Source organism: Cytobacillus mangrovibacter, assembly GCF_042865275.1.
Classification (GTDB): Bacteria; Bacillota; Bacilli; order Bacillales; family Cytobacillaceae; genus Cytobacillus; species Cytobacillus mangrovibacter.
This window is the reverse complement of sequence record NZ_JBIACJ010000008.1, coordinates 173,015-224,630: the sequence shown is the minus strand read 5'-3', so window position 1 is coordinate 224,630 and position 51,616 is coordinate 173,015. Positions and strand designations below refer to the sequence as shown.

At 39.6% G+C, this 51,616-nt stretch carries 49 protein-coding genes (1 of these 49 only partly in view); 11 read left to right on the top strand and 38 right to left on the bottom strand.

Features of this window, described 5'->3' with window-relative positions; all coding sequences use genetic code 11:
- Positions 1-380: 380 nt before the first annotated feature.
- The gene (locus tag ACFYKT_RS15975; protein ID WP_389221630.1) at positions 381-1,574 is read right to left on the bottom strand and encodes an acetyl-CoA C-acetyltransferase; all 1,194 of its coding nucleotides are present in this window, start codon (positions 1,572-1,574) and stop codon (positions 381-383) included.
- 290 nt (positions 1,575-1,864) lie between these two features.
- Positions 1,865-3,979 (bottom strand): heterodisulfide reductase-related iron-sulfur binding cluster, encoded by a 2,115-nt coding sequence (locus ACFYKT_RS15970; RefSeq protein ID WP_389221628.1) that lies wholly within the window; start codon positions 3,977-3,979, stop codon positions 1,865-1,867.
- 203 nt (positions 3,980-4,182) lie between these two features.
- Between ACFYKT_RS15970 and cls the strand changes: the two genes are divergently transcribed.
- Complete coding sequence (gene cls, locus ACFYKT_RS15965) at positions 4,183-5,385, top strand: cardiolipin synthase (protein ID WP_389221626.1); 1,203 nt, start codon at positions 4,183-4,185, stop codon at positions 5,383-5,385.
- Positions 5,386-5,707: 322 nt separating this feature from the next.
- Here cls and argS read toward each other — a convergent pair whose 3' ends face one another.
- The 4 genes from argS to speE all read right to left on the bottom strand — a co-directional run bounded on the left by argS (position 5,708) and on the right by speE (position 9,903).
- Positions 5,708-7,378 (bottom strand): arginine--tRNA ligase, encoded by a 1,671-nt coding sequence (argS, locus tag ACFYKT_RS15960; RefSeq protein WP_389221625.1) that lies wholly within the window; start codon positions 7,376-7,378, stop codon positions 5,708-5,710.
- Complete coding sequence (locus ACFYKT_RS15955) at positions 7,375-7,899, bottom strand: DUF1934 domain-containing protein (protein ID WP_389221623.1); 525 nt, start codon at positions 7,897-7,899, stop codon at positions 7,375-7,377. Before ACFYKT_RS15955 ends, argS begins: the two co-directional genes overlap by 4 nt.
- A 153-nt stretch (positions 7,900-8,052) precedes the next feature.
- Positions 8,053-8,928, bottom strand: a complete 876-nt coding sequence (gene speB / locus ACFYKT_RS15950) for an agmatinase (protein ID WP_389221621.1) — start codon at positions 8,926-8,928, stop codon at positions 8,053-8,055.
- Between the two features lie 147 nt (positions 8,929-9,075).
- Complete coding sequence (gene speE, locus ACFYKT_RS15945; RefSeq protein WP_389221619.1) at positions 9,076-9,903, bottom strand: spermidine synthase; 828 nt, start codon at positions 9,901-9,903, stop codon at positions 9,076-9,078.
- 236 nt (positions 9,904-10,139) lie between these two features.
- On the opposite strand from speE, the gene ACFYKT_RS15940 reads away from it, so the two are divergent.
- Entirely contained in the window at positions 10,140-12,200 is a 2,061-nt protein-coding gene (locus tag ACFYKT_RS15940) for a transglycosylase domain-containing protein (RefSeq protein WP_389221617.1), read from the top strand.
- A gap of 431 nt (positions 12,201-12,631) precedes the next feature.
- On the opposite strand, the gene ACFYKT_RS15935 is transcribed toward ACFYKT_RS15940, so the two are convergent.
- Both ACFYKT_RS15935 and ACFYKT_RS15930 read right to left on the bottom strand, forming a co-directional pair.
- Positions 12,632-13,144 carry a YwhD family protein gene (locus ACFYKT_RS15935; protein ID WP_389221615.1) on the bottom strand — a complete coding sequence of 171 codons (513 nt, stop codon included), beginning with the start codon at positions 13,142-13,144 and terminating at the stop codon, positions 12,632-12,634.
- A gap of 18 nt (positions 13,145-13,162) precedes the next feature.
- Positions 13,163-13,819, bottom strand: a complete 657-nt coding sequence (locus tag ACFYKT_RS15930; RefSeq protein WP_389221613.1) for a site-2 protease family protein — start codon at positions 13,817-13,819, stop codon at positions 13,163-13,165.
- Between the two features lie 404 nt (positions 13,820-14,223).
- On the opposite strand from ACFYKT_RS15930, the gene ACFYKT_RS15925 reads away from it, so the two are divergent.
- Positions 14,224-14,409: a 2-hydroxymuconate tautomerase gene (locus ACFYKT_RS15925; protein ID WP_389221611.1), complete on the top strand. Its 186-nt coding sequence runs from the start codon at positions 14,224-14,226 to the stop codon at positions 14,407-14,409.
- A gap of 13 nt (positions 14,410-14,422) precedes the next feature.
- On the opposite strand, the gene ACFYKT_RS15920 is transcribed toward ACFYKT_RS15925, so the two are convergent.
- From ACFYKT_RS15920 to ACFYKT_RS15910, 3 genes are all read right to left on the bottom strand, one after another.
- Positions 14,423-14,929 (bottom strand): YwgA family protein, encoded by a 507-nt coding sequence (locus tag ACFYKT_RS15920; RefSeq protein ID WP_389221609.1) that lies wholly within the window; start codon positions 14,927-14,929, stop codon positions 14,423-14,425.
- A gap of 37 nt (positions 14,930-14,966) precedes the next feature.
- Positions 14,967-16,268 carry an HD domain-containing protein gene (locus ACFYKT_RS15915; RefSeq protein ID WP_389221607.1) on the bottom strand — a complete coding sequence of 434 codons (1,302 nt, stop codon included), beginning with the start codon at positions 16,266-16,268 and terminating at the stop codon, positions 14,967-14,969.
- Positions 16,269-16,533: 265 nt separating this feature from the next.
- On the bottom strand, positions 16,534-16,758 hold the full coding sequence (locus ACFYKT_RS15910; RefSeq protein ID WP_389221605.1) for a DUF1450 domain-containing protein: 225 nt from the start codon (positions 16,756-16,758) through the stop codon (positions 16,534-16,536).
- A 367-nt stretch (positions 16,759-17,125) separates the two neighbouring features.
- Here ACFYKT_RS15910 and ACFYKT_RS15905 point away from each other — a divergent pair, with 367 nt between their 5' ends.
- Positions 17,126-17,854, top strand: coding sequence for an RsfA family transcriptional regulator (locus ACFYKT_RS15905; protein ID WP_389221603.1), 729 nt, complete (start codon positions 17,126-17,128; stop codon positions 17,852-17,854).
- A 103-nt stretch (positions 17,855-17,957) separates the two neighbouring features.
- On the opposite strand, the gene ACFYKT_RS15900 is transcribed toward ACFYKT_RS15905, so the two are convergent.
- Complete coding sequence (locus ACFYKT_RS15900; RefSeq protein WP_389221602.1) at positions 17,958-18,794, bottom strand: lipoate--protein ligase family protein; 837 nt, start codon at positions 18,792-18,794, stop codon at positions 17,958-17,960.
- Positions 18,795-18,977: 183 nt separating this feature from the next.
- Positions 18,978-19,955, bottom strand: a complete 978-nt coding sequence (pta, locus tag ACFYKT_RS15895) for a phosphate acetyltransferase (RefSeq protein ID WP_389221601.1) — start codon at positions 19,953-19,955, stop codon at positions 18,978-18,980.
- Positions 19,956-20,247: 292 nt separating this feature from the next.
- Between pta and hemQ the strand changes: the two genes are divergently transcribed.
- Both hemQ and gerQ read left to right on the top strand, forming a co-directional pair.
- Entirely contained in the window at positions 20,248-20,994 is a 747-nt protein-coding gene (gene hemQ, locus ACFYKT_RS15890) for a hydrogen peroxide-dependent heme synthase (protein ID WP_389221600.1), read from the top strand.
- 296 nt (positions 20,995-21,290) lie between these two features.
- Positions 21,291-21,767 (top strand): spore coat protein GerQ, encoded by a 477-nt coding sequence (gene gerQ, locus ACFYKT_RS15885; RefSeq protein WP_389221599.1) that lies wholly within the window; start codon positions 21,291-21,293, stop codon positions 21,765-21,767.
- A 788-nt stretch (positions 21,768-22,555) separates the two neighbouring features.
- On the opposite strand, the gene ACFYKT_RS15880 is transcribed toward gerQ, so the two are convergent.
- From ACFYKT_RS15880 to fdhD, 23 genes are all read right to left on the bottom strand, one after another.
- Positions 22,556-22,927, bottom strand: coding sequence for a DUF423 domain-containing protein (locus ACFYKT_RS15880; RefSeq protein WP_389221597.1), 372 nt, complete (start codon positions 22,925-22,927; stop codon positions 22,556-22,558).
- A gap of 18 nt (positions 22,928-22,945) precedes the next feature.
- Positions 22,946-23,215 carry a YwdI family protein gene (locus ACFYKT_RS15875; RefSeq protein WP_389221595.1) on the bottom strand — a complete coding sequence of 90 codons (270 nt, stop codon included), beginning with the start codon at positions 23,213-23,215 and terminating at the stop codon, positions 22,946-22,948.
- A gap of 34 nt (positions 23,216-23,249) precedes the next feature.
- Entirely contained in the window at positions 23,250-23,432 is a 183-nt protein-coding gene (locus ACFYKT_RS15870) for a uracil-DNA glycosylase (RefSeq protein ID WP_389221593.1), read from the bottom strand.
- 293 nt (positions 23,433-23,725) lie between these two features.
- Entirely contained in the window at positions 23,726-24,274 is a 549-nt protein-coding gene (locus tag ACFYKT_RS15865) for a chromate transporter (protein WP_389221591.1), read from the bottom strand.
- Between the two features lies 1 nt (position 24,275).
- On the bottom strand, positions 24,276-24,800 hold the full coding sequence (locus ACFYKT_RS15860; RefSeq protein WP_389221655.1) for a chromate transporter: 525 nt from the start codon (positions 24,798-24,800) through the stop codon (positions 24,276-24,278).
- Positions 24,801-24,877: 77 nt separating this feature from the next.
- Positions 24,878-26,482 (bottom strand): gamma-glutamyltransferase family protein, encoded by a 1,605-nt coding sequence (locus tag ACFYKT_RS15855; RefSeq protein WP_389221589.1) that lies wholly within the window; start codon positions 26,480-26,482, stop codon positions 24,878-24,880.
- A gap of 117 nt (positions 26,483-26,599) precedes the next feature.
- Positions 26,600-27,613: an ABC transporter ATP-binding protein gene (locus ACFYKT_RS15850; protein WP_389221587.1), complete on the bottom strand. Its 1,014-nt coding sequence runs from the start codon at positions 27,611-27,613 to the stop codon at positions 26,600-26,602.
- Complete coding sequence (locus ACFYKT_RS15845) at positions 27,597-28,589, bottom strand: ABC transporter ATP-binding protein (protein ID WP_389221585.1); 993 nt, start codon at positions 28,587-28,589, stop codon at positions 27,597-27,599. The genes ACFYKT_RS15850 and ACFYKT_RS15845 overlap by 17 nt, the downstream gene beginning before the upstream one ends.
- A 9-nt stretch (positions 28,590-28,598) precedes the next feature.
- Positions 28,599-30,158: a glutathione ABC transporter substrate-binding protein gene (locus ACFYKT_RS15840; RefSeq protein WP_389221583.1), complete on the bottom strand. Its 1,560-nt coding sequence runs from the start codon at positions 30,156-30,158 to the stop codon at positions 28,599-28,601.
- 21 nt (positions 30,159-30,179) lie between these two features.
- A complete protein-coding gene (locus tag ACFYKT_RS15835; protein WP_389221581.1) occupies positions 30,180-31,076 on the bottom strand; it encodes an ABC transporter permease in 897 nt (298 codons plus the stop codon).
- Between the two features lie 15 nt (positions 31,077-31,091).
- Positions 31,092-32,033, bottom strand: a complete 942-nt coding sequence (gene nikB / locus ACFYKT_RS15830) for a nickel ABC transporter permease (protein WP_389221579.1) — start codon at positions 32,031-32,033, stop codon at positions 31,092-31,094.
- A gap of 575 nt (positions 32,034-32,608) precedes the next feature.
- Positions 32,609-33,052 (bottom strand): Lrp/AsnC family transcriptional regulator, encoded by a 444-nt coding sequence (locus tag ACFYKT_RS15825; RefSeq protein WP_389221577.1) that lies wholly within the window; start codon positions 33,050-33,052, stop codon positions 32,609-32,611.
- Between the two features lie 444 nt (positions 33,053-33,496).
- Complete coding sequence (locus ACFYKT_RS15820; RefSeq protein ID WP_389221575.1) at positions 33,497-34,516, bottom strand: thiazole biosynthesis adenylyltransferase ThiF; 1,020 nt, start codon at positions 34,514-34,516, stop codon at positions 33,497-33,499.
- A 45-nt stretch (positions 34,517-34,561) separates the two neighbouring features.
- Positions 34,562-34,795 (bottom strand): molybdopterin converting factor subunit 1, encoded by a 234-nt coding sequence (moaD, locus tag ACFYKT_RS15815; RefSeq protein ID WP_389221573.1) that lies wholly within the window; start codon positions 34,793-34,795, stop codon positions 34,562-34,564.
- Positions 34,788-35,252, bottom strand: coding sequence for a molybdenum cofactor biosynthesis protein MoaE (locus tag ACFYKT_RS15810; protein ID WP_389221571.1), 465 nt, complete (start codon positions 35,250-35,252; stop codon positions 34,788-34,790). The genes moaD and ACFYKT_RS15810 overlap by 8 nt, the downstream gene beginning before the upstream one ends.
- Before the next feature lie 53 nt (positions 35,253-35,305).
- Positions 35,306-37,246, bottom strand: a complete 1,941-nt coding sequence (locus tag ACFYKT_RS15805; RefSeq protein ID WP_389221569.1) for a molybdopterin biosynthesis protein — start codon at positions 37,244-37,246, stop codon at positions 35,306-35,308.
- Positions 37,247-37,261: 15 nt separating this feature from the next.
- Positions 37,262-38,491, bottom strand: a complete 1,230-nt coding sequence (locus ACFYKT_RS15800; protein WP_389221567.1) for a molybdopterin molybdotransferase MoeA — start codon at positions 38,489-38,491, stop codon at positions 37,262-37,264.
- Positions 38,488-39,108, bottom strand: coding sequence for a molybdenum cofactor guanylyltransferase (mobA, locus tag ACFYKT_RS15795; RefSeq protein WP_389221565.1), 621 nt, complete (start codon positions 39,106-39,108; stop codon positions 38,488-38,490). The genes ACFYKT_RS15800 and mobA overlap by 4 nt, the downstream gene beginning before the upstream one ends.
- A 21-nt stretch (positions 39,109-39,129) precedes the next feature.
- Entirely contained in the window at positions 39,130-39,930 is an 801-nt protein-coding gene (locus ACFYKT_RS15790; RefSeq protein ID WP_389221563.1) for a formate dehydrogenase accessory protein FdhE, read from the bottom strand.
- 203 nt (positions 39,931-40,133) lie between these two features.
- Positions 40,134-40,808 carry a formate dehydrogenase subunit gamma gene (locus tag ACFYKT_RS15785; RefSeq protein ID WP_389221561.1) on the bottom strand — a complete coding sequence of 225 codons (675 nt, stop codon included), beginning with the start codon at positions 40,806-40,808 and terminating at the stop codon, positions 40,134-40,136.
- Positions 40,801-41,619, bottom strand: a complete 819-nt coding sequence (locus ACFYKT_RS15780; RefSeq protein ID WP_389221559.1) for a 4Fe-4S dicluster domain-containing protein — start codon at positions 41,617-41,619, stop codon at positions 40,801-40,803. The genes ACFYKT_RS15785 and ACFYKT_RS15780 overlap by 8 nt, the downstream gene beginning before the upstream one ends.
- Positions 41,619-44,597: a formate dehydrogenase-N subunit alpha gene (fdnG, locus tag ACFYKT_RS15775; RefSeq protein WP_389221557.1), complete on the bottom strand. Its 2,979-nt coding sequence runs from the start codon at positions 44,595-44,597 to the stop codon at positions 41,619-41,621. The genes ACFYKT_RS15780 and fdnG overlap by 1 nt, the downstream gene beginning before the upstream one ends.
- A gap of 141 nt (positions 44,598-44,738) precedes the next feature.
- Positions 44,739-45,503 (bottom strand): formate dehydrogenase accessory sulfurtransferase FdhD, encoded by a 765-nt coding sequence (gene fdhD, locus ACFYKT_RS15770; protein ID WP_389221554.1) that lies wholly within the window; start codon positions 45,501-45,503, stop codon positions 44,739-44,741.
- A gap of 426 nt (positions 45,504-45,929) precedes the next feature.
- Between fdhD and pdxK the strand changes: the two genes are divergently transcribed.
- The 3 genes from pdxK to bshB2 all read left to right on the top strand — a co-directional run bounded on the left by pdxK (position 45,930) and on the right by bshB2 (position 48,268).
- The gene (gene pdxK, locus ACFYKT_RS15765) at positions 45,930-46,766 is read left to right on the top strand and encodes a pyridoxine/pyridoxal/pyridoxamine kinase (protein ID WP_389221552.1); all 837 of its coding nucleotides are present in this window, start codon (positions 45,930-45,932) and stop codon (positions 46,764-46,766) included.
- A gap of 457 nt (positions 46,767-47,223) precedes the next feature.
- Positions 47,224-47,568 (top strand): YojF family protein, encoded by a 345-nt coding sequence (locus tag ACFYKT_RS15760; RefSeq protein WP_389221550.1) that lies wholly within the window; start codon positions 47,224-47,226, stop codon positions 47,566-47,568.
- A gap of 34 nt (positions 47,569-47,602) precedes the next feature.
- Complete coding sequence (gene bshB2, locus ACFYKT_RS15755; RefSeq protein ID WP_389221548.1) at positions 47,603-48,268, top strand: bacillithiol biosynthesis deacetylase BshB2; 666 nt, start codon at positions 47,603-47,605, stop codon at positions 48,266-48,268.
- 233 nt (positions 48,269-48,501) lie between these two features.
- On the opposite strand, the gene ACFYKT_RS15750 is transcribed toward bshB2, so the two are convergent.
- Both ACFYKT_RS15750 and ACFYKT_RS15745 read right to left on the bottom strand, forming a co-directional pair.
- On the bottom strand, positions 48,502-48,969 hold the full coding sequence (locus ACFYKT_RS15750) for an SRPBCC family protein (protein WP_389221546.1): 468 nt from the start codon (positions 48,967-48,969) through the stop codon (positions 48,502-48,504).
- Between the two features lie 444 nt (positions 48,970-49,413).
- Positions 49,414-50,136: a Crp/Fnr family transcriptional regulator gene (locus tag ACFYKT_RS15745; protein ID WP_389221544.1), complete on the bottom strand. Its 723-nt coding sequence runs from the start codon at positions 50,134-50,136 to the stop codon at positions 49,414-49,416.
- 322 nt (positions 50,137-50,458) lie between these two features.
- Here ACFYKT_RS15745 and ACFYKT_RS15740 point away from each other — a divergent pair, with 322 nt between their 5' ends.
- Both ACFYKT_RS15740 and nosZ read left to right on the top strand, forming a co-directional pair.
- A complete protein-coding gene (locus ACFYKT_RS15740; RefSeq protein ID WP_389221542.1) occupies positions 50,459-50,890 on the top strand; it encodes a c-type cytochrome in 432 nt (143 codons plus the stop codon).
- A 54-nt stretch (positions 50,891-50,944) separates the two neighbouring features.
- Positions 50,945-51,616 carry the beginning of a Sec-dependent nitrous-oxide reductase gene (gene nosZ / locus ACFYKT_RS15735; RefSeq protein WP_389221540.1) on the top strand. 1,200 nt of this gene lie beyond the right edge of the window, so 672 of the gene's 1,872 nt are visible here — the first part of the coding sequence; the start codon lies at positions 50,945-50,947; the stop codon falls past the right edge of the window.

Below are 51,616 nucleotides of genomic sequence, written 5' to 3'. Positions count from 1 at the left end.
ATCCTTCATAATAACTAGCTCCTTCCGTAATGTAGCTCTGATTTGGTTTGTTTTTTCCAGTAAACATTCTAACCAAATTAACCTACGATTTTACGAGTAAGGAGCTAGTTTCGTTCATGATAACTCGACGCTAAAGCGTCTGTGGGGTCTCAGCTGTCCCACTACTCCCGCAGGAGTCTCACACCTTCCGCTCCAATCAACTAATCTTTATTGCCAACAATATTCATTAATTTAGCTGGTACAATAACAACCTTTTTTTCTTATCAACCACAATTTCTGTGCATATAACTGCCATTTATGTAACCGCCATTCATACGAATAAAGCCCATCACGTGTACACCAATGGCTCTTGTTTAACAATTAACGCTAACATAGCCTAATTATTCGTTTGTTTTTGGTACTTCTATCATGATGGCATCGCCTTGGCCGCCGCCGCTGCAAATGGCTGCGATGCCGATTCCGCCGCCTCTGCGTTTTAGTTCATGCATTAGCGTTAGGATGATGCGCGCCCCACTTGCGCCGATTGGATGGCCAAGTGCGACTGCACCGCCGTTCACGTTGATCTTACTTTCATCTAGATTAGCAATTTTCCCACTTGTTAAGGCAACAGCTGCGAATGCTTCATTGATTTCAAATAAATCGATTTCTTCGACTGATTTACCTGTCTTTGCAAGCAGCTCATTGATGACAAGCCCCGGTGTCTTTGGAAAATCCTTTGCTTCCACAGCAATCGCTGCATGCCCCAAAATAACGGCTTCAGGCTTTCTTCCTTCACTTATTGCTCGTTCTTCGCTCATCAATACTAATGCTGCAGCCCCATCATTCACTCCTGGTGCATTGCCGGCTGTAATCGTTCCTCCTTGGCCGAAAGCTGAACGAAGTTTCGCTAGCTTTTCGAGGGACGTATCTTTACGCGGTGATTCATCCTCAGTAACGATAATCGGTTCGCCTTTTCTCTGCGGAACCTCTACTGGAACAATCTCCTCTGCCAGCTTGCCTGACTCCATTGCTGCAATTGTCAGTTCATGGCTTCTTAATGCCCATCTATCTTGCTCTTCACGGCTGATTTCGAGCGCTTCAGCTACTTCATTTCCGTAAGTGCCCATATGAACACCTGTAAAGCTGCAGCTCAAGCCATCATGGGTCATTAAATCCTTCACTGCGGCATCGCCCATTCTAAATCCCCATCGAGCATTTGGCAGGAAATACGGTGCATTGCTCATTGATTCCATACCTCCAGCAACGATGACCTCTTCGTCACCTAAGCGAATGATTTGATCGCCGAGCGTGACACTGCGCATGCCAGAGGCACATACTTTATTCACTGTCTCTGTCTTCACTTCCCATGGTAACCCAGCCTTTTGTGCTGCCTGGCGTGATGGGATTTGTCCCTGGCCGCCTTGAAGAACCGTCCCCAAAATCACTTCGTCTACTTCTTCCGGCTTCACTCCAGCGCGGTTTAGCGCCTCCTTCACTGCAAAGCCGCCAAGATCAGATGCCGAAAAGCTGCTTAACCCGCCAGCAAACTTACCAAAAGGTGTTCTTGCTCCGCCTAAAATGACCGTTTTCCCCATTAGAATCGCTCCCCTAAATCTATTAATTTGAAATTATAAAAATATTAAGGTGAAAAAAATATCGGTGGATTAGCCTCATGACTGAACGCTCGCTCGAGATTGATGCAAAAAAAAACTTCAAAATTCATATTTTTTCCCGAATCATTGTAAGCGCTTTAACCGCTAATCTTATTTTACTTTAAAAATAGTAGAAATTGAAACACTTTACCTAAAATTCATAAAATTATCTGATTTTCAGAGTCCTTTTATAAATTTTTTGTGTTTCAATTTCCACCGATTTCTATTTACTTTTATGAAACAAGCGTTTCTTTTTCACCAATTATTGATTTCTCCAGAATTTCAGCTACATCATACGTACCTATTTCTTCTTCCACTTCTTTCGCCTTTGTACCATCGGAAAGCATCGTTAGGCAGTATGGACAACCAGAACTGATGATTCCTGGACTAACAGCTAATGCTTGTTCTGTCCGCGCCACATTGATTCGTTGTCCTGTATCTTCTTCCATCCACATTAATCCGCCGCCAGCTCCACAGCACATAGCTGTTTCACGGTTTCTCTCCATTTCCACAAGCTTCACGCCAGGAATGGCTTTTAAGATTTCACGTGGTGGATCATATACATCGTTATAACGTCCTAAGTAACAAGAGTCATGGAATGTAATTGTTTCGTTTACTGGGTACTGCGGCTTTAATCTGCCCTCTCTTACAAGATCAAACAGAATTTCCGTATGGTGATAAACTTCTACATCCTTTAGACCAAAGTCTGGATATTCATTTTTGAAAATATTATAAGCATGAGGATCGATTGTTACGATCTTCTTCACTTCATTTTTCTCAAATTCTTCAATGTTCTTAGTTGCAAGCTCTTGGAATAAGAATTCATTTCCAAGACGTCTTGGTGTATCGCCCGAGTTCTTTTCTTTATTTCCTAAAATTGCAAACTTAACGCCTGCTTCATTCATCAATTTAGCAAAGGAAAGAGCAATTTTTTGACTGCGATTGTCAAATGAACCCATGGCACCGACCCAGAAAAGGTACTCAAATTCTTCACCTGATTTTTTCATTTCCTTCACTGTAGGAACGTACACATCATCGCGAACGTCTCTCCAGTTTTCCTTTTCTTTACGGTTAAGCCCCCAAGGATTGCCCTGGCGTTCGATATTCGTCATGGCACGCTGTGCATCTGCATCCAGTTTTCCTTCAGTTAACACAAGGTAACGGCGCAAATCAATAATTTTCTCTACATGCTCATTCATTACTGGACACTGGTCTTCACAGTTCCGGCACGTTGTACATGCCCAAATTTCCTCTTCAGTAATGACATCGCCAATTAAACTTGGACTGTAAGCAAGGCCTGCTGCTGCCTCTTGGGCTGCTTGACCAGAAGCAGACATAGCAAGCTGATTACCCATCGTATTAGAGAATGCAAATGTTGGCACCCATGGCTTCTTAGAAGTTACCGCTGCCCCATGATTTGTCAAATGGTCGCGAAGCTTCAAGATTAAATCCATTGGTGATAGCATCTTACCTGTTCCTGTTGCCGGACACATATTCGTACAGCGCCCACATTCTACACAAGCATAGAAATCAACCATTTGCAGTTGGGTGAAGTCTTCAATTTTTCCAACTCCAAAGGACTCTTGTGATTCATCTTCAAAGTCAATCTTCGTTAACTTCCCTGGGTTTTCCAAACGATTAAGGTAGACATTGGCTGGTCCCGCAATTAAGTGGGCATGCTTGCCTTGTGGAACATACACAAGGAATGCCAATAAGAATAGCAAATGAAGCCACCAAGCTATATAGAAAACGACGATGGATGCTGTTTCACCCATCCAAGAGAATGCTCCAGCAATAAGTGAGGCAATTGGCTCCGTCCATACCCCTTCATGACCATGCCAAATCATACCCATCCCGTTGCCAAGTAGAACTGATACCATTAACCCGCCGATAAAAATAAGAACAAGCCCTGATTTAAAGCCTCTCTTTAGACGAACAAGCTTTTCAATATAACGGCGATAGAACGCCCAAATAACGGCTACTAATATTGTGAGCGTGACAATTTCCTGAAAGAAAGTAAAACCAGGATATAAAGGCCCTAACGGCAAGTGAGCACCTGGTTTGATTCCTTTAATAATGAAATCAATCGCACCAAACTGAACTAGTAAAAAGCCATAGAAAAACATGACGTGGATAGCTCCGCTTTTCTTGTCCTTCATTAGCTTTTTCTGACCAAAAACATTGACCCAAATCTTTCCGAGTCGTTCCTTTACATTATTATTGAAATCTACTTTTTTGCCGAGCTTGATATACTCCATTCTCGTTTTAATTACATAAACGAATAAACTTACTGCGTAAGCGGTTACAAGTAGAAATGCAATTAAGTTAATCCATAATAATCCATTCATTATATAGCGCTCCTTCCCTTAATTGCATTAGTCATTTGGCGAAAATTTCTAATACAATATAATTTTCTGATATTATCGCTTACCTCTATTATATTATGAATGAGCATTCAGTCAACCAATTTTTTATAAATTAACAGAAATTATTATAGAATGAAATGGGAAGGAGATAATAATTAAGAAACAAATTTGGGGAGCGGATAGCAATGAACATATTATTGACACTAGCACTCATTTTGCTCATTATCGCTCTATGGCTTTCCTTGGATTTTACCCTTGGGAGAATCAATCAGATAAAGAACTTAAAGCGGGTGAATTCTCCCTTTCGAGAAAGCAGCATTGATATTTTCACAAAAGGACCTGAGTTATTTGCTGACTTTTTTTCCGAGTTAAAAAAAGCGAAGCATCATATTCACATCCTATTCTATATTGTGAAGGATGATTCAATTAGCAAAGAATTTCTTAATATATTGAAGAAAAAATCGGACGAGGGCGTTGAAGTTCGCCTGCTTCTTGATCGGATTGGCAGCTCCTCCCTTAAGAAAAGGATGATCAAATCCCTCAAAAGTCACGGGATTCACTTTTCCTTTGCCCATAGACCAAAGCTCCCCTTTCTCTTCTATAGCCTACAAGCTAGGAATCATCGAAAAGTGACGATCATTGACGGAAAGCTTGGATTCATGGGGGGATTCAATATTGGCAAGGAGTACATAAATCTAGACCCGAAACTAAGTCCATGGCGTGACTATCATCTTAAAATAACTGGTGAAGGGGTATCAGATTTACAAAAGGAGTTTTTAACAGATTGGCACTCGGAGACGAATATCAATTTATTAGGTAAAGATTGTTACTTCCCTAAGTTATCAAAGGGGCAGTTTCGGCATCAGGTCACGCCTTCAAAAGGAGCCTTTTTGGAAGAGGCCTTTTCTGCCTTGATCGGAAAGGCAAAAGAAAGCATCTTCATAGGCACACCCTATTTTATTCCCAGTAAAAGATTGTTGAATGACTTAAATGCTGCACTAGCAAGGGGAGTCAAACTTACCGTACTCGTTCCACATATCTCGGACCATCTTCTTGTGAAAGAAGCCTCCTATCCCTACTTAAAGAGCTTATTAAAGAACGGGGCTGTAGTATATGAATTTCTAAATGGATTTTATCACGCTAAGACAATGATCATTGATGATGAGATTTGTGATATTGGTTCAGCTAACTTCGATAGAAGAAGTCTTTTTCTTAATTATGAAATTAACTGTTATATTTATGATCGGGTATTCATTGACAGAGTCTTTCAGGTGATTAAAACAGATATTCAAGACTCCAAACCGTTAACCTTAGAAGAATTGAACCGTCCAAACCTCTTTCGAACATGTAAGGAGTGGATCGCCAGGCTGGTTGCTCCACTTTTGTAATCATTCTGGTTGCTGGTTGCTAATTTAGATTTAGTTGGTAGAGGTTGATTTGCGCTCCAGGATGCTCGCTTTCCGCGGGGTGGGCGGTGAGCCTCCTCGACGCTAAAGCGTCTGTGGGGTCTCACCTGTCCCACTACTCCCGCTGGAGTCTCGCACCTTCCGCTCCAATCAACAAGCTTTTTTGTCAACAGTATAAATTTTCACAACCTATTCAAAAACAACAATCTTATAGAAAACTGCCTACTTATATCAACAATATTAAACAAGAAAGGGGCTGTCCAATAGTCTAAAGATAGACTTATTGGACAGCCCCCTATTTCTATTACATTTTTTCTGGTGCGGAAACGCCGATTAATGCAAGGGCATTTTTTAATGAAATTTGAACGGCTTTAATCAGTGCTAGACGTGCCTTTGTCCGCTCTGGATAGTCTGCATCCAATACTTTCTCAGCATTGTAGAAGCTGTGGAAAGTTGAAGCCAATTCAAAAATATAATTTGTAATTCTGTGCGGCAATCGTTTCCCTGCTGCTTCTCCAACAGCCTGCGGGAATTCGCCTAATTTCTTTAGTACTTCCATTTCCTTTTCAGCGGAAATCAATGAGAAATCAGCATCACTACTGACAGTTATGCCCTGCTCTTCCCCCTGGCGTAAAATACTTGAAATACGCGCATGTGCATATTGAGCATAATAAACTGGATTTTCGTTTGATTGAGAGACTGCTAAATCTAAGTCAAAGTCCATATGGGTATCCGCACTTCTCATGGCAAAGAAATAACGAGTTGCATCAAGACCTACTTCATCGACAAGATCACGCATTGTCACTGCTTTACCTGTTCGTTTGCTCATTTTCATTTTTTCGCCATTTTTATATAAATGAACAAGCTGGATGATCTCTACTTCAAGCGCATCACGATCATAGCCAAGTGCCTGAATGGCTGCTTTCATACGTGGGATATAACCATGGTGGTCTGCACCCCAAATATTAATCAGCTTTTCAAATCCGCGCTCAAGCTTATCCTTATGGTAAGCAATATCTGGCGTTAAGTATGTGTAAGAGCCATCGTTTTTAATAAGCACACGGTCTTTATCATCACCAAATGTCGTTGAACGGAACCATGTCGCACCATCTTCTTCATAGATGTGTCCATTTTCCTTCAGCGCCGTAAGTGCTGTATCAATTTTGCCATTATGATAGAGAGATGTTTCAGAATACCATACATTAAATGGCACACGGAAATCCTCTAGATCTGCTTTCAGCTTAGCCATTTCAACCTTTAATCCATATTCACGGAAAAAGTCGAACCGTTCTTTTTCGTCTACATGAATGTATTTGTCGCCGAATTCTTCCGCAAGCTTCTTGCCAATCCCAATAATATCTTCCCCATGATAACCATCTGCGGGCATTTCCTTTTCTAAGCCCAGCGCTTGAAAATAGCGTGCCTCAACAGATAAAGCAAGATTATTAATCTGGTTACCAGCATCGTTTATATAATATTCACGAGAGACATCATACCCAGCCTTCTCGAGGAGATTACATAATGAATCACCCACAGCTGCCCCACGAGCATGACCGAGATGAAGATCACCAGTCGGATTCGCAGACACAAACTCCACTTGAACCTTTTGTTTGCCGCCGATATTCGTTTCCCCGTATCGATCGCCTGCTTCAAGAATGGTTGGAATTAAATTTGTTAAATAGCTGTTGTCCATATAAAAATTGATAAATCCCGGTCCTGCGATTTCCATTTTTTCAATAGAGGCTTTTGAAAGGTCAAAGTTCTCAATAAGAGCCTCTGCTATTTGTTTTGGTGCCTTTTTGGCAACACGAGCAAGCTGCATCGCCATATTGGTGGAATAATCCCCATGTGTTTTTTCCTTTGGTGTTTCAAGAATAACATTCGGAATTTGTTCTTCAGAAGCTAAATTGGCTTTCAAGATAGCTGCTTTAATTTCTTGTTTAAGCATATTTTGCATTTGTTCTACACTATTCATTTTTCTTCCTCCTCCTTAAACGTTATGGATAAATGGTATGTACCTGCATATGCACCTTGCATGTTTAAATCATATAAAAGCTCGATAGACCCCATACTTGTTTGTTCATCCAACTGATGAGTTAGCGTCTTCGTTAAAGTAATCAGTTCAAATACTCCATATGGCGTATCATAACTTCCTCTAAGCTCTGAATTCAGTTTAAATGGAAGCCTCATTTTCACTGCACCACTGCGCAGAATAAGTCCATCTTGATCAGTCATTTTGATGATCGTTTTGACAATACCCTCTTCCATTTCCTCATTATATTGAAGAAATCGGGCATTTCCCTTTATATAGTATCGTCCAAAAGCAGTAAATTCAAAAGTGTCCTTACTGCTTCCATCGTGAATTTCCGTCTTTCCCTTTATCTTTACAGGAACTTGCTCCACTGGTTGGCCACACATCCTTTTCATTTCATTATAGTAGAAAACGATAATAGGTGCTAGTTGCCCGTAACCACTGAACGGAAAAAACGGAGACATCGGGGTCTCCGTTTGGATTATTGCTGTTTTGCAAACAAGGTTGCTAATTAAGACGTAGTGGGTAGAGGTTGATTTCCGCTTCAACCAACCAATTTAGTCAATCGTTTTCATTCATACAACTTATTCAAAAATAAGATTCTTCTAGAAAAGAGCTTATTTTTTTATCCAACCAAGGATCATTTCACGAATTAGCTTGCTTGCTGTGTTTGCAGTTTGTTCAGATGGGTCGTAGATTGGGGCTACTTCTACAAGGTCTGCACCTACTACATTAATTTCTGAACGAGCAATTGCGTGAATGGAAGCTAAGAGTTCTTTGGATGTAATTCCACCAGCGTCAACCGTTCCAGTTCCTGGTGCATGGGCAGGATCTAGGACGTCTATATCAATAGTGACATAGACAGGACGTCCAGCTAGCTTTGGAAGCACTTCTTTTAATGGCTCAAGCACTTCGAATTTAGAAATATGCATGCCCACTTCTTTTGCCCATTGGAATTCTTCCTTCATGCCTGAGCGAATGCCGAATGAGTAAACATTTTGTGGTCCAATTAATTCCGCTACTTTACGAATCGGTGTTGAATGAGATAACGGCTCTCCTTCGTAATTTTCACGTAAGTCTGTATGTGCATCCATATGAATGATTGCAAGATCCGGATATTTTTTATACATTGCCTTCATGACAGGCCAAGAAACTAAATGTTCCCCACCCATTCCTAATGGAAATTTATCTGCTGCTAAAAGCTGATCAATATACTCTTCAATTAAATCAAGGCTTTTCTGCGGATTTCCAAATGGAAGCGGAATATCGCCTGCATCGAAGTATTTAACTTCTTCTAATTCACGGTCTAAATAGGCGCTGTACTCTTCAAGTCCAATAGATACTTCACGTATACGTGAAGGGCCGAAACGAGAGCCTGGACGATAGCTGACCGTCCAATCCATTGGCATTCCGTATAATACAGCTTCACTTTCTTCATAATTCGGATGGCTTTTTATAAAAACATTGCCAGAGTATGCTTCATCAAAACGCATGACTGTCATCCCTCGTTCTTATGTATATTTAGGGCATACTGCCCCTTTAAGTCGGTTTATTTGCGATGGGGTGGGCGGTGAGCCTCGCATCTTCCGCTCCAATCAACCAACATTTTTTTGCAAAATCGACGTTCTTTTTAAACCTGATTATTTCACTAAATCTTGAACAAATTTCGGCAAGACGAATGCTGCTTTATGAAGTTCTTTTGTATAATACTTTGTTTCGATTTCATGGAAGCGGTCTTCGCTTACCGCTAATGGATCATATTTTTTCGAACCGATAGTGAATGCCCAAAGGCCGCTCGGATAGGTAGGAATGTTTGCTACATATAGATTGGTTATTGGGAAAATTTCCTTTACGTCTTTTTGAACGTTACGGATTAAGTCTGCTTTAAACCAAGGGTTGTCTGATTGAGCAACGAAGATTCCATCTTCTTTTAGCGCTTTAGAAATCCCAGCATAAAAGCCTTTTGTAAACAGGTTAACAGCAGGGCCAACTGGCTCAGTTGAGTCAACCATGATGACATCGTATTCATTTTCACTTTCAGCAATATGCATGAAGCCGTCGCCAACTTGCACATCCACACGTGGATCATCCAGCATGCCTGCAATTTCTGGCAAGTATTGCTTAGAATACTCAATTACTTTTCCATCAATATCAACAAGTGTTGCTTTCTTCACGCTTGGATGCTTAAGAACTTCGCGAATAACCCCGCCATCTCCGCCGCCAACAACGAGAACGTTCTCAGGGTTCGGGTGCGTAAATAACGGCACATGTGCCACCATTTCGTGGTAGACGAATTCATCTTTTACAGAAGTCATGACCATGCCATCAAGCAATAGCATATTTCCCCATTCTTCTGTTTCCACCATTTCCAGCATTTGAAAATCAGTTTGTTCTGTATGTAAAGTCTGCTTAATTTTCATTGTGATCCCGAAATTCTCTGTTTGTTTCTCAGTAAACCATAGTCCCATTTTAGAATCGTCCCTTCTATCAATAAAATGATATGTATTTAAATTAAATCAATATCTTTTTTATATTTCCCTAACGCCATAATTACAAACATGAGAAAAAGTATAGATGAATCTAGCAAAAAAGCAAGAAAAAATTACATGTGTTAGATAAAAATGTTTAAAACACTCTATTTTTTTCAATACTAATTAAATAGATGAAAGTTTCTTAACCAGCCCAGAAAGGGTGAGGCATATAAATGGAGATTATGACAAATCAGCGATTTAGAAAAGCTGGTAAATATTTGCGGGCATTATTTATCATTAGTTTAATTGGACTTGCTTTATCCATCCTTGCTGGTGCAGGGGTTCTGATCTATGCCAAAATACTTGGCCCTCCCCCACTTGCGGTTCCACAATCTACTTTATTCTATGCAGATGACGGGACAGTCATCGGAGAAAGTGATAATGGGCAAAAGCGCTATTGGGTGGAGCTTGATCAAATTAGCCCTCATTTAGTGGATGCGACCATTTCCATTGAGGACCGAAAGTTTTATTCCCATCACGGCTTTGATTATAAAAGAATTGCCGGCGCTGTGATTGCAGATATCAAAGCCATGGCAAAGGTGCAGGGAGCCAGTACAATTAGTCAGCAATATGCGAGAAATTTATTCCTAGCACATGAAAAAACGTGGAAGAGAAAATTGCTGGAAGCCTTTTACACCATTCGTCTAGAAATGAACTACACAAAAAATGAGATTTTAGAAGGCTATTTAAATACCATTTATTATGGACATGGTGCCTATGGAGCAGAAGCAGCAAGCCAATATTTCTTTGGGAAAAAAGCAGGAGATCTTACCCTTGGTGAAGCAGCTATGCTCGCAGGTGTTCCTAAAGGAGCTAGTATCTATTCCCCATTTAACTCATTGGAAAACGCCAAAGGACGGCAGAAGCTAATTTTGCGAACAATGGTTGCTACCGATAAAATCAATAAACAAGAGGCTGACCAAGCCTTAAATGAGCAACTAACCTTTGTTGGAAAGCATCTTCATACAAAGACGAAAATAGCTCCTTATTTTCAGGATGCCGTACGTCATGTTTTGAAAACAGAGTTAAATCTAGATGATCGAATAATCGAACTTGGCGGGTTAAAGGTATATACGACCATTGATACAAAACAACAGGAAATCGCAGAACAAACAGTAGGAAGATCAATTGCTAAGGAGTCAGAAATTCAAATTGGGCTCGTTGCAATGGATCCTAAAACCGGCTATGTCAAAGCAATGGTTGGGGGAAGGAATTATGAGGAAAGTCCTTTTAATCGGGCAGTACAGGCGGTTCGCCAGCCTGGCTCTACCATAAAGCCTCTCCTTTATTATGCTGCATTAGAGAAGGGATTCACTCCTTCCACCGTCATGCGCAGCGAGCAGACAACCTTTCGCTTTGATGATGAAAGACCAGATTATTCACCAAAGAACTTTAACAGCCAGTATGCAAATGGGGATATAACAATGGCCCAAGCGCTTGCATTATCAGATAATATCTTCGCTGTGAAAACACATTTATTTCTAGGTGAGAACACCCTTATAGAAACAGCGAAGAAATTCGGACTGACCACAAAGATGGCCAATGTTCCATCCTTAGCTCTAGGTACATCTGGTGTAAGAGTTATTGAGATGGCCAATGCATACAGCATACTTGCAAACGGCGGAAAAAAGGTTTCTCCTATCGTGATCAAGCGAGTTGAAAATCACCAAGGGGATATTATTTATGAACATAACAAAGAAGCAGTCCCTATCCTGCAGCCTGAATTGGCCTATGTCATGTCACAAATGATGACTGGCATCTTTGATCCGAAGCTAAATGGTTATACAAGTGTTACAGGCAGTACTGTGATAAATGATATGACGCGTGCTTATGCAGGCAAATCAGGAACAACAGATACAGATAGCTGGATGATCGGATTCTCCCCAGAGCTCGTATCAGCCGTTTGGACTGGATATGATAAAGGGAAAAATATCACTTCATCTGCAGATAAATCATATGCCAAGAAAATTTGGGTTCATTTTATGGAGGATGCCCTTAAAGGAAAACCAGCTAAAGGCTTTAAAGCACCTAAAGGGACAGTAGGCGTGTATATTAATCCGCTAAATGGAAAACTAGCCACTGCCAATTGCCCGATCCAACGGTTCACCTACTTCGTCACCGGTACGGAGCCAACTGAGTATTGTACAGATCATTTATTATATCAAGAGGAAAAGCCAGAAAAGAAAGAGAAAAAACCTAAAAAACCTTGGTACAAAAAACTTTTCAACTGGTAACCTGCAGAAATGCTATAACGAATATAAAATGAGAGAAATCTACTTTCTTACTTCTAAATGAAGTTTGTTTTCTTAATGAAATAAGATTGGTTGATTGAAGCGGAAGGTGCGAGACTCCTGCGGGAGTAGTGGGACAGGTGAGACCCCACAGACGCTTTAGCGTCGAGGAGGCTCACCGCCCACCCCGCGGAAAGCGAGCATCCTGGAGCGGAAATCAACTTCTACAAATTCTTGTTATGAGCAACACGCTTGTAAAGATAGCCTAAATGAAAAACCTCGGAGGAATTTCCCCCGAGGTTTTTCGTGTCCTAGCTTTAAATAGTGTCTATGCACTGTTACTTAGTTTACTTTATTTTATAGAGCTTGGGCAAGTAGTTAGAAATTTTCTTCGAGAATCTGTCACAATTTCGACAAAATTATGGCCAGTATGATTAATTAGCTTGCAAATCATCTTTCAGTTGTTGTTTTGATCGTTCCCACATGTCTGCATTGTGATTTTTCAGAAATTCAGTAAGAATTCCCTTTGATCGATCATCCATATGGTCAACAATAATAAATCTTTTAATTGACTTATCCATCCGGTTTACATGCTCTGGCAATGATTTATAGCCTCTGCGGATGGCTCTATCTACTGTCATCTCACAAGCCGTTACTCCTGCATAGTATGGGCCTTCTTCATTCCGATCGATTGTCACCCAAACAAGCCAATACGGCTTTCCGTTTGGTACCTCTTCCTTGCTTTTTAAAAACTTAATCCCCTTTTCAACAGGGCTGCGAGCATGCATCGCACCCACTTCAATCGTTGCCTCTCCAGCATCCACATCAATAATAACAGGAGATACATTGTCCAGGCTTAATGAGCCTGAGCCAAATCCTCCATGCCCATCTGTCGGATCATTCTTAATAATATTAAACCCAATCTCTTTCTTCTTCTTCTCTTCCAAAGGTATTCCTCCTTAGCATCAATTAAATAATTGGTAAAAGAAAGTGTCTAAGCCGTCAGCTAGTACTGGCAACACAGTATCGAAAATCGGCTGGATCGTATATTGATCAAGCGGTGTAATTACAAGAATTAGAAATATCACTGAGCCATATGCTTCAAATTGTGTAAGCTTCGGACGTATACGTGCGGGTACTAAATCTTCAACAATCCGATACCCATCCAGTGGCGGAAACGGCAGCAAATTGAACACAAATAATACTAAATTCAAATGGATAAAGATATTGAAAAAAACTTGTACAGATGCTGACATTCCAGCTGCCACACCCATTCCAAGCATCGCATACCAAATGAGAAACCCTAGCATGGCCATCAAAAGATTGCTTATCGGCCCTGCAACCGAAACGAGTATTCCAGCTAGTCTTGGATTCTTAAAGAAATACCGATTGACTGGAACTGGTCGCGCCCAGCCGAAACCAGCGATAAAGATAAGAATGGTACCAATAGGATCTAGATGCTGAATTGGATTTAAGGTTAATCTCCCCTGTTTTTGTGCTGTTGGGTCTCCAAACTTATACGCAACAAAAGCATGGGCAAACTCATGGATCGTAAAAGCCACCATTAAAGTAATCGCAACATATGGAATTTCTTTAAGCGAAAAGGCCAAAAATTGTTCCAAACACCAAACCTCTCTTTCAAAAAGAAGTGCCCGCTTAAAAGCAGGAAATTACTCTTATACACATTTATTTTCTAATATTTTGCTCTATTAAACTGGCCTGTTGATTTCCGCTCCAGGTGGCTCGCTTTCCGCGGGGTGGGCGTTGAGCCTCCTCGTCGCTCGCGCTCCTGTGGGGTCTCAACTGTCCCACACTTCCCTCAGGAGTCTCGCCACCTTCCGCTCCAATCAAAAGGGTGCAAAAATCACTATGAGCTATATCACAGCTAATTATTTAAAAGTATACACGACTTTGCAATGAAAGTGAAAAATAGACAATCATTCCACCCCTTGCGTATTTTGCCAAAATATGAAAAACTACAAATGAGATTGCTGATAAAGTCAGGATGAAAAGGAGATTACCCCAAATGCCATATGTAACGGTAAAAATGCTTGAAGGACGCACAGATGAACAAAAAAAGGCACTTGTTGAAAAAGTAACTGAAGCCGTAAAAGAAACAACAGGGGCACCAAAGGAAAACATCGTTGTCTTTATTGAGGAAATGACAAAAAATCATTACGCAGTTGGCGGCGAACGCCTAAGCGATAAGTAACGAAAGCCAGGCATTATTGCCCGGCTTTTTCTCTTAATTTCGCAATATATTGATAGGCACTTTCCACTTCTTCCTCTGTGTAGCGCTGCTTGCTTTTAAGTGTAAAAACTTTCTCCTGCACTTCATCTTTTGAAAGGTTATCAAAATATAAAACAGTTGAAACAAGCTCAAGAAATCTTGCATTTTGACTATTCATATCTGATAAGCATGCTTGAAGATTAGGCATTGATACATCATTCAGACTCAAGAACTCTTTGCCGCTATCGGTTAGCGTATATCGATATTGAAAGTAGCCGCCTTTTTTCTCCCTCACTTCATCTAAAAAGCCCATATTGCATAGCTCTTCAACCCTCAACGTTAATTCCTCTGAATAAGGGCCATAAAAATGAAACTGAAACCGCTCTTGGAAGGGGAAAGCCATCTTTTTTGCAATATAGACCATCTTCTGCAGCTTTTTCCGTCCAATAATTTCCTCCGAGGCGGCAATCGCATGAATGATTTTGGCATGATCTTTTAACAAGCTCTTCATCTCCTACTCCATTTAATACCGTATCTAGTTATTCGATTTCTAATAGCTTTCGAATTTGTTTCTTAATTAAGGGCTCTGTTGAATTATCTTGCAGGAGATCAGCAGGATAATATAATTTATGATCGGTTCTCCTTTTTCCAGAAATCGCATCAACAATCTCTGATTCACGGGAAAGCTCACGGATGTCACCATTCTTCATTAATAAGTGTATCGGAAGCCTCTCTTCTTCTTCTCCTGGACGATAAAAGTCATATGGAAGGTCTGAGGAGGAATCGACAACAAGATAATATTCAGGATCAATGCCAGCCTTCTCGAATAGAACCGAAAGCTCAGCAAGCTTCTTATACTCCTTCGCAGGATCAAACTCCGCATATTTATATAAATTCCGGTTCATAAAGCGACGGCAAAGGTCTCGAAGGATTAAGTCCTCTTCCTCCTGCCACATCTGAAAATAATAAAGAATAATAGCTTCATCAAGCTTAATATAATCCTCAAGTGTTACTTTATTATTGAACATGGAATAAAAATGAATGGGTTGGGATTTAAAGTCATAACCCTGTGCTTGCAGATGTTTGGCCCGATGCAATATTTTTGTCAAAATCACTTCTGCGCTGCGCGTAACCGGGTGGAAATACACTTGCCAGTACATTTGGTACCGACTCATAATATAATCCTCAACCGCATGCATCCCGCTTTGCTTAATAACAACCTGATCTTCCCTCGGCTGCATGACACGCAGGATACGCTCCATGTCAAAATGACCGTAGCTAACCCCTGTAAAATAAGCATCTCTTTGAAGGTAATCCATCCGGTCTGCATCAATCTGACTTGAAATAAGACTAACAACTAGTTTGTTTTTTGAAGTCTTTGCAATCACTTCAGCTACTTTTATAGGAAAATCTTTCCTTACCCTCGAAAGTACTTTATTCACTTCCGTTTTTCCAAGAATGATAGCTCTTGTAAAATACTCATGATCTAAATCAAAGACTTTCTCAAATGAATGTGAAAAAGGACCATGTCCTAAATCGTGGAGGAGTGCGGCACATAAGGAGAGGAGACGGTCTTCTTCATTCCATTCCGGCCTTCCATTAAAGACATCATCCGCAATTCGCCGGATGATCTCATATACACCAAGTGAATGATTGAACCGGCTATGTTCGGCTCCATGGAAGGTTAAATAGGTTGTTCCGAGCTGCTTAATTCTTCTAAGACGCTGGAATTCTTTCGTACCAATTAAATCCCAGATTACCCGATCCCTCACATGAACATAACGATGAACAGGATCTTTAAATACCTTTTCTTCACGTAATTTCTCCACCGCATAGTCCATTTTTTACCTCCGATTTTCCAACTTCTCTATATTATATCTTGATTTGCCAGTCAATTCACTACAGATTTTGTCCTATTTCATCAATATTTGACAAAAACCATTCATACGCATCTGCTCATAACCAAGTATGTAAATGTCGGTCTGCCTAATTTCAACTGCACGGGTTTTACTTCGTACATAAAGGCTTGTTCAATTAATCAGACCGACAATTTATTATTTACGCGAAAAAACAAAAATCACCTCTGGGCAATTATCAAAGGTGATTTTACTTTTTCAGTTTTTTATGAATTTTCTCCATCAATTCATCTTCTGTTAAGGCGGCTAGCGGACGATTATTTACGAATGCGAATGTTTTCTTTCTTCCAGGCCCACAATAGGAGTGACAGCCTATTTCTATCTTCGCCTCTGGATCTATTTCTTTTAAACGCGGGATTAATGTCTTCAAATTGACACCCTGACAATCGTCGCAAACACGAAATTCGTTTGCCATATATGATTACAACCCTTTCTGCGGTCTTCTTTTCTTTTTTTAAGTTTGACCGATGCTAGTCTTTCTTATACAGTCGGCTCTTGCTGTATTTTACAGCTAATACCCTACTATTGCAAGCTGTTTGAACGCAACTATCCATTTGGAAATTTTACCTTTTCCACTTAATTTAGTCTATGAAATATATCATGGAAGCTAAAGAAAATGACCACAGCATAATCCGTTTGCCTTTTTATAATACCTATCTATTGAAAAATAAATTCAAAAAAACTACTATCCTTTCAAACCATTCTGTATAAATTCACTCGTTCTTGTCCATCCTTTAACTAAGGTATTAAAAAATCGCAAATGACATTCGGGAGTTGAGAGTATGAAAATTCGTCAAGATGCATGGACAGATGAAAATGATTTATTACTAGCAGAAACTGTATTAAGACATGTAAGAGAAGGCAGTACACAATTAAATGCCTTTGAAGAAGTAGGTGACAAACTTGATCGAACGTCAGCAGCCTGCGGATTTCGTTGGAATGCCGTCGTAAGACATCAGTATGAAAAGGCATTGCAATTGGCCAAGAAGCAGCGCAAGCAAAGACAGCGGGTACTCGGCAAAGATCAAAGCGGAAAGAAAAAACTGCTATATTCGCCACCAGTTCCTTCAATCAATGAATTAGAAGTTACGACTGTGCCAGTGGATGAGCCTGCTTCTCTAACTGAAGAGTATGCAGAGGAATTAATCGAAACAAAAGCCATTCCAGTCTATACGGCAGATCAAAGTTATCCTGTTTCTTCCAATATAAATCTTGATCAAGTAGTCTCGTACTTACAAACTTTAAAACATTCGAGTATCCAATTGGATAGATTAAAAAATGAGAATGAAAGATTAAAACGCGAAAATGCACAGATTAGGAGCCGTAATGAAGAATTAGAAGGGAAAATTGGTCAATTAGAGCAAAATACCGTCACTATTCAAGAAGATTACGAGACCTTAATGAAAATCATGAACCGTGCACGCAAACTGGTACTCTTTGATGAGGAAGAACGGCCAGCAACCAAATTTAAGATGGATAGAAACGGAAATTTAGAAAAAGTAGCTGAATAATAGCCAATGCAAAAATACATTGGCAAGAAACCAGCACAATGGGAGAAGAGGGCAATAAGCCTCGATTAAGAAAAGCCGTAACATATTTGGTTACGGCTTTTCACTATTTCTTGCTGCCTATCACTTTTTCATTACGCTCGGCAACACGAGTATAATAGGCTTCAAATAATGGTTGTTCCTCTTCTGTTAATACGCCTGCAAATAAATGATCGCATCTGTTTTTTAAGGCATTTAAAAAGCGGAACATTACATCTGAGATCGTAAGCTCTTCTTGCAATAACTCCGACAATGAAGCCATCACGGACGGGTCAATTGCAGGATATTGAAACTTTGTTTCTTCATCTTTTTTTGAAATGGAATAGAATTGCTCAATTATTTCTGCTCGTCCGCTCCCGCTTCCATTCACACATAAATAGATTTGCACAGCTACACCATTGCGTAGACGCCTTTGAGAAATCCCCGCAAACTTTTTATCATTTATGCTTAAATCATAGCTTCCAGGACAATAGGACCCTACAATTTCTTTCGCCTCTATTTCCTTATTAAAATCTGAAAACATTTCTTTAATTAGCAGCCACATCGCATCATAGCCACGGTTAATATCGATCCCTTTTTCATTTTCAGGAAAGATAAGAGATATATTTAAAACCCCTTCATCAAGCACTACTGCTAATCCCCCAGAATTTCTGACAATTACCCGATAGCCTTGACTCTTTAAAAAATCGATCCCTTCTTCCAAAAAAGGAAGCCTTGTATCTTGAATACCTAATACAATTGAGTTATTATGCACCCAAGCCCGAGCTGTCGCCGGCATCTTCCCACTTCCAACAGATGCACATAATGTATCATCCATTCCAAATGAGTGAAAAGCTGGCAGATGCTTGGCCAAAATCGACTCATCAATGACTCTCCATTGCTCTTGCTGTAATAAATCCTTCATCTATTAAACTCCTCTAAGTTAAAAGGGAGAAAATTCACCTTTTCAAACCCAAAATTGATTATATTTAACCTGCGGCTTCATTATACTGGCCGTCAGCGCTGATATATTCGCCAAACCAATTATACCAACAGATTAGGCGAAAAAAAAGAGTCTGGTACTTTTAACCAGCTCTCTTCATTCAATCTATTGATTTAATGCCTGTGCTGCTGTAATTAAGGCTAGCTTGTAGACATCCTCTTCATTACATCCGCGGGACAGATCATTTACCGGGCGATTTAATCCTTGCAAGATTGGCCCAACAGCTTCAAATTGACCAAGACGCTGAGCAATTTTATAACCAATATTTCCTGCTTCAAGACTTGGGAAAATAAATATATTTGCATTCCCTTTCAGTGGAGAATCTGGTGCTTTCTTCTCTGCCACAGATGGAACAAATGCAGCATCAAATTGAAATTCCCCATCCAAAACCAATTCTGGCTCTCTTTTTTTAGCCTCTTGAACAGCCTCGCTAACCTTCTCTGTTTCCGGTGATTTGGCTGATCCCTTTGTCGAAAAGCTCAGCATAGCAACTCGCGGCTCAATATCAAACATTTTTGCTGTTTTAGCACTTTCGATAGCTATTTCAGCTAGATCTTTACTGTCAGGTGAGATATTAATGGCACAATCGGCGAAGATGTACTTTTCATCCTCTCGAACCATAATAAAAACACCTGAAGTCTTGCTGACGCCTTCTTTTGTTTTAATAATTTGAAGTGCTGGGCGGACAGTATCTGCTGTTGAATGGGCTGCACCACTCACAAGGCCTTCTGCTTTATTCGTATACACGAGCATCGTTCCAAAATAGTTCTCATCCAGCAGGATTTTCCGTGCTTCTTCTTCCGTAGCCTTCCCTTTGCGTCTTTCAACAAAAGAAGCAACAAGCTCATCCATTTTCTCATAGTGGCTTGGATCATAAATCTCCATGGCTTCTATAGAGAGATCTAGTTCTCTTGCCTTCGCCTCAATTGCTTGTACATTGCCGATTAAAATAGGAGTGATCAACTTTTCTGCAGCCAAACGCACTGCTGCAGCTAAAATTCGTTCGTCAAGCCCTTCTGGAAAAACAATTTTTAAATCCTTGCCCATTACTTTTTCTTTCACTACTGAAAATAAATCACTCATTATAATCCTCCTCTAGTTATATGTAAGTTTTATTAATTAAGCATCCATGATACAGTCCTTCATCCCTCATCCTTTTCTAAGATACTGTATACACTTAAAATTTCAAGGTTGTTTATACTTATCATACTCATACATGTGTTACTATTTGCACATTGTGACATAATATCCACAATTCTGTCATAATAAACAATTTCCTATCTATTTTGCAAGTTTTATTCCCTTATCATTTGGAGAAACTATGATATAGTTATGGTGTGATTAATCGCACATATACATATTAGGAGTGATAGTAATGAGTGAAGCAGCAAAAACGCTTGAAGGCTGGTATAGTTTACACGATTTCCGTGCCATTGATTGGACATCATGGAAGATGTTGTCGAGTGATGAGCGCCAAGCGGCTATCCATGAGTTTTTATCCCTTTTAGAAAAGTGGAATACGACTCAAGGCGAGAAAAAGGGCAGCCACGCATTATACACAGTTGTTGGCCAAAAGGCTGACTTTATGATGATGGTTTTACGACCAACACTTGAAGAAGTCAACGAGATTGAAAATGAATTCAATAAGACTAAATTAGCAGAATATACAGTTCCAACTTTCTCTTATGTTTCTGTTGTAGAATTAAGCAACTACTTACCATCTGATCAAGATCCTTACCAAAGCCCAGAAATTCTTGCACGTCTATATCCGATTCTTCCTAAATCAAAGCATGTATGTTTCTATCCAATGGATAAACGCCGCCAAGGTGATGACAACTGGTACATGCTTCCGATGGAAGATCGCCGTTCAATGATGCGCAGCCACGGAATGATCGGCCGTCAATATGCAGGAAAAGTAAAGCAAATTATTACTGGATCTGTTGGCTTCGATGATTACGAATGGGGTGTTACTCTATTCTCTGATGATGCTCTTCAATTCAAAAAGCTTGTCTATGAAATGCGTTTTGATGAAGTAAGTGCTCGCTATGGCGAATTTGGTTCATTCTTTGTAGGAAATCTACTTGAAGAAGACCGTGTAGCACAGCTTTTGCACATTAATTAATATCTCATGCTAGCCTCCTTAGCCTAATGCTAAGGAGGCTTTTTCTTTAGGCTGTTTTGTGAACGATTTTCACTCACACAATTTATTTAAAAGTCCTTTAGAAAACGGTCTCCTTTAATATAAAGGAATCTGAATAGAAAATGAGCATAAAAAAACAGGCCTATACATACAAATGAATTAGTGAGTTATTATCATATCTATATTATTGTCCAGCTGTATAGCGATCACTATGCTTCACCATTCAACACGTAAGCATTTCAATTTTAGTTTCACTTCGATTTTTAGGAGGGAAAAGTGTGAGTCAAAATTTTAACCAGTACACAGCAAACCCTTATTATGGGTATCAGCAGCCATATACGGGAGGAACCCCAAAGGCGCCTGCATATGGAGTCCAGCCTATCGCCTACCAGCCAATACCACCTGGTGTAACTCCAACAACAGGAGGTGGAAATGCACAAACTCAAGGTCCTCAAGTCCCTGGCATGCTCCCTATTGAGCAATCCTATATTGAAAACATCTTACGTCTGAACAAGGGAAAGCTAGCAACCGTATATACCACTTTTGAAAATAATTCAGAGTGGAATGCTAAAAAGTTCGAGGGTATTATCGAAGCAGCTGGCAGGGATCATGTAATCATAAGTGATCCTCAGTCAGGTATGAGGTATTTAATTCCGATGGTTTACTTAGACTATGTCACTTTTGATGAAGAAATCGAATATGATTATCCATCATTCGGCGGATCACCAGGACTCTCACAGTATAATCCTAGATGATGCTCAGGAGGTTATGTAAAAAGAGCTTTGACACTTTAAGTAATAAGTTCACTTTTGAGGTACAAAATGTAAAATAACAACAGAAAAAGCAGGATAATTCTCAATTGAATTAACCCTGCTTTTTTTTATATCTATTTGCTAACTTCATAATGAAGACCTGAGGAATCAAATTCAAAAAACTTACTAAAAGTAATAATTGATATGGAATTAGTAGGGTAAAATAACCTCCATCCCAATCAACCCCTAATTTTACTTCCAACATATTTAGAAAATAAAACGAAATGATTAAAGAAACTATATTGCCTATAATGAAAGGAATGGTGTTGCAAAAGAATTTGCCGAAAAAGGCAAGAATCGAAGTTCCTACAATCATGATTAGATAACCAAGCATAGAACTATTAGCAAAGTCTAGGTACATCGAAAAATATACAAATGGAAAACAGTATAAACAGACTATGAGGATACTAATTACTAACTTACTCATGGTTTTGCCTCTCTTTTTGGATCGGATTTCATTTATAGTGTAATTTTACACATTCATCTCATAGATTACAAGAGTAATTTGCTCAATAATGATGAACGTTTAATAGTCGAAAAACTTTTAAAAAGGCTCGGTACAATGAAGCGATATAACAAAAAAAATAGGGTACGGGAACCATTATGATTCCGTACCCTATTTTTTTGTTATTTAGTTTTGCACCCGAAAAGAGAATCCTTTGCACCTTTAGTCAAAGATCTTTTTTGTATGAGTTAAATATGATTCTGCAACAATGCTTTCTCTTTTCTACCTACAAATGCTTCACAGCAGCGACCATTAATAATATCCATGCAGCAAGGAAACAAACGCCTCCTAGTGGCGTAATGGCACCAAGCACTCCTATTTTTGTTACTGCCAACACATATAAACTACCTGAAAAAAGGATAATCCCAATTAACATTAACCAACCAGACCAGGATAATAGAACACTTGCTGGAAGTTTGCCAAGCAGCACCCCAATGACTAATAAACCTGTGGCATGGAACATTTGATAGGTTACACCTGTTTTCCATATCTCCAAATACTTGGGCTCTACCATTTTTTCAAGACCGTGCGCTCCAAATGCACCAAATGCTACTGATAAGAAGGCATTGAGTGCACCAAGAATAATAAATAATTTCATTTTACTCCCTCTTTCCTTTTAAAAATCCAACAATGACTCTCCATTTGCGTCATCTTCCATTTCCAAGCGTTTGGACTGTTGGATACTAGCTGGCTGCGTTTGATGAACAGGTTGAAGAGTGAGTGTATTCTTTGAAGCAGCCGGCATTATCTGTTCATCAAGAATAAGCTCACATATTGATTTAATCGCATGGATTCTCTCTCTCATTCTCGCTTCATTTGCTATTCCTTTTGCTTCATTAAGTTCTTCTTCAATCTTCTTTAGCAATTGCTGGACGGAAATGTTCAATATACTCACCTCTATCATTTCACACTTATTTTCATCATGTTCTAGCTTTCTTTTCAAAACGCAAACAAGGATTACCTGATGCACGAAGTACTTCTATTGATGGAAGCTTTGCTGTTTTAAATTGAAATGCTTTGCAGCCCTTTGGAAACCTTTGATCCCAAGTAACATAGAAATATTTACATTTGAAACAATCTATTCCATTTTCCTTCATTATCATATCATTCCTCTTATTAATCAACATTCATTATACATGAACTGGCTAGATTTATCGATCCAGCCATCTTATCCCGCAAACAACTGGCTCCCATATGACAAATGCTGTCGTTTCACGTGAAACATCTCATTTCCTGGGGAATTTTGTCTAATCTTAAGGCTTTATTACAAGCATTTTTACTAACTAAAATTTAGTTGGTAGAGGTTGAAGCATTTGTTCAAAAATAACAATCTTTTTGAAAGGACACAAAGAAGCTCGTAAAATAATCATTTTACGAGTCCCTCTGCTTTCACTATTTAATGTAATCCCGTGTTATATACTCCTGTAGCAGCACCGATAATCAGTGCTAGGACAATCACCAATGCAGGATGCAACTTGAATTTTTCTAGTAGAACATAACTTCCAACAATGAGAGCGATCGAATAGATCGCACCAAGACTAACCACCGAATCCTTTGCAAACTGAAAGGTCATCACACCTAATAGGATAGCAATAACTGGACGTACGACGATTGAAATATTTTTCACTTGTGGTCTGTCTTTATATTTCAGCAAGATGGCCATTAATAGTAACATTAGAATGATTGAAGGTGCGACTGTTGCGAATAATGCAACAAGGCTTCCTAGGATTCCACCTTCTGTATACCCGATATAAGCAGCCATCTTTGTTGCGATTGGTCCAGGCAATGAGTTTCCTACAGCTAATACTTCACTGAATTCTTGTGTTGTCATCCACCCATAGTTGTCCACTACTTCATTTTCGACTAGAGGAATAGTAGCTGGACCTCCTCCATAACCAAGCATGCCTGGAATAAAGAAGGCTAAGAATATTTGCAAATATAGCATTCTAGGCACTCCTTTTACGAATTGGTAGAAAAACTAGAATAATCAGCAGCATTATAAGGATAGCTGGATGCACATTTAATCCTTCTATTAATAAAAGTGAACCAAATAAGATAAATAGAGCTTTGACCCACCCAAGTGTCTCGCCTGACTTTTTTACAAAATCCCATGTCAATACCGCTAACATAACCGCAACAACCGGTACGACTGAAGCTGACATATGCTGGACCCAAGGTATATCTTTGTATAGTTGTAATAATTGAAGTAAGAAAATCATTAATAGAGCTGTTGGTGCCACTGTTGAAAGTAAAGCATTTAAACAGCCGAGCAGTCCACCCACTCTGTATCCAATGTATCCTGCCATTTTTGTCGCTATTGGCCCTGGCATGGTATTTGCCAAGGCTAAAGTATCACCAAAGTCTTCTTCACTCATCCATTTATATTTCTTAACTGTTTCTTGATGCACAAGCGGAATAGATGAAGGACCTCCACCAAAACCTAATATTCCTACTCGAAAAAAAGCTAACATGATATGCAGATGTATTCTCCAATCTGGGCGTGGCTTTGGGGAAGGAGAATGTATTGGTTGTTCTTTGGCTAAAGCATTTACCAAGCTGCTATGGCTCCATCTGTACGAGATTCAGTACCGCCCATTAATACACCGCTGTCTTGATCTCTCCAAATAATTTGGCCGCGCCCAAAGCTTCCCCCATCTGATGTTACATGTATCTCATGACCCTTTCTAGCAAGCGCTTGAACTAAGTAGTTAGGAAATTCAGGTTCTACATGAACAGATTTCCCGGACATCCACTGCCATCTTGGCATATCCAAAGTAGCCTGAGGATTTAATAAGTAGTCAACCGTATTCGTTACTACTTGGAAATGTCCTTGCGGCTGCATGTAACCACCCATCACACCAAATGGACCAACAGCTTTGCCATCTTTCGACAAAAACCCTGGAATGATTGTATGATAGGTTCTTTTTCCTGGTTTCAAAACGTTAGGATGCGATTCATCTAATGAGAAATCATGTCCTCGATTCTGCAGAGCAATACCTGTTCCAGGTATAACAATTCCAGAACCAAATCCCATGTAATTGCTTTGGATATATGAAATCATATTTCCCTCTTCATCTGCCGCTGCTAAATAGACCGTCCCCCCTTTTGGTAACTCATAAGGGATTGGATCAGATGCTATTTCTTTTATAGCTTTGCTTCGTTCTTCCCCATACTCTTCTGAAAGCAGATCATCTACAGTACATGGCATTTCCTCTTGTTCAGATATAAATGCTTGACCATCTGTGAAAGCTAGTTTCATAGATTCGATTTGCTCATGAAGGGTTTCAGCATTTTGCCAAGCAGGCTTCGACATTTTCTCGAATACATTTAATGCCATTAAAGCAACCATCCCTTGGCCATTTGGAGGAATCTCCCATACATCATATCCCCTATAGTTGGTCGAGATTGGTTTCACCCATTGAGGTTGAAATTTGCTTAAATCACTTTTTGATAAAAAGCCATTATGCTTTTTCATAAACTCATCGATTTGGTCTGCAAGCTCACCTTCATAAAATGAGCGTGCATTGGTTTCACCGATTGATTTTAAAGTAGCAGCATGCCCTTGGGACTTCCATACTTCACCAATTTCTGGCGCTCTGCCATCTGGAGCAAAAGTATCGAACCAAGCTTCATATTCTTCCGTTGTAAAATCCACTTTAAACTTATCATATGCCCTCTTCCAAAACTTACCTAAGATTGGTGTGAGCGGATACCCTTCCTCTGCATAACGAATAGCTGGTTTCAGTGCTTCAGCTAAGGATAAACGGCCAAATCGCTTCGAAAGGGCCGCCCAACCAGCCGGAACACCTGGAACAGTAATTGGCACAGTTCCATGAACAGGCATTTTTGAATGTCCTAAATTCTTTACAGCTTCAATAGAGATTGACTCCGGAGCAGGGCCAGAAGCATTCAATCCGTGTAATTCATCCTTCACCCAAACAATGGCAAAGGCATCTCCTCCAATCCCATTGGATGTTGGCTCTACAACAGTTAGAGCAGCAGCAGTTGCAATCGCTGCATCAATTGCATTTCCGCCCTTTTGCAAAATTTCTAATCCTGCTTGTGCGGCTAATGGCTGTGAAGTTGCAACCATGCCTTTCTTGGCGAATACAGTATGACGTTTCGAATGAAAGGGGTGATATAAGTAATCCATCTATGTACTCCTCCTTAACTTTATAGTATCTTGGTGTTTACTTGATTGAAGAGTTTGAATGATGCCCTTAAGCTTTAAACTAAGATTCCCCCTACAATGTAGGAGGAGAGTAAATTGTTACGAAATGGATTGTCCTGCAAAGTGACAAGCGACATAATGACTAGGTTCATATTCAACCCATTCAGGTTTATTTACTTTACAAACGTCAGCTGCAATCGGACATCTTGTATGAAAAGCACATCCACTTGGCGGATTAGCTGGATTTGGTAAATCCCCTTGTAGACGAATTCTTTTTCGATTTGCATGAACAGACGGCCTTGGGATAGCTGACAACAATGATTGTGTATAAGGATGCAAAGGTTTATCAAACAAACCTTTTACAGATCCAAGCTCTACTGTATTACCTAGATACATTACTAAAACTCGATCACAGAAATATCGTACAACACCTAAATCATGAGAAATAAATAAATAGGAAAGATTGTATTTTTTCTGCAAATTTTTAAGAAGCTTAAGCACCTGAGCTTGAACGGACACATCAAGTGCTGACACAGCTTCATCACAAATTACGAAGGAAGGATTCAATGCAATTGCACGAGCTATCCCTATGCGTTGGCGCTGCCCGCCACTGAACTCATGGGGGAACCGCTCGAAATGCTCTTCTTTTAGACCTACTTCTTCTAATAAACTTATAACTGTCTTTCTCTTTTCTGCTGCGGACATATCAGTATGCATGGTAAAAACCTCTTCAAGCGCATGTCCGATACGTTGTCTTGGATTAAGTGAAGCATATGGATCTTGAAAAATCATTTGCATTTGCTTAACAAACTTCAGCTTCTCTTTTCTTTTTAAGTTTTGAATTTCGGTATCTTGGAAGTAAATCTTTCCTTCTGTTAATTCTTCTAATCCTAGTACAGCTCTCCCCAATGTTGACTTTCCGCAACCTGATTCTCCAACTACACCTAAACTTTCACCTTCATATAATTGGAAGGAAACATTTTCTACTGCTTTTACATCCCCTTGCTTACGTTGCAAAACCCCTCCCTTTATCGGGAAATACTTCTTTATTCCTTTTAATTCGAGGAGTACCTTTGGTTTGTTTAGCACGTTTGATTCATTTGATACTGCCATTAGGAACCCCCTCTTCTTCTAACCAGCAACTTACATGATGAGTTTCAGATATTGTAAAAACAGGAGACTCCTTACTTCTGCAAATATCTGACGCAAATTTACATCTTGCATGAAATCTACATCCATCTATTTGCTCATTCAAGCTTGGCAGAGAGCCTGGAATCGCTTCTAATTCAAAGTCAGGATCGTCAATATTCGGAACAGAATTCAGTAAACCTTTTGTATAAGGATGTTTTGGGTTATCAAATATTTCTTCAACTCTGCCTTCTTCTACTTTTTTTCCTGCATACATAACCATCACTCGATCTGCAACTTCAGCAACGACACCCATATCATGAGTAATCATCAAAACTCCCATATTAAACTTTTTCTTTAAATCATTCATTAAATCTAAAATTTGAGCTTGTATGGTCACATCAAGTGCAGTCGTTGGTTCATCTGCAATAAGTAACCCAGGATTACATGAAAGAGCTATCGCTATCATTACCCTCTGTCTCATACCACCGCTTAATTCATGAGGGTATTGCTTCATTCTCTTTTCTGGATATGGAATGCCCACTTGCTTTAATAGTTCAATTCCTTGTTTAGTCGCTTCACCTTTTGTTAGTTTATGATGGAGCATTAGTGGCTCCCTTAATTGATAACCAATTGTCAGAACTGGATTTAAAGCCGTCATTGGCTCTTGGAATATCATTGAAATTTTATTTCCACGCATTTGCCTCATCTTTTCAGCTGACAAATGATGAATGGGGGTTCCCTCATATAGAATCTCCCCACTTGTTATCTTTCCATTGCTAGGTAATAATCCAATAACCGAGAGAGAAGTAATACTTTTACCACAGCCCGATTCTCCCACAATACATAATGTTTCTCCTTTTTTAAGAGAAAAGGAGACATCGCGGACAGCAGGCAATTGCCCGTCTGCTGTCCGAAATTCAGTCACAATGTTTTTGACTTCCAGTAATGTCTCTCCCATAATTTTTACCTACTTTCTTGTTACTTTTGAAACATTCCATTTCCCTGTTGGTTCTAACTGCAGACCAGTAAATGAGCTATCAAGTGCTGCTGTAACAACATCATGGTACATAATTACAATTGCATCTTCTTCCAGCATTAATTGGTTAGCCTGATGTAAAAGTTCTAATCGTTCTTCTTGGTTCGTTGTTGTTCTTGAAGCTTCAACAAGCTTGTCAAATTCAGGATTACTATATTGAGCACGGTTAGAAGAACCTACATTATCGCTGTGGAAGTTAGGATAAAACAGCTCAGATCCATCAGCAGTAAGGTTTGACCAGCTTAAGAATGTAATATCATATTCACCAGCACGTGCAGTATCTAAGAATGCTGCCCATTCCATTGTTTCAATTTCAACTTTAAAACCTGCTTCAGCTAGCTGTGCTTGTACAACTTCAGCCATTAAGACAAAGTTTCCACGATTAGCAGTAAGTAATTTAATTGGTCTCTCACCATAGCCATTTTTTTCAACTAAAGCTTTTGCGGCATCTAAATCATATGGCGTTCCAGCTTTATCTGCAGATTCTTTATATCCAAATACTTTTGGACCAATAATGCTGTCGCTTCTAACAGCTAAACCATTCATTTTAGAAATAAATGCATCTCTATCAATTGCGCTTGCAATCGCTTTTCTGAACTCAGGGTCTTGGTTCTCTACTTTTGAATGATTTACAGTTAGGTAGTATTGAGGAGTCCCCTCAACCTTTTCGATAGTAACGTTTTTCAAACTTTCAATGCGGCTAAGCTGTTCTGTTGGAAGCTTGTCAATGAATTGAACCTCACCAGCTTGCAACATAGAAATAGCTGTTGATACTTCTGGTACTACTTTGAAAATAACTTTCTTTAATGCCGGTTCTCCGTCATGGTAATCAGGGTTTGACTCTAAAACGATTTGATCACCAGGTACCCAACTTACAAATTTAAAAGGTCCTGTACCAACTGGGTTATTCATTAAGTCTTGCTTTTGATCAGCTTCAGGACTTACAATCGCTGCATTTGAATGTGATAACGAAGCAAGGAACGGTCCATAAGGATATTTCGTCTTAATTTCAACTGTATACTCATCAACTACTGTAATCGTATCAACTGGCTCCATTAATGATGCACGAGGTGCAGCGGTTGCTGGATCGCGTAATTTATCGAATGTATATTTTACAGCCTCTGCATTAAATGGCGTTCCATCATGGAATTTAATCCCTTGCTTTAATTTAATAATCCACGTGTTTTCATCCGGATTTTCATATGACTCTGCTAATTGTGGTTCGATTTCCATGGTTTCTGCATTTCTCTCAAATAGCTTTTCATAAACATGGTCTGTAACATTAGCTGAAGCACCATCATTCGTTAAAATTGGTGATAAACCTACTGCATCAGTAAGGGAAGCATATGTTAAAGTGTTGTCTCCCCCAGATTTTTCTTCCTTGTTTCCATCCTTTTCATTGTTTGGTTCTGTAGAGGCTCCTCCACTAGAACATGCCGCAAGGAAAATTGCCACAAAAAATGTGATTAATAACAACCAATTTTTCTTCATTTTGTTTCCTCCTCTAATTTTCTATTGAATATCCATATTAGGATCAATTGCATCTCTTAAGCCATCTCCAACAACATTAAATGCAAATACGGTAAGCATAATAGCAATTCCCGGAACAATCGTTAAATGAGGTGAGCTCCACATAAAGGCTTGTCCCTGTGAAATCATTGCTCCCCACTCAGGAGTTGGTGGTTGTGCACCTAATCCTAAATAACTTAATGAAGCTGTTGAAAGAATGGCTGTTGCCATCCGCATTGTTGCAAACACAATGATTGGCGCAAAGCAATTAGGCAAAATATGCTTCACCATAATACGTAAGTCAGATGCTCCTAATGATTTCATCGCCATGATATATTCTTTCTCTTTAATCGAGAGCACCGAACCCCTTACGATCCTTGCACAGGATGGAATGGACCAGATACTAATCGCGATTGCCACATTAACTAGACTCGTTCCTAAAATTGCGATTATTAGCATCGCAAGCAATATCCCAGGAAAGGAGAATAGTAGATCAACAATTCTCATAATGATTCCATCTAATTTTTTATAATAGCCTCCAAGCAAGCCTAAAACGACTCCCCCGATAAGACCTAAACTTACAGCAACAAGACCTACCACTAGAGAAATACGTGCCCCATATACAATCCGACTCCATACATCTCTTCCATAGTTATCTGTTCCGAGCCAATGTTCGTCACTAAATGCCGGCAGCTCACTTGCTACTAAGTTTTGTTTAGCAGGATCATGAAAGGTGATCAAAGGGGCAAATATTGCCATACCTATTTGGACAACAATTATGATTAAACCAATCACTGCTAATTTGTTTTTCAATAATCTTTTTGTGGTTACTATTAATGGCTTTTCCTTCTTTTTCACTTTCTTTATTTCTACCCCTAGGGCTGGTGCTGTTTCTGCCATGGTCCTCCCCCTTCCTTACTGATATTTAATTCTTGGATCGACATATGTATAAACAATATCAACGATGAGATTAACTAATACGAATAAAGTGGCTACTAATAAAACTGATCCCTGCACCATCGGGAAATCTCGAGCTGCAATTGCATCAATCATCAATCTGCCTACTCCGTTTATAGCAAATACTTTCTCTGTAATGATTGTTCCGCCTAATAGAGCGCCGAAATTCAAACCGATAACAGTTAAAACTGGAATCATTGCATTTTTTAATGTGTGAATCCAAATGACATTTCTCTCTTTTACGCCTTTCGCTCTCGCTGTTCTAACATAATCAGCCTTCACTACTTCAAGCATGGAGGATCTTGTCATCCGAGCAATCATAGCAGCTGATCCTGTTCCTAAAGTAATGGCGGGTAATATCAGCTCTTTTATTCCATCGATGGTATACCATGGTGCTGATAGTCCACTTACTGGCAGCCATTGAAGATTGACTGCAAAAAGTAAGATTAACAATGCACCCAGCCAAAAGTTAGGAATAGAGATTCCTGCTAAAGCAAAAGTGGTAGAACTAACGTCAAGCCAGCTATTGTGTTTAAGTGCTGAAATCAACCCGGCAATAATCCCAATGATGATTGCTACAATCATACTCGCTATGGCTAATTTCAACGTATTGGGAAAACGAATGGTGATCGCTTCAGAGACTGGTTGACGAGTTTGATAGGAATAGCCCAAATCACCTTGTACAACACTCCCAATATATCTTCCATATTGAGTTAGAAATGAATCATTCAGCCCTAGATTATCCCTAATTGCTTCTATATCCGATTCTGTAGCTGTTGGGCCACCAATCATAGAAGCTGGATCCCCTGGAGCAATATACATGGATGAGAAAACTAAAAAGGAAATACCAAACAATAAAAATATTAACTGTATAAACCTTCGGATAATCATTGCAACCATTCTCTTACCCCCCTCTTAATCAATTGTTAATCATTTTCTCTCTTTTGATTACAAAATGTTTAAAATTATTTAAAAATGATTATAAATCATAAAAATTCAAAAATCCACATAAATTATCATTTTTCTAAAAATTTATTATTTTTAAATTACCTTTTGGTTATTAAAGTAATAAATATTAAAACATATAGACTATAATTAGTGAAAAATAACTAATTTTTGATATCGTAGTGTTAAGCGCTTACAAATCAATTCGATAAACGAAAAGAACTCAGTTATGGTAGGGGGCTTATGGAAGATTTTTAGGGAAAGGTCGTGGAAGCTATAGTACTAGAGTGTTTGATAGGACAAAATTAGGGAGAATATTGTTGAAACCGTTCCATTGAAGCTTCCTATGAGACTAAGTTTGGAGAAATGATATGGAATCTGTCCCATAGCTTCAAAGTTAATCATTTTTATCTAGTAATATAACAATCAAAAAAGAAGCGGACTAAGAGATCATTAATTAACGATCTCTTAGCCCGCTTCCCATAATTAGTATATATTTCATTTTTTTAAACAATGTGTACATGCCGTACTTATAATTTCAGCCCTCTTCTACTTTTGAATCGGCGAAGCAATATGTGGCTTTCTACACGAGTGATTCCATTTAAATCATATAATTCCTCGTTGATAAATCTTTCTAAAGCATCGAAATTATCCACTAATACGTGCGTATGCAATGTTGAAGGGCCCGTCATTTGATAACAACTGGCAACGCTTGGATTTTCCGCCAATGCTTCAGCCACCTTAACGAGCGAACTAGGCTCACAATCAATTTCAAAAAAAGCAGAGACATCTTTTCCGGCCTTACTGCTATTAATGACAACTGTAAATTGTTCTATTACCCCATCTTCAACCAATCTGCTAACTCTTTCTCTGACTGCCACTCGAGACAAATCTAGTTCCTTTCCTATATCAACATAGGATAATCGCCCATTTTCTGTTAATAATTCTAAAATCCGCTTGTCTGTATTATCCATTTTGACACACCTTTTCTAATTTCCCAATTAACTGTATTATATGAAAAATCCAAACAAAAGGAAACATTTTTTTTCAATTCATTGACTATCTGTTCATTTTCTTATCTTTTTTTGATCTAGATGAAGTAATCAAATAAAAAGGCTGTGCTTTCGCAAACTTTGTTGCTTTTAACATGATTGGGTAGAAGTTGATTTCCGCTCCAGGTACTCGCTTTCCGCGGGGTGGGCGCTGAGCCTCCTCGGCGCTATTACGCCTGCGGGGTCTCACCTGTCCCACTCCTCCCGCAGGAGTCTCGCACCTTCCGCTCCAATCAACTATTCCTTTTGGTAAATAGAAGGCTTATTCAAAAACAACAATCTTTTAGAAAGATCCAATAAAAAAGCATCCCCTATCTATAATCTGAAAGGGAATGCTTTCTAATTCATTAAAACGCTATAATTATTTCACCCTAGCAGGCGCTGATAAATCGACTTTGCCTGTGTTAAATCCTTTGTTCCATGAATAAGTGCACGTCCATCATTGAAGATGACGAGGCGCTGCTCACCCATCTCAACAGAAATTAAGTAAGGATTTCCTTTCACCTGATATCCAAGAGCTTGCAACTGCTCGGATAGGTCTTTTAAGTGGATATTCTGCTGCATCGGCGGACGAATCTGTACGGTGTCTCTTCCACAAAGGACGGTTGATTTCGTCATATTCTCATGATTGAGGTATGGATAGGTTCGATGTTCACCACATGACAAACAGCCTTCATCTTTTGCTTTTGATACTTTCATACTCGTATATTGATTTCGCCATAAATCAAAGCTAACAAATGACGTTCTAACGGCTTCCCAATCTTCAACAAGAATTTTCAATGCTTCAGCGATTTGATGTGAAATAACCATTTGTACGGCTGGCGCAATGATTCCTCCTGTATCACAGGTCATTCCCTGAATCGGGATTTTCTTTAATATACAATTTAAGCAAGGGGTTTGTCCCGGAATAATGGTTAGACTCATCCCGTAACTGCCTACACATGCCCCATAAATCCACGGGACCTGATATTTTTGTGAAATATCATTTATCGCCATTCTCGTTTCAAAATTATCTGTTGCATCAATAATTAAATCCACTTCTTTGACGAGCTCTTCTAGCTTTTCAGGTGTCGCATCCGTAATAATAGCCTCAATCTCCACTTCAGAATTGATCTGTTGTAAACGACTTGCAGCTGCGGCTGCTTTTGGCAGCTTCTCTGCTACATCTTGCTCCGTATAAAGCTGTTGGCGCTGAAGATTGCTTGCCTCCACATAATCACGGTCGACGATTGTCAGTTTCCCGATCCCAGCTCTTGTTAACATTTCTGCATTACCTGAACCTAACGCACCAGCACCTATCATTAACACATGCTTGGATCGGATTTTTTTTTGCCCCTCTTTCCCGATAGATGGGAACAAGGTTTGCCGGGAATATCTTTCATCCATGGTCAGCACTCCCTTCGAAGAAGAAATTAAATCTCTTCTTCCGTATCAGCCACCACTTACTGGAGGAATAAAAGCAACTGTGTCCCCAACGCATATAACTTCCTCATCTGAGGCAAACTCCTCATTAATTGCTGTCATAGCATTTTCGAGATTGACTGATTCATATGTTTCTTCTATTTGCTTCTTAAGCTCCGCAACTGTTTTGCCATCCGATTCAATGATAATTGATTCTTCCCCTACTGCATCCCGTAAATGAGCAAAGAATAGTATTTTATTCATTTAAATCCTTCTCCTCTGGTTTTCCTTTTGGATAAGAAACAGTTTCAAGCTGGTTTCCAATCCATTCCTTTCCATCTTCCCAATGTTCCTTTTTCCAAATCGGAACAATTTCCTTAATACGCTCAATAGCATAACGATTGGCCTCATAGGCATCTGCACGATGGGGTGTTGAAACAGCAATAACGACTGCAATATCTGTGATATCCAGTTTCCCTACTCGGTGAGTAATCGCTACTTCTGCTCCAGCCCAGCGTTCCTTTATTTCATTGCCAATTTGCTCCAATTTCTTTACTGCCATTGATTCATATGCTTCATAAATTAAGAATAATGTCTTTTTTCCATGTGTTAGCTCTCTCACTGTTCCGACAAATGTTGTGATCGCTCCTGCTTCACGCTGTACAACTTTATCAATGACTTCCTGCACAATGATTGGTTCTTTTGAAATGGCATAATTCATTCTATCACCTCACCTGTTGATCTCATTAAAAAATAGATACAGATACTTTCTCATTAAAACTTATTGGGTAGAGCATTAAAATAGATGGGTTCTGGATTTTTTTCAAGTGAGTACCCGCCAATTCCCTCTACTTTTTCTAGAAACTCTTTTGATTGAATTACATGAATTAAATCTTTGCCTTGCTGACTGTCGAAGAATGCTTTCGTCATTAGTAAATCATAGTGTTCGTCTGCTACAGGAATAAAATCCAAGTCCATTGCTTTGGCAGCTGGATAGATGCCCAAGCCTACTGCGCGATGGTTTCCCTTAACTTCAGCTGCAACACTTAAATGGGAGAACATTTCTCTTCCATAGCCGATGATTTCCTCAGTGCTTATAGCTTCCTCTTTTAAGAGCATATCAAAAAGAATTCTCGTCCCAGCCCCTTTTTGGCGATTCACAAACTGGGCTTGTTGGGGAACAATATCTTTAATTGAATTTATATCAAGTGGATTGCCTTTTGGCAATAACCAGCCTTGCTTTCGTTTCAAAAATGGATAAAGAACGACCTCTTTATCTACTAAAAACCGTTTAATATACGATTGATTATATTCCATTGTTTCTGGGTCAAGAAGATGGATGCCAGCCACATGGGCTTCTCCCTTCTTAATGGCCATAATCCCAGCTAAGCTTCCAACATGAGATGACATAATACTTGTGTTTCTTCTTACTTTCTTCATTTGTGAAGATAAGAGATCAATCGTTAAGTCATGGCTTCCTATAAACACAATTGATTCCTTTATCTGTTCCAATGGTTTTAATAATTCAACTTCTGCATATTCTCCCTGCTCATACCCGAGGCTTGTAGGGGGAATAATGAGCATGCCATCTGCGCGTACGAGCGACATGGTTACACCGGCTGCCCGTGGAAGTGGATTGGCAATATATTCTCCATTAACAAAGCCAATATTCATCCGAATAAAGTCTTCCGCACCCATCGTACCAACAATACGCCTTCCTAATTTCACCTTTAATTTTGGCCTAACTGGCTCTGAAACTTGTAATGCTTCACAAATTAGTGGTCTAACAAACCATTCAAGAGCTAAGTAGGCAGAAACTGGGTAACCTGGAACACCGACGACAATTGTCTCTTTTATTTTCCCGATAATTACAGGCTTGCCCGGCCTTGTTGCCACACCATGTGTGAATACTTCACCTAGTTCCTCCATAATATGGACCGTATAATCCTTTGATCCTGCAGAGGAGCCTGCGTTAATAACTACCATATCAGAATGAGTAACAGCTTCCAAGATAGCTGCTCTTATTCTTTCCGGTTCATCCTTTACAATCGGGTGTAAGCGCGGCTCACCACCCCATTCATGAATATAATTGGTAAATACCGTGCCATTAAACTCAACTAATTGGCCAGTAGAAATAGAGCCATCTGGGGCAACTAGCTCATTGCCGGTTGGTATAACCGTAACGACCGGCTTTTTGATTACTGGAACCATTACCGTTCTTGAAGCAAGGAGAGCACCAATATCAACAGGTCGAACTACATGACCCTGAGGAAACAGCATTTCCTCCTGAACAATATCCTCCCCTATTGGCCGTATATGCTGCCAAGGTACCGCGGGATCAATAATCTCAATTGTATCTTCATCAATTTCTTCTACATACTCAATCATGATAACAGCATCAAAAGGCGGGGGAACTTCATTCCCTGTATCCACGTAGATAAAATCTTTATTACGTTTTAGTCGAATCGGACTTTGCTCATGTGCTGAAAAGGTATCTTCTGCAAATACAGCAATCCCATCCATTGCTGAAGCATGGTAATGGGGCATGGAACCTTTTGCAAAAACTGGTTCAGCCAATACTCTTCCTAAGGTACTTGCACTATCTAGCCACTCGATTTCTCTCTTTGCTTCATAATGGGCAAGCATTTGCTGTTTGGCCTCCAATCGGGGCTTGTCCTGCAAATAGACCTTACGTTTATAATTATGCTTTGACATCTACCTTCAAGCCCCCTATTGGAAAATCCTTATCGGAACGAGATCGCCTTTTTGCACACCTTCGCTCCTTGCTGCAATTTCAATTACCCCTTCACTTTGAACGAGGGTGGAGATTAAACCAGACTTACCAAAAATCGGTTCAGCATACCATATACGATCCTCTTCAAAAAGCCGGACCCTCACATAATCCGTTCTTCCTGGAGAAGAAGGAATATTTTTTGTTACCCTAGCAAAGGTTAACTGTTTTTCCTGGTATCGGAAACCATTTAATTGTTCTAATATAGCCTTTCCAAATAGATGGAAGATAATGATCGCTGAAGCTGGGTGTCCTGGCAGACCAATAACCGGCTTACGGCCAGCCATTGACAAAATCGTTGGTTTTCCTGGTTTTATTGATACACCATGAACAAAAACACCCGGGTCTCCTAGAGATTGGATTACTTCAACTGAATAATCCTTCGCACCTACCGAGCTGCCCCCGGAAACAATCAGACAATCCGCTTTCTCTAACATCTCTCTTGCTGCCTTCTCAAATTCCTCACGATTATCCTTGACGATGCCGCCATACTGAAAGGCAAATCCCCACCCAGTTACAAGCGCGCCGATTGTCATTCCGTTCATATCTCTTACTTCACCTGGAGCAAGCCTTTCTGTTTCAATCGGAACAATTTCATCACCTGATGAGAGATAGCCTATAATCGGTTTTCTGATTACAGTAACCTCTGTAATCCCTTGAGAGGCAAGTGCACCTAACTCCTGAGAACGAAGCTTCGTTCCCTTCCTTAATAAAAGGGCACCTTTTTGCATATCCTCCCCAACAGAAATGACATTTTCTCCTGGAGCTACCTGTCTAAACACATTAATTAATCCATCCATATCTTCGCAATGCTCAATCATAATAACCGCATCGCTGCCTTCTGGAAGCATGCCGCCTGTTGGTACGTACATGACTTCCGCTGTTTGCAGTACTCCTGGTGGCAATTGGCCCATTTGAACTTCCCCTGCAAGTGTAAGAAAGCCTGGAAAGCTTTCAGATGAACCAAATGTATCCTTTGCTTTCACCGCATAGCCATCTACCGTAGAACGGCGAAAATCAGGCACATTCTCAGACGCATAAATATCTTCAGCTACAACAAAATGTAGGGCTTCAAAGAGTGGAATATTTATATATTCAGTTATCGGTTGAATCTGTTCCTTGATTAAGGAAAACGTTTCCTCCACCGATTTAACCTGGAAAAATTTCATGATAAATCTCTGCTTTCTTTTGGATGATCAGCTGCAAGCTTGAGCGCTTTCTCAAATTCCTCTGGATAGTTCATATTGAAAAGATAATGATCTTGATAATCGAAATGAAGCTTAGTCAAATCATCTTCAGTCACTATTTTTGTATGGATCTTTTTATAAAACTGCCTGATACGCAGTTCTTGCTTTTGTATAGCTTGATTAATTTCTTCTTGTATATCTTTGCGATAGGCTGCAAATAAGGGATGAAGCTGACCTGCGATATTTGGAACGGCAGCATCGAATGTTTCTAGCAAGCCAAGCAGGATGTCCCCTAATTCTGAGGAAATAAACGGCATATCACATGCAACCACAAGATTTTTATCCGTACTAGAAGCACTTAATCCTGCATGAATACCTGCAAGCGGGCCCATTTCCTTCCATCTATCCTCAACCATTGGAAGTCCAAGAAATTGATAGTCTTCAAACGTATTTGTCACAATGATTATATCTGTCACTGTTTTTTCAAGTGTTTCTGCAATATTCTCAATAACCGTCTTTCCATCTATTCTTAGTAAGGCTTTGTTTTCTCCCATCCTGCTTGACTTGCCGCCTGCCATAATAATACCCGTTGTTCGCATTCTTCACACCTGCTTAGAATATTAGTGAGTCTCATGACCCTCATCGTCAGAAATTCCAAAGCCCTTTTCTTGAGCAATATAATCTAGATGGATACTCTTTACATCTAATAATGTTGGAGATTCTTTTTTAAACATTTTTCTAGTATCTATTACTTTAGTATACCCTTTACATTTATGACATGCATGAATTTCAGCACTTTCATCCCCTTCTACCTTCAGGATGACTACCTTATCCTCTGAGCCACAGTGTGCACAGCTTATTTTCTTTTCTTCCCACATATGAAGACATCTCGGACATGTCAGCTCTTTCTTCCCTTTTTTGTTAATCACAGCAAATCGTGCAGGCTCACCACAAGAATGACAGCCATGGTTATGATTTATTTCTTTTAATCTTGGTTCTAATTCAGCTGTTGCCGCCTGTAAATACGGACGTGCTGCATGCTCAGCTGCAAAGATTGGCAACCATTCAGGGAGGTTATTCTCTTCTGCAAAGTTTTTAAAATAGAAGTGATTAACAGCAATTGCTTCTGTAAACCATTTTTGTAAAATATCCGAAGTTGCTATTTCTTTTATCTTCTCAGCCGCAGCCGTAATTTCAGTATTGTTTTGCCCTATTAATTGAAGTAGTTCCTCGATAAATGTTTGATATTGGTCGATGTTAATAGACATTTCTAGCTGAGGAATGATTGGGGAACTTGCTGCTAAATTCTCCATTCCTTTCAATGTTACCTCTGAGACTTCACTTCTCCACTTTTCATTTAAAGATTGAATCTTTTTTTGTAGCTGTTCATAGTTTTCATCAAGAACATTCGTTTTTGCCATTGAAAACACCACTTTCATTTCAGGTAGTCATTTATCGTTAGGCTCTATTGAACTTGTTTGTTGATTTCCGCTCCAATCAACAGGGTGCAAAAATCAACACTTAGCTTTAAAACAGCCTACCGTTAAGAAGAGGAAAGGCTACCCTTAATGCAGGGTAGCTCTCTCTCGTATTTATTACAATTGTCAATTTTAGTCTTTAATGATTATGCATGCTTTTTCTTCTTGAGTTCTTCCTCTTGCAGTTCATCATACCAACGGCCATGGTGATCCTTGGCATATTCCTCTGAAACATCTCCTTTGATGATTCCTCTCATCGAAGGTTTCGCTGTTACAAGAGACATATAAATATGGCCAATGGCTACTGCAGCTGCAAGACCTAGACCGATATTATGAATTGGGTACGCCCACATAATGATTCCATATGCGAAATACTGAGGGAACCACATAATAAGACCTGAACAAATCAACATGATTGTTGTAATGATCATTAACCATGAGTTTATTTTTTCACCTGCATTGAAGAAATCCTGTTTCGGTATCTTTGCTTTCATTCCAAAAAATTCTTTCGCAAATTGAGGGAAGAATAACAAGTCATGCTTCTTCCAAGAAAGAATATTCTTTGCCCAATTTGTAAAACCCTTCCAATCAAAGATGATCATAATGGGTAGTGGAAGCATAAAGGCAACAGCTGCGAATCTATGAACTAACCTTGCACCAGCTGGTCCTCCAAAAACAGGGTATAACCAATCAAAAAACTCGGTGTACATCGGTAGTGCAGAAATATATAAAACGAAGAATGCTGCAGCATTTATCCAGTGCGAGACCCTGAAACCCACATTAAAACGTTTAACCGTTTTTTGATTTCCACCTTTATTCATGGCCATGGTCTCCTTCACTAGAATCATTCTTTTTATTTAATGTATTTGTAATGAATGCTCCAATAACGGCCATAGATGTTACACCTAGCATGGCTTTACCGATTGGCTGTGCATAATCCTTCCAAACAATTTGAGAAAGTGCTACTTTTGGATTCTCAGGTAAACCATATGTTGTCGGCTTGTCAGCCAATATATAAACTGTATTTGTTCCTCTAATTCCTTGTGGATTGTAAATATTTGCATTCGGATAACGCTCTTTAATTTGCGATAAGCGTTCCTCTGCTGAAGAAAGAAGTTCATCCTTATCTCCGTAGACAATTGCCCCCGTGTGACAAGCTGTTGCACATGCAGGCTGTAGCCCTTCTTCCAGGCGATCCGTACATTGCGTACATTTCTGTGCCTTTCTAAACTCTTTTCCATTTTTATCAATATAGGTTGCTAGGTTAATAGCATCAAAGGAGCATGCTTGCACACAATAGCCACAGCCAACACAAGTATCATAGTCAACAACTACAGAGCCAAACTCTGTATGACTGATTGCATTCTCAGGACAAGCTTTCTCACACGCTGCTTCTGTACAGTGCAAGCAGGAAGAATGGCGGAAAAGCCAGTCAAGCCCGCCGTCCTTTCTTTCTTGCTCATTAAATGTTAAGACATTCCACGTATTTGCTGTCATTTTTTCATGAGATTGATAGCTTCCGTGGAACTCTTCTATTTCAGAAGGGAGGTCATTCCAGTTCTTACAAGACACCATACACGCACGGCAGCCATCACATTTCGTTACATCGACCAATTTAATTGTTTCAGCCATTATTTTGCCCTCCTAACATCGCAAAGAAATGCTTTATATTCTGGAATCGTTGAGTTTGCATCTCCAATATGCGGTGTTAAGCGGTTTGCTGTTCCGCCTGTGACAATTCCTTTATATCCAAAATGCCATGGCATACCAATATGGTGAACCGTTTTATCCTTTAACTTATACGGTTTGAAACGTTTCGTAACCATTGCATATGCTTCAATTTCGCCACGTGCAGATGAAACAATGATTTTATCCTTATTGTTAATGCCCTTTTCTTTCGCCAATTCTTCACTGATTTCAACGAACATATGTGGAACTAACTCTGCCAGCCATTCTTGATTTCGGGTCATTGCTCCGGATTGCCAATGCTCTGACAGGCGATAGGTAGTAGCAACAATTGGATATTTAGATACATCCCCTTGTTCATTCTTTTCCGTTTCTCCGAATTGCACAGCCGGATTCATCTGTACACTTGAGAATGAATTGGTCATTGGATTTTCATACGGCTCATAATGTTCTGGCAATGGCCCCTCATTAATAGAACTAAATATTGCCCCTTTACCGCCAGCAATCATGATAAATGGATCTATAAAGGTTGGATCATCAGGCCCTTTATCAACAACAAAGTCTGGAACATCGTTTCCTTTCCATTTGCCCTCAGCTGCATTCCATTCAATTCCAACTCTTGTTTTACTCCATGCCTTACCATTTAGATCAGCACTCGCGCGATTATACAGGATACGTCGGTTAGCTGGCCATGCATAAGACCAATTCAGGAAGTTACTCATGCCTTCATCTGTAGTGTCGCGGCGCTTAGCCAGGTTGTCGTTTTCAGGGTAGAAACCACAGTAAATCCAGTTTCCACTGCATGTGGATCCATCATCTTTTAGATCCCCAAACTTTTTCACTTGTTTTTTTGTTTTCATATCGTAGCCATTTATTTCTCTGCATACGAGATCAATATCAGGATGATCGTGTTCCCCATAATCCCAAGTCATTGCCTTCATCGGCATATCTGCAGGATTGGAGCTATTTTTATACATATCCTTTAAACGGCGCGCAAGCATATGCACAATTTCCAAATCTGCCTTTGACTCGCCTTTTGGCTTAATCGCCTTCCAACGATATTGCATCCAGCGCCCTGAATTCGTCACAGAGCCTTCTTTTTCAAAGGATCCACTTGCAGGAAGGAAAATGACTTCCGTCTGAATCGACGCTGGGTCTGCTCCTGCTTCTTTTTGCCAGAAGGAAGACGTTTCTGTTTCAAAAAGATCTACCGCAACCATCCATTTCAGATTGCTTAGTGAATCTTGTCCCTTCCCAGCATTCGGTCCGCCAACTGCTGGATTAGATCCAAATAAAATTAAACCTTCAAGCTCTTTACGATGCATGGCATCAAACAATCTCATAAATGAATGATTATTACCTGATGTAATTTTCGGTAAGTAATGGTACCCAAATTCATTTCCTTTTGTTGCATTATCCCCATAGAAGGATTTCAGCATGCTTGTATAGAACTTCGGCTTATTTACCCAGTAGCCAGCCTTTGGTGTAATACGATCAAGGAAGCCTTGATAAGTAAAATCACTTTCTGCCGTTGTCGGAACTTGCATATATCCTGGTACATTATCATACAGGAGTCCAAAGTCTGTTGAGCCTTGAACATTGGATTCTCCCCGCAATGCATTTACACCGCCGCCAGAAATCCCAATATTTCCAAGAAGCAACTGAAGAATGGCATAAGAACGAATATTCTGCGTTCCTACCGTATGCTGTGTTCCACCCATTGCATACAAGATGGTACCCGCTTTACCAACTTCACCTGTTGAAGCATATGTTTTACAAATATCTAAATATGTTTCTTTATCTGTACCCGTTACCCCGATAACTGTCTCTACATCATAACGGGAATAATGTTTCTTCATTAGCTGGAATACACAGTTAGGATCTTTCAATGTTGGATCTTTAAGCGTGTTTCCTTCTTCATCTGTTTTGAAAGCCCATTTCGTCTTGTCGTAGCTTCTTTTGCCTTTATCATAGCCACTAAACATTCCATCATCAAATGCATAGCTATCTTCAATAATGTAAGAAGCATTTGTGTATGCTGCTACGTATTCTTTGTGGAAGAGTTCATTTTCTAAAATATAATGAATCATTCCGCCGATGAAAGCAATATCTGTTCCAGAACGAAGTTGTCCGTACACATTTGCCATCTGCGAAGTTCTTGTGAAACGCGGATCTACAGAAATTAGTTTCCCGCCTTTTTCTAATGCCTTTAAAATCCATCTAAAGCTAATCGGATGATTCTCAGCAGGATTCGCACCGATAATCATTAATACATCGGCATGCTTAAGATCATTCCAGTGATTTGTCATTGCTCCACGACCGAATGTAGGTGCCAGACCGGCAACCGTTGAACTATGTCATATTCGGGCCTGATGCTCGATATAGGTTAACCCTAATCCAGCACGGAATAACTTTTGCAATAAATGACATTCTTCATTATCTAATGCCGCACCGCCCAAATAAGCGATCGCGTCCGTTCTATTTACAGTAAGGCCATTTTCCTTATGAATGAATGTGCGATCACGCGTTTCCTTAATATTCTTGGCAACCCTTTCAAGCGCAAAATCCCAATCAACTTCTTTCCATTTATCGCTGCCAGGTGCACGGTACAGTGGTTTGGTTATGCGCTTTTCACTTGTATATACTTGACGGACTGTTGTTCCTTTACTGCATAAGCTTCCTTCATTGATTGGGTGATCCGGATCCCCTTCCGTATACACCACATCATCACCTTTTGAATAAACCAAGATCCCACAGCCAACCGCACAATAAGGACAGATTGTTGGTGTTGGCTTCAACTCAGCAATCTTAAATTCTCTTGTTTTTGCCTGAGCTCCTTTATCATCAAATCCTAGCTCAACTATAGCGAGAGTAGCTGCTACAGCACCGGACAATTTTAAGAACTGTCTTCTAGTAAACTCCATCTATATTCCCCCCTGCTTAGAAAAGCATAAGCACCTAACCCAGGTCTCAACTATTTTAAATAGGCTACTGGCCAAGACCAAAGACCGGCAAAGTACTATCACTAGACACTTTTCTAATTTATATAAAAATATAAAATCCAATTAGTTTGGATGAACCCCCATATTTCTTTCTTCAAGGTCATTGATGACCCTTCCAAAGGAAGTGTACGGAATAGACATTCTTCCCCTTAAATAACCAACTACTTCAATATTTAGAAATTTCGCAAGTTGAATAGCCTGCTTTGTCGCGGCTGTCCGCGAACCAATAACTGCAAAGCCAAACTTTGCTGCTTTAGAAAGCATTTCATAAGATATTCGCCCTGTGGTCAGCAAAAGCAGTTCTTCTGGCTTACATCCCGTCCGAATTGCATGTCCGATAATCTTATCCACGGCATTATGTCTGCCAATATCCTCTCGAACGGTTATCTCTCCATTTGGATGAACGATGCAAGCTCCATGCATACCTCCTGTTTCTGCATACAATGGGGAGCTTTTCGCAAACTCGCTTCGTTTCTTCAAGATATAACTTAATAGATAAGTATTTTCAGATTGCACCTTTGCAAAGTTTTTTACATCTGTCATAGAGAAGAATGTGACCCCTCTACCACAGCCGGCAGTATAATGTTTCTTCTTCGAAAACATTGTTTCTGGATTAAAATCCTCCCGTAAGGTGACTTCAATTGTTCCAGAGTCTTCTTCACAGCGAATGGAGCGGATTTCATCCGCTGCTTCTATCATTCCTTCTGAAAACAAATAGCCGAAAACCCAGTCCTCTAAATCTTGATTTGTCAGCTGGAATACAGCCACTTCATACCCATTTATTATGAGTGTAATAGGATATTCTTCAGGACATCCCTTATTATTCATCGTTTCCACCCCTTTTTAGCTAATGGAAGCGTTGGCCTTGTCATTTTATTACGGAAAGAACTCCCATTGATTATAAGAAAAAGCATCTCATCACTTCTGCGACAATTATCACGAAAAGACGGCATTGGAAGTGAGATTATTATGAAAATTTATTTCTTGTTACGAAATAATCATAAAGGGAGCGAAGGAATACAGCAGTAACATTTATCACGTTATAATTAGGAAGGAAGGATTGAAATCATATTTGTTCATTAAATTGTTAAATTAATTTTTGAACAATATGTGAACTTCGTTAGAGAAAAGCAATCTACTATGACCTATGAAAAATAAACTATACAGTTTCTCGCAAAAGTGTTTATTGTTATAATAGAAAATAGACAATGTCATCTTATTTAATGAAGCACAACTTCAGGGAGGAATATTACAATGACGATGAAAAAAGTCTTAACAATCGCTGGATCAGACACAAGCGGGGGCGCTGGCATCCAGGCAGATCTTAAAACGTTCCAGGAACTAGGCGTTTATGGTATGACGGCTCTTACAACCATTGTGACAATGGATCCCAAAAATAATTGGAGTCATAACGTATTTCCAATTGCTATCGATACACTAGAAGCACAGATAGAGACGGTTCTATCCACTGGAATCGATGCAATGAAAACAGGCATGCTTGGCTCCGTAGAAATTATTGAGCTTGCTGCTAAAGTAATTGATGAAAACAAATTAGAGCGGGTAGTTATTGACCCCGTATTAGTTTGTAAGGGAGAAGATGAAGTCCTTCACCCAGAAACAGCTGAAGCGTTAAGAACCATTCTTGTACCTCGTGCAACCGTTGTAACTCCTAACCTCTTTGAAGCATGGCAATTAGCTCAAACAGGGCCAATTAAAACTGTTGAGGACATGAAAGCCGCGGCTGTAAAGATTCACGAACTTGGTGCAAAATATGTACTCATTAAAGGCGGAAGCAAATTAGAGCATGAAAAAGCAGTTGATCTTCTATATGACGGGAAGGATTTCAAACTGTTTGAAAGCGATCGCATTGATACGACTTACATACATGGAGCTGGCTGTACATACTCCTCCGCAATCACAGCTGAACTTGCAAAGGGAAAAACAGTAGTAGAAGCTGTAGAAATAGCAAAGGATTTCATCACAGCAGCCATCAATCATGGGTTTAAATTAAATGAATACGTAGGTCCAACTATGCATGGAGCCTATCGCCGCTTCGGTGCAGGCCGTATAGAAGCGGAACAGCTTAAATAATAAAAAGAACAAATGCGCAGGACACCTATCCCCTCAAGGGTAACGGTGCTTGCGCTTTTTTTATTTAGGCTCTTTTCTAAAAATTTGTTGTTTTTGAGTAAGCTTTCTACTGATAAAAAAGGTTAGTTGATTGGAGCGGAAGGCGTGAGACTCCTCGGAAATGCATCCGCATTTCCTCGTGCGGTGTCAATTCAAGAAGCCTATTCAACGTCCTGCGGGAGTAGTGGGACAGCTGAGACCCCGCAGGCGCTTTAGCGCCGAGGAGGCTCAGCGCCCACCCCGCGGAAAGCGAACGCCTGGAGCGGAAATCAACCTCTACCAACTACTTTCTCATCAGTACAATATTTGTGAAATAGCCTTTATTGAAGCACCTATTTCGCTTTTCGGTTCCTTTTTTAGTAAAATAAGATGGAATTAAAAAAGACATACACAAATGAATACGGTAAGGAGGATTAGGATGGAACCGGTAATTATCGATCGTGTACAAAAGGAATTGGATCACCTTGCCAAAAAGGAAGTATATATTCATCTTGAAACAACGAACGGAGCATATGCTTCTCATTTCGATGAATCCTTCTTCTCTTCTGGCGCATATATACGTAATGCCCTTCTACAATATGAGCACGGGAAAATAACAGGGAGTGGCCCTTTTCGTATTGGCCTAAAGATGAGCTTTGGCTGGGTTTACGCAGAAGGAATCACCCATTTCGAAGTAGATGATAAAGGAAGGCTGCTTTTAGCTGGTCATGACTTTAGCGGCAAGCTTGCTGTTGCACTACAAATAAGCGAAGAACCGTTCTAACAAATTTAGAATGGGAAAGAAAGGAGCTTACAACATGGAAAAAGAAAAACATGTTTTAGTTGTTTTCCCACATCCAGATGATGAAGCATTTGGCGTTTCAGGAACCATTGCTTCTTATACTAATAACGGGACTCCAGTTACATATGCCTGTTTGACGCTAGGGGAAATGGGGAGAAACATGGGGAATCCACCATTTGCCACACGAGAAACATTGCCAGTTATTCGTAAAAAGGAGCTGCAAGATGCAGCAAATGTCCTTGGAATTACCGATTTACGCATGCTTGGCTATCGTGATAAAACTGTAGAATTTGAAGATGAGTCTGTCATTGCTGCTCATATGAGATCAATCATTGATGATGTAGATCCTTCATTAATTATTACGTTCTATCCTGGCTATGCTGTTCATCCTGATCATGATGCTTGTGGTGCCGCTGTTATTAGAGCGGTTAAGGATATGCCAGAAGCAAGCCGTCCAAAGGTTCACTGTGTTGCCTTTTCAAATAACTGCGAGGAAGAAATTGGTCAGGCGGATATTGTTAATAACGTTAGTGCTGTTTCTGATCAGAAAATTGCAGCTATCAAAGCACATGTGTCTCAAACACAGCTAATGGTTACTGAGATGGAAGAAAAGCTAAAAAACCAAGACCCTGGCGTTATGGCAAGAATTCATAATGAACGATTTTGGACTTATCAGTTTTAGGTAAAAATAAAGCTTTGCTAAACGATATTGTTGGTGCATGAAATCGCCATTGGTGTACCCGCTCATTAAGTTATTCATACGAATAAAAGTCATTCGCGTGTACCCCAATGGCATTTATTCAACAACCACCGCTAAAATAAGCAAAGATAAAAGCAGCTTTTCACTGATAAATGTGAAGAACTGCTTTTTCTTTATGATCTTTTTGCGGGTTCTCTGCTTCCTCTGCCAAGATTCTATTCTATTGGCAAATCGCTGATTTCGCTTTCTTCTTTCTCAAGCATGTCTCTTAAATTTTCTAGTTGATAACCATCTTCCCTTTTGATCATTTTAACGATCATTGGCCTTGTTAATTTCATTCGCAGACCGCTTGTTTTTACAAATGCTTCAAGCTCTACTTGTGTTCCTTCCTCAATTTCATGAAAGACATATTTATATTCAACAATTAATCCATTAGAGTTGCTTCTTGATGTAAAAGATTGATCTTGATTAAATTCAACATATTCCACATCTGCGTAAACTTTATTTCCCCTGACCATTCGAGTTTCCTTAAATTTCGTTCCTTTTCCAATTTCTCCATCTGTAAGCTTTTCCATTTCAGCAACAATAGGCATTATTTCTTGAACATTCTCCATCCCTGCCATATAGCGAAATACTTCATTAACTGGTTTATGTATGATTACACTAGAACGAAAATCAGCCATCTTTACTCCTCCATTGCTTTCGAGCATTTTTTCCTTAGACTGTTTTAGCAAACATTGTGCTTTTAACATGAATGAGTAGAGGTTGATTTCCGCTCCAGGTGCTCGCTTTCCGCGGGGCGGGCGGTGAGCCTCCTCGGCGCATAGCGCCTGTGGGGTCTCACCTGTCCCGCTGCTCCCGCAGGAGTCTCGCACCTTCCGCTCCAATCAACCAACCTTATTTATCAACAGTTATCATTCATATAATTCATTCAATAAACAACAATCTTTTAGAAAAAAGGCATTCCATATTAAATTAGCACTGTTAAATTGGCCAATTGATTTCTGCTACAATCATCAAGTGCAAAAATTATATATTAGCTTTAACACAGCAATTATAATATAAAAAGCCCATAGAAATGCAAAAAAAAAACAGAATTCATTCTTTTAGAATCCTGTTTTAGGCGATTATACTTTTTGATGGAATAGGGAGCAGAATTTGCACCAATCTGTTATGACAATTGTTTTTCCTTTAATTTCTATAATTTCATCTTTTTTCAGCTTAGAAAATACTCTGCTGACACTTTCTCTTGAAGTTCCGACCATGGTAGAAAATTCTTGAACGGTGATGGGAAGTTCAATGTACATTTTATTGCATCGGTTTGCGCCAAATTTACCAGCTAATCTCTCTAGTGTTCTGATTGTTTTCATATAGACATCTAAAAGAGCAATATCTCTTAATATCGAAGTCATATCACGCAGCTGTTCACTCATATAACGAATAATTTGAACGGACATTTCTGGTGAAAGCATAAGCTCTTGTTCTAGGTCATCTGTATTCAAGAAGTATATTTCTCCTTCTTGTACCATTGTTCCTGTGGCAGGATAGCACATGCCTTCCGCATTGAATAAGCATGCTTCAGCGAAGATCTCTCCTTTTTTCTTAATACAAGTGATTAACTCATTTCCCTGTTCATCTTGTTTTGTCAGCTTTACAATTCCTGAATGAACAAAGAAGACTCCCTGTGCCTCTTCATACTCAGAGATGATTTGTTCTCCCTTTTTATACGCCTTTTTAACGATCCGATTGTCAATCAACTGGACTGACTGTTTCGGAAGATTTTTAAACACTTCGATTTTACTTAAGAATTCCTCAATATCCGGCTGTTGAACTGCAATTGGATTGCTCATGTTCATTTCCCACCTCATTAAGTTTTTTCATACTTCTATTTATATTCATTTTATCGAGTCTAACTACGGTTGAATGTGACATTTTTCACACTTATTAATTACACCCCTTTGCTGCATAATAAACTACATGTAAACTTTGTCTTTCTACTTGATATATGGATCTTAGAAAGCCTTTGATACTGCTGGATTCCACGGTTCACAATTTCTTCACTGCCCATTCACAGATCATTCACAATGCAAATTAATATTGTGAACTTTATCACAGGATGACTTTTTTATCCAAGTTAGGATATTAATATACAGCTTAAGAGGGGGGAAAAAAGTGAAAAAACCTTTAATTATATTTGTCATCAGCGCACTAATCGGCCTCGGACTTGGTTATTTAGTATTTGATGTTATCGGTTCTGATGACTCCAAACCAGAAGTAGCTGTTTCCGATAAGGAAGATGCTTCAACTAAGGAAGAAGAAACAAATAATACCGATGATACGGTAGCTGTTTCAGACGACAATATCTTACAAGCAAAGGGATGCCTAGGCTGCCACGCTGTTAGTGGATTAAATCTTGAAGGTGGAGCAACTGGTCCAGATCTGTCGCAGGCATTTAATAATGTCGAAGACAAACACGGCAAGCCGCTTGCTGAATTCTTGAAAGAACCTACATCTGCAGTTATGTCTAGCGTTATTGGCGGCAACCCATTAACAGATGAAGAGATTAGCCAGATTGTAGAAGCCCTTCAAAAGGCGGCAGAATAACAATTCATTTTTTGAAGCTATATTACTATAACAATAAAGGCGGTGCAGCAATTAATGAAAAATTGGATTCCAGCTGCCACCGGTTTAGTAGCCGGTGTCTTAGCAGCAACTGTATTTTTTGCAGATTTTTCTCCAGGTCCATCTGGTTCAGCTACTAGTGGTAGTGTGAATAAGACGAATGCCGAGAAGGTTTATGTTCCTTTTGGAGAAAAAGATGAATATTACTTAATGGCATCTGGTGGACATTCTGGGCAAATGTTCATTTACGGTGTTCCATCCATGCGCCATATTCGTACGATTCCTGTCTTCTCTCCTGATTCAGCCACAGGGTATGGGTTTGATACGCATACAAAAGAATTAATGGGCGATTACAATTGGGGTGATCTTCACCATCCTGCATTATCAGAAACAGATGGTGACTATGATGGGAAATACTTGTTTGCAACGGATGTAGGGAATAGTCGTGCAGCAGTAATGAATCTTGAGACATTTACAACCAAGGATATCATTGATGTACCGAACACAAGCGGTCCACACTGTGCAGCATTCGTTACTGAAAATACAGAGTACATGTTTCTTCCTACACGATTCGCTGTTCCTATCGGCAGAGAATACGCTAGCTTAGATGATTACAGCGAAAAATATCGTGGAGTCATGTCTGCTGTAACATTTGATGAAAAAAATGAAAAATTAAATATTGCCTACCAAGTAGCTCTTCCACCATGG

Coding starts and splice junctions, on each gene's coding strand:
- ACFYKT_RS15955 (WP_389221623.1), bottom strand. CDS start 7,899: ATGTCTCCGTTTTTTCCGTTCAGTGGTTACGGGCAACTAGCACCTATT.
- ACFYKT_RS15745 (WP_389221544.1), bottom strand. CDS start 50,136: ATGAGCAATCCAATTGCAGTTCAACAGCCGGATATTGAGGAATTCTTA.
- ACFYKT_RS15865 (WP_389221591.1), bottom strand. CDS start 24,274: ATGCTATATTTGCAAATATTCTTAGCCTTCTTTATTCCAGGCATGCTT.
- moaD (WP_389221573.1), bottom strand. CDS start 34,795: ATGAATAAAATACTATTCTTTGCTCATTTACGGGATGCAGTAGGGGAA.
- ACFYKT_RS15760 (WP_389221550.1), top strand. CDS start 47,224: ATGGAACCGGTAATTATCGATCGTGTACAAAAGGAATTGGATCACCTT.
- nikB (WP_389221579.1), bottom strand. CDS start 32,033: ATGGTTGCAATGATTATCCGAAGGTTTATACAGTTAATATTTTTATTG.
- speB (WP_389221621.1), bottom strand. CDS start 8,928: ATGCGTTTTGATGAAGCATACTCTGGCAATGTTTTTATAAAAAGCCAT.
- ACFYKT_RS15855 (WP_389221589.1), bottom strand. CDS start 26,482: ATGGATTACTTATATCACCCCTTTCATTCGAAACGTCATACTGTATTC.
- ACFYKT_RS15845 (WP_389221585.1), bottom strand. CDS start 28,589: ATGGGAGAGACATTACTGGAAGTCAAAAACATTGTGACTGAATTTCGG.
- ACFYKT_RS15825 (WP_389221577.1), bottom strand. CDS start 33,052: ATGGATAATACAGACAAGCGGATTTTAGAATTATTAACAGAAAATGGG.
- ACFYKT_RS15840 (WP_389221583.1), bottom strand. CDS start 30,158: ATGAAGAAAAATTGGTTGTTATTAATCACATTTTTTGTGGCAATTTTC.
- ACFYKT_RS15900 (WP_389221602.1), bottom strand. CDS start 18,794: ATGAAGGATTTATTACAGCAAGAGCAATGGAGAGTCATTGATGAGTCG.
- ACFYKT_RS15905 (WP_389221603.1), top strand. CDS start 17,126: ATGAAAATTCGTCAAGATGCATGGACAGATGAAAATGATTTATTACTA.
- ACFYKT_RS15780 (WP_389221559.1), bottom strand. CDS start 41,619: ATGGCTGAAACAATTAAATTGGTCGATGTAACGAAATGTGATGGCTGC.
- ACFYKT_RS15940 (WP_389221617.1), top strand. CDS start 10,140: ATGGAGATTATGACAAATCAGCGATTTAGAAAAGCTGGTAAATATTTG.
- ACFYKT_RS15820 (WP_389221575.1), bottom strand. CDS start 34,516: ATGGATGAAAGATATTCCCGGCAAACCTTGTTCCCATCTATCGGGAAA.
- ACFYKT_RS15810 (WP_389221571.1), bottom strand. CDS start 35,252: ATGAATTATGCCATTTCAAAAGAACCAATCATTGTGCAGGAAGTCATT.
- ACFYKT_RS15785 (WP_389221561.1), bottom strand. CDS start 40,808: ATGAATAAAGGTGGAAATCAAAAAACGGTTAAACGTTTTAATGTGGGT.
- hemQ (WP_389221600.1), top strand. CDS start 20,248: ATGAGTGAAGCAGCAAAAACGCTTGAAGGCTGGTATAGTTTACACGAT.
- mobA (WP_389221565.1), bottom strand. CDS start 39,108: ATGCGAACAACGGGTATTATTATGGCAGGCGGCAAGTCAAGCAGGATG.
- ACFYKT_RS15850 (WP_389221587.1), bottom strand. CDS start 27,613: ATGGCAGTATCAAATGAATCAAACGTGCTAAACAAACCAAAGGTACTC.
- ACFYKT_RS15860 (WP_389221655.1), bottom strand. CDS start 24,800: ATGTTAGCTTTTTTTCGAGTAGGAATATTAGGTTTTGGTGGAGGTCCT.
- ACFYKT_RS15880 (WP_389221597.1), bottom strand. CDS start 22,927: ATGAAATTATTTATTATTCTTGGTGCACTCAATGCCTTCTTATCAGTA.
- ACFYKT_RS15975 (WP_389221630.1), bottom strand. CDS start 1,574: ATGGGGAAAACGGTCATTTTAGGCGGAGCAAGAACACCTTTTGGTAAG.
- argS (WP_389221625.1), bottom strand. CDS start 7,378: ATGAATAGTGTAGAACAAATGCAAAATATGCTTAAACAAGAAATTAAA.
- bshB2 (WP_389221548.1), top strand. CDS start 47,603: ATGGAAAAAGAAAAACATGTTTTAGTTGTTTTCCCACATCCAGATGAT.
- ACFYKT_RS15925 (WP_389221611.1), top strand. CDS start 14,224: ATGCCATATGTAACGGTAAAAATGCTTGAAGGACGCACAGATGAACAA.
- cls (WP_389221626.1), top strand. CDS start 4,183: ATGAACATATTATTGACACTAGCACTCATTTTGCTCATTATCGCTCTA.
- ACFYKT_RS15805 (WP_389221569.1), bottom strand. CDS start 37,246: ATGTCAAAGCATAATTATAAACGTAAGGTCTATTTGCAGGACAAGCCC.
- ACFYKT_RS15800 (WP_389221567.1), bottom strand. CDS start 38,491: ATGAAATTTTTCCAGGTTAAATCGGTGGAGGAAACGTTTTCCTTAATC.
- ACFYKT_RS15790 (WP_389221563.1), bottom strand. CDS start 39,930: ATGGCAAAAACGAATGTTCTTGATGAAAACTATGAACAGCTACAAAAA.
- fdhD (WP_389221554.1), bottom strand. CDS start 45,503: ATGAATAATAAGGGATGTCCTGAAGAATATCCTATTACACTCATAATA.
- ACFYKT_RS15835 (WP_389221581.1), bottom strand. CDS start 31,076: ATGGCAGAAACAGCACCAGCCCTAGGGGTAGAAATAAAGAAAGTGAAA.
- ACFYKT_RS15750 (WP_389221546.1), bottom strand. CDS start 48,969: ATGGCTGATTTTCGTTCTAGTGTAATCATACATAAACCAGTTAATGAA.
- ACFYKT_RS15870 (WP_389221593.1), bottom strand. CDS start 23,432: ATGATAATGAAGGAAAATGGAATAGATTGTTTCAAATGTAAATATTTC.
- ACFYKT_RS15970 (WP_389221628.1), bottom strand. CDS start 3,979: ATGAATGGATTATTATGGATTAACTTAATTGCATTTCTACTTGTAACC.
- speE (WP_389221619.1), bottom strand. CDS start 9,903: ATGGGACTATGGTTTACTGAGAAACAAACAGAGAATTTCGGGATCACA.
- ACFYKT_RS15910 (WP_389221605.1), bottom strand. CDS start 16,758: ATGGCAAACGAATTTCGTGTTTGCGACGATTGTCAGGGTGTCAATTTG.
- pta (WP_389221601.1), bottom strand. CDS start 19,955: ATGAGTGATTTATTTTCAGTAGTGAAAGAAAAAGTAATGGGCAAGGAT.
- pdxK (WP_389221552.1), top strand. CDS start 45,930: ATGACGATGAAAAAAGTCTTAACAATCGCTGGATCAGACACAAGCGGG.
- ACFYKT_RS15915 (WP_389221607.1), bottom strand. CDS start 16,268: ATGGACTATGCGGTGGAGAAATTACGTGAAGAAAAGGTATTTAAAGAT.